The 57671-nt window shown below is 52.8% G+C and carries 59 protein-coding genes, 1 rRNA gene and 1 riboswitch (1 of these 61 running past the window's edge); of the genes, 57 read left to right on the forward strand and 3 right to left on the reverse strand.

The window, feature by feature from the left end; genetic code table 11:
* Nucleotides 1-115, forward strand: a 5S ribosomal RNA gene (rrf, locus tag HQN87_RS29965); the annotation flags it as partial.
* Between the two features lie 260 nt (nucleotides 116-375).
* Entirely contained in the window at nucleotides 376-804 is a 429-nt protein-coding gene (locus tag HQN87_RS29970; RefSeq protein WP_173140665.1) for a hypothetical protein, read from the forward strand.
* A gap of 81 nt (nucleotides 805-885) precedes the next feature.
* On the opposite strand, the gene HQN87_RS29975 is transcribed toward HQN87_RS29970, so the two are convergent.
* Entirely contained in the window at nucleotides 886-1410 is a 525-nt protein-coding gene (locus HQN87_RS29975) for a hypothetical protein (RefSeq protein WP_173140667.1), read from the reverse strand.
* Between the two features lie 210 nt (nucleotides 1411-1620).
* On the opposite strand from HQN87_RS29975, the gene HQN87_RS29980 reads away from it, so the two are divergent.
* From HQN87_RS29980 to rsmI, 10 genes are all read left to right on the forward strand, one after another.
* Nucleotides 1621-1806 (forward strand): sigma factor G inhibitor Gin, encoded by a 186-nt coding sequence (locus HQN87_RS29980; protein WP_173140669.1) that lies wholly within the window; start codon nucleotides 1621-1623, stop codon nucleotides 1804-1806.
* 220 nt (nucleotides 1807-2026) lie between these two features.
* Nucleotides 2027-3724, forward strand: a complete 1698-nt coding sequence (locus tag HQN87_RS29985; protein WP_173140671.1) for an aminotransferase class I/II-fold pyridoxal phosphate-dependent enzyme — start codon at nucleotides 2027-2029, stop codon at nucleotides 3722-3724.
* The gene (gene tmk, locus HQN87_RS29990; protein ID WP_173140673.1) at nucleotides 3725-4366 is read left to right on the forward strand and encodes a dTMP kinase; all 642 of its coding nucleotides are present in this window, start codon (nucleotides 3725-3727) and stop codon (nucleotides 4364-4366) included.
* 111 nt (nucleotides 4367-4477) lie between these two features.
* The gene (gene darA / locus HQN87_RS29995) at nucleotides 4478-4807 is read left to right on the forward strand and encodes a cyclic di-AMP receptor DarA (protein WP_036723983.1); all 330 of its coding nucleotides are present in this window, start codon (nucleotides 4478-4480) and stop codon (nucleotides 4805-4807) included.
* 38 nt (nucleotides 4808-4845) lie between these two features.
* Nucleotides 4846-5289, forward strand: coding sequence for a YaaR family protein (locus tag HQN87_RS30000; protein WP_173140675.1), 444 nt, complete (start codon nucleotides 4846-4848; stop codon nucleotides 5287-5289).
* 17 nt (nucleotides 5290-5306) lie between these two features.
* Complete coding sequence (gene holB, locus HQN87_RS30005) at nucleotides 5307-6281, forward strand: DNA polymerase III subunit delta' (protein WP_173140677.1); 975 nt, start codon at nucleotides 5307-5309, stop codon at nucleotides 6279-6281.
* A gap of 148 nt (nucleotides 6282-6429) precedes the next feature.
* Nucleotides 6430-7230: a PSP1 domain-containing protein gene (locus HQN87_RS30010; protein WP_039305726.1), complete on the forward strand. Its 801-nt coding sequence runs from the start codon at nucleotides 6430-6432 to the stop codon at nucleotides 7228-7230.
* A 31-nt stretch (nucleotides 7231-7261) separates the two neighbouring features.
* Complete coding sequence (yabA, locus tag HQN87_RS30015; protein ID WP_042209904.1) at nucleotides 7262-7624, forward strand: DNA replication initiation control protein YabA; 363 nt, start codon at nucleotides 7262-7264, stop codon at nucleotides 7622-7624.
* 133 nt (nucleotides 7625-7757) lie between these two features.
* Nucleotides 7758-8534: a tRNA1(Val) (adenine(37)-N6)-methyltransferase gene (locus HQN87_RS30020; RefSeq protein ID WP_173140679.1), complete on the forward strand. Its 777-nt coding sequence runs from the start codon at nucleotides 7758-7760 to the stop codon at nucleotides 8532-8534.
* On the forward strand, nucleotides 8531-9436 hold the full coding sequence (gene rsmI / locus HQN87_RS30025) for a 16S rRNA (cytidine(1402)-2'-O)-methyltransferase (protein ID WP_246553196.1): 906 nt from the start codon (nucleotides 8531-8533) through the stop codon (nucleotides 9434-9436). The genes HQN87_RS30020 and rsmI overlap by 4 nt, the downstream gene beginning before the upstream one ends.
* A gap of 731 nt (nucleotides 9437-10167) precedes the next feature.
* On the opposite strand, the gene HQN87_RS30030 is transcribed toward rsmI, so the two are convergent.
* Nucleotides 10168-10422 (reverse strand): AbrB/MazE/SpoVT family DNA-binding domain-containing protein, encoded by a 255-nt coding sequence (locus tag HQN87_RS30030; RefSeq protein ID WP_019914502.1) that lies wholly within the window; start codon nucleotides 10420-10422, stop codon nucleotides 10168-10170.
* A gap of 274 nt (nucleotides 10423-10696) precedes the next feature.
* On the opposite strand from HQN87_RS30030, the gene HQN87_RS30035 reads away from it, so the two are divergent.
* The 13 genes from HQN87_RS30035 (at nucleotide 10697) to HQN87_RS30095 (ending at nucleotide 23249) form a co-directional block, all read left to right on the forward strand.
* Nucleotides 10697-11980: an HD domain-containing protein gene (locus HQN87_RS30035; protein ID WP_173140681.1), complete on the forward strand. Its 1284-nt coding sequence runs from the start codon at nucleotides 10697-10699 to the stop codon at nucleotides 11978-11980.
* Nucleotides 11981-12033: 53 nt separating this feature from the next.
* Nucleotides 12034-12804 (forward strand): TatD family hydrolase, encoded by a 771-nt coding sequence (locus HQN87_RS30040; RefSeq protein ID WP_173140683.1) that lies wholly within the window; start codon nucleotides 12034-12036, stop codon nucleotides 12802-12804.
* 198 nt (nucleotides 12805-13002) lie between these two features.
* Nucleotides 13003-13230: riboswitch (cyclic di-AMP (ydaO/yuaA leader) on the forward strand.
* A gap of 286 nt (nucleotides 13231-13516) precedes the next feature.
* Nucleotides 13517-14680: a resuscitation-promoting factor gene (locus tag HQN87_RS30045; RefSeq protein WP_173140685.1), complete on the forward strand. Its 1164-nt coding sequence runs from the start codon at nucleotides 13517-13519 to the stop codon at nucleotides 14678-14680.
* Nucleotides 14681-14841: 161 nt separating this feature from the next.
* Nucleotides 14842-15393, forward strand: coding sequence for a ribonuclease M5 (rnmV, locus tag HQN87_RS30050; protein WP_173140687.1), 552 nt, complete (start codon nucleotides 14842-14844; stop codon nucleotides 15391-15393).
* Nucleotides 15390-16274, forward strand: coding sequence for a 16S rRNA (adenine(1518)-N(6)/adenine(1519)-N(6))-dimethyltransferase RsmA (gene rsmA / locus HQN87_RS30055; RefSeq protein WP_173140689.1), 885 nt, complete (start codon nucleotides 15390-15392; stop codon nucleotides 16272-16274). The genes rnmV and rsmA overlap by 4 nt, the downstream gene beginning before the upstream one ends.
* Nucleotides 16275-16348: 74 nt before the next feature.
* On the forward strand, nucleotides 16349-17257 hold the full coding sequence (gene yabG / locus HQN87_RS30060; RefSeq protein WP_173140691.1) for a sporulation peptidase YabG: 909 nt from the start codon (nucleotides 16349-16351) through the stop codon (nucleotides 17255-17257).
* 245 nt (nucleotides 17258-17502) lie between these two features.
* Nucleotides 17503-17778: a biofilm formation stimulator Veg gene (gene veg, locus HQN87_RS30065; protein ID WP_036696386.1), complete on the forward strand. Its 276-nt coding sequence runs from the start codon at nucleotides 17503-17505 to the stop codon at nucleotides 17776-17778.
* 153 nt (nucleotides 17779-17931) lie between these two features.
* On the forward strand, nucleotides 17932-18108 hold the full coding sequence (locus HQN87_RS30070) for a small, acid-soluble spore protein, alpha/beta type (protein WP_173140693.1): 177 nt from the start codon (nucleotides 17932-17934) through the stop codon (nucleotides 18106-18108).
* A gap of 189 nt (nucleotides 18109-18297) precedes the next feature.
* Nucleotides 18298-19152, forward strand: a complete 855-nt coding sequence (ispE, locus tag HQN87_RS30075) for a 4-(cytidine 5'-diphospho)-2-C-methyl-D-erythritol kinase (protein WP_173140695.1) — start codon at nucleotides 18298-18300, stop codon at nucleotides 19150-19152.
* A gap of 84 nt (nucleotides 19153-19236) precedes the next feature.
* Entirely contained in the window at nucleotides 19237-20076 is an 840-nt protein-coding gene (gene purR / locus HQN87_RS30080; protein ID WP_173140697.1) for a pur operon repressor, read from the forward strand.
* A 198-nt stretch (nucleotides 20077-20274) separates the two neighbouring features.
* The gene (gene spoVG / locus HQN87_RS30085) at nucleotides 20275-20562 is read left to right on the forward strand and encodes a septation regulator SpoVG (RefSeq protein ID WP_036696395.1); all 288 of its coding nucleotides are present in this window, start codon (nucleotides 20275-20277) and stop codon (nucleotides 20560-20562) included.
* A gap of 243 nt (nucleotides 20563-20805) precedes the next feature.
* Complete coding sequence (gene glmU / locus HQN87_RS30090) at nucleotides 20806-22206, forward strand: bifunctional UDP-N-acetylglucosamine diphosphorylase/glucosamine-1-phosphate N-acetyltransferase GlmU (RefSeq protein ID WP_281424952.1); 1401 nt, start codon at nucleotides 20806-20808, stop codon at nucleotides 22204-22206.
* A gap of 89 nt (nucleotides 22207-22295) precedes the next feature.
* On the forward strand, nucleotides 22296-23249 hold the full coding sequence (locus HQN87_RS30095; protein ID WP_019914487.1) for a ribose-phosphate diphosphokinase: 954 nt from the start codon (nucleotides 22296-22298) through the stop codon (nucleotides 23247-23249).
* A 91-nt stretch (nucleotides 23250-23340) separates the two neighbouring features.
* Here the strand turns inward: HQN87_RS30095 and HQN87_RS30100 are convergent, their stop codons facing one another.
* Entirely contained in the window at nucleotides 23341-23541 is a 201-nt protein-coding gene (locus HQN87_RS30100; protein WP_036696494.1) for a hypothetical protein, read from the reverse strand.
* Between the two features lie 92 nt (nucleotides 23542-23633).
* On the opposite strand from HQN87_RS30100, the gene pth reads away from it, so the two are divergent.
* From pth to folK, 32 genes are all read left to right on the forward strand, one after another.
* Nucleotides 23634-24194, forward strand: coding sequence for an aminoacyl-tRNA hydrolase (gene pth / locus HQN87_RS30105; RefSeq protein ID WP_173140699.1), 561 nt, complete (start codon nucleotides 23634-23636; stop codon nucleotides 24192-24194).
* Nucleotides 24195-24281: 87 nt separating this feature from the next.
* On the forward strand, nucleotides 24282-24512 hold the full coding sequence (gene fin / locus HQN87_RS30110; protein WP_173140701.1) for an anti-sigma-F factor Fin: 231 nt from the start codon (nucleotides 24282-24284) through the stop codon (nucleotides 24510-24512).
* Nucleotides 24513-24644: 132 nt separating this feature from the next.
* A complete protein-coding gene (mfd, locus tag HQN87_RS30115) occupies nucleotides 24645-28169 on the forward strand; it encodes a transcription-repair coupling factor (RefSeq protein WP_173140703.1) in 3525 nt (1174 codons plus the stop codon).
* Nucleotides 28156-29199, forward strand: a complete 1044-nt coding sequence (locus HQN87_RS30120) for a peptidylprolyl isomerase (RefSeq protein WP_173140705.1) — start codon at nucleotides 28156-28158, stop codon at nucleotides 29197-29199. Before mfd ends, HQN87_RS30120 begins: the two co-directional genes overlap by 14 nt.
* Before the next feature lie 299 nt (nucleotides 29200-29498).
* A complete protein-coding gene (gene spoVT / locus HQN87_RS30125) occupies nucleotides 29499-30041 on the forward strand; it encodes a stage V sporulation protein T (protein ID WP_173140707.1) in 543 nt (180 codons plus the stop codon).
* A 173-nt stretch (nucleotides 30042-30214) separates the two neighbouring features.
* Nucleotides 30215-31876: a putative polysaccharide biosynthesis protein gene (locus HQN87_RS30130; protein WP_173140709.1), complete on the forward strand. Its 1662-nt coding sequence runs from the start codon at nucleotides 30215-30217 to the stop codon at nucleotides 31874-31876.
* 73 nt (nucleotides 31877-31949) lie between these two features.
* A complete protein-coding gene (gene yabN / locus HQN87_RS30135; protein ID WP_173140711.1) occupies nucleotides 31950-33449 on the forward strand; it encodes a bifunctional methyltransferase/pyrophosphohydrolase YabN in 1500 nt (499 codons plus the stop codon).
* Nucleotides 33450-33736: 287 nt separating this feature from the next.
* A complete protein-coding gene (locus tag HQN87_RS30140; protein WP_173140713.1) occupies nucleotides 33737-34009 on the forward strand; it encodes an HU family DNA-binding protein in 273 nt (90 codons plus the stop codon).
* The gene (locus tag HQN87_RS30145) at nucleotides 34010-34288 is read left to right on the forward strand and encodes an RNA-binding S4 domain-containing protein (protein ID WP_036723951.1); all 279 of its coding nucleotides are present in this window, start codon (nucleotides 34010-34012) and stop codon (nucleotides 34286-34288) included.
* Nucleotides 34289-34428: 140 nt separating this feature from the next.
* Nucleotides 34429-34713 (forward strand): sporulation protein YabP, encoded by a 285-nt coding sequence (gene yabP / locus HQN87_RS30150; protein WP_173140715.1) that lies wholly within the window; start codon nucleotides 34429-34431, stop codon nucleotides 34711-34713.
* A complete protein-coding gene (gene yabQ / locus HQN87_RS30155) occupies nucleotides 34710-35279 on the forward strand; it encodes a spore cortex biosynthesis protein YabQ (protein WP_173140717.1) in 570 nt (189 codons plus the stop codon). The genes yabP and yabQ overlap by 4 nt, the downstream gene beginning before the upstream one ends.
* Nucleotides 35280-35302: 23 nt before the next feature.
* Nucleotides 35303-35638: an FtsB family cell division protein gene (locus tag HQN87_RS30160; RefSeq protein WP_173140720.1), complete on the forward strand. Its 336-nt coding sequence runs from the start codon at nucleotides 35303-35305 to the stop codon at nucleotides 35636-35638.
* A gap of 125 nt (nucleotides 35639-35763) precedes the next feature.
* On the forward strand, nucleotides 35764-36264 hold the full coding sequence (locus HQN87_RS30165; RefSeq protein ID WP_036696437.1) for a S1 domain-containing RNA-binding protein: 501 nt from the start codon (nucleotides 35764-35766) through the stop codon (nucleotides 36262-36264).
* A 418-nt stretch (nucleotides 36265-36682) separates the two neighbouring features.
* The gene (spoIIE, locus tag HQN87_RS30170) at nucleotides 36683-39190 is read left to right on the forward strand and encodes a stage II sporulation protein E (RefSeq protein WP_173140722.1); all 2508 of its coding nucleotides are present in this window, start codon (nucleotides 36683-36685) and stop codon (nucleotides 39188-39190) included.
* Nucleotides 39191-39583: 393 nt separating this feature from the next.
* Nucleotides 39584-40330 carry a vWA domain-containing protein gene (locus HQN87_RS30175; RefSeq protein ID WP_173140724.1) on the forward strand — a complete coding sequence of 249 codons (747 nt, stop codon included), beginning with the start codon at nucleotides 39584-39586 and terminating at the stop codon, nucleotides 40328-40330.
* A complete protein-coding gene (locus HQN87_RS30180) occupies nucleotides 40320-41258 on the forward strand; it encodes a serine/threonine protein kinase (RefSeq protein WP_216857508.1) in 939 nt (312 codons plus the stop codon). The genes HQN87_RS30175 and HQN87_RS30180 overlap by 11 nt, the downstream gene beginning before the upstream one ends.
* Nucleotides 41259-41332: 74 nt before the next feature.
* On the forward strand, nucleotides 41333-42775 hold the full coding sequence (tilS, locus tag HQN87_RS30185; RefSeq protein ID WP_173140728.1) for a tRNA lysidine(34) synthetase TilS: 1443 nt from the start codon (nucleotides 41333-41335) through the stop codon (nucleotides 42773-42775).
* Nucleotides 42776-42820: 45 nt separating this feature from the next.
* The gene (gene hpt / locus HQN87_RS30190) at nucleotides 42821-43360 is read left to right on the forward strand and encodes a hypoxanthine phosphoribosyltransferase (RefSeq protein WP_173140730.1); all 540 of its coding nucleotides are present in this window, start codon (nucleotides 42821-42823) and stop codon (nucleotides 43358-43360) included.
* A gap of 111 nt (nucleotides 43361-43471) precedes the next feature.
* The gene (gene ftsH / locus HQN87_RS30195) at nucleotides 43472-45517 is read left to right on the forward strand and encodes an ATP-dependent zinc metalloprotease FtsH (RefSeq protein WP_173140732.1); all 2046 of its coding nucleotides are present in this window, start codon (nucleotides 43472-43474) and stop codon (nucleotides 45515-45517) included.
* 255 nt (nucleotides 45518-45772) lie between these two features.
* The gene (nadA, locus tag HQN87_RS30200; RefSeq protein WP_173140770.1) at nucleotides 45773-46711 is read left to right on the forward strand and encodes a quinolinate synthase NadA; all 939 of its coding nucleotides are present in this window, start codon (nucleotides 45773-45775) and stop codon (nucleotides 46709-46711) included.
* Nucleotides 46712-46750: 39 nt separating this feature from the next.
* On the forward strand, nucleotides 46751-48367 hold the full coding sequence (gene nadB, locus HQN87_RS30205; protein WP_173140734.1) for an L-aspartate oxidase: 1617 nt from the start codon (nucleotides 46751-46753) through the stop codon (nucleotides 48365-48367).
* Nucleotides 48357-49229 (forward strand): carboxylating nicotinate-nucleotide diphosphorylase, encoded by an 873-nt coding sequence (gene nadC, locus HQN87_RS30210; protein ID WP_173140736.1) that lies wholly within the window; start codon nucleotides 48357-48359, stop codon nucleotides 49227-49229. The genes nadB and nadC overlap by 11 nt, the downstream gene beginning before the upstream one ends.
* A complete protein-coding gene (locus HQN87_RS30215) occupies nucleotides 49229-49996 on the forward strand; it encodes a type III pantothenate kinase (RefSeq protein WP_173140738.1) in 768 nt (255 codons plus the stop codon). Before nadC ends, HQN87_RS30215 begins: the two co-directional genes overlap by 1 nt.
* Before the next feature lie 51 nt (nucleotides 49997-50047).
* Nucleotides 50048-50932 (forward strand): Hsp33 family molecular chaperone HslO, encoded by an 885-nt coding sequence (hslO, locus tag HQN87_RS30220; RefSeq protein WP_173140740.1) that lies wholly within the window; start codon nucleotides 50048-50050, stop codon nucleotides 50930-50932.
* A gap of 9 nt (nucleotides 50933-50941) precedes the next feature.
* Nucleotides 50942-51886 carry a peptidylprolyl isomerase gene (locus HQN87_RS30225; protein WP_173140742.1) on the forward strand — a complete coding sequence of 315 codons (945 nt, stop codon included), beginning with the start codon at nucleotides 50942-50944 and terminating at the stop codon, nucleotides 51884-51886.
* 165 nt (nucleotides 51887-52051) lie between these two features.
* Nucleotides 52052-52990: a cysteine synthase A gene (cysK, locus tag HQN87_RS30230; RefSeq protein WP_173140744.1), complete on the forward strand. Its 939-nt coding sequence runs from the start codon at nucleotides 52052-52054 to the stop codon at nucleotides 52988-52990.
* A gap of 265 nt (nucleotides 52991-53255) precedes the next feature.
* Nucleotides 53256-54872, forward strand: a complete 1617-nt coding sequence (locus HQN87_RS30235; RefSeq protein ID WP_367272837.1) for an anthranilate synthase component I family protein — start codon at nucleotides 53256-53258, stop codon at nucleotides 54870-54872.
* Complete coding sequence (gene pabA, locus HQN87_RS30240) at nucleotides 54869-55450, forward strand: aminodeoxychorismate/anthranilate synthase component II (protein ID WP_173140748.1); 582 nt, start codon at nucleotides 54869-54871, stop codon at nucleotides 55448-55450. The genes HQN87_RS30235 and pabA overlap by 4 nt, the downstream gene beginning before the upstream one ends.
* Complete coding sequence (locus HQN87_RS30245; protein ID WP_173140750.1) at nucleotides 55447-56328, forward strand: aminotransferase class IV; 882 nt, start codon at nucleotides 55447-55449, stop codon at nucleotides 56326-56328. Before pabA ends, HQN87_RS30245 begins: the two co-directional genes overlap by 4 nt.
* Entirely contained in the window at nucleotides 56325-57182 is an 858-nt protein-coding gene (gene folP / locus HQN87_RS30250) for a dihydropteroate synthase (RefSeq protein ID WP_173140751.1), read from the forward strand. Before HQN87_RS30245 ends, folP begins: the two co-directional genes overlap by 4 nt.
* 33 nt (nucleotides 57183-57215) lie before the next feature.
* Nucleotides 57216-57578: a dihydroneopterin aldolase gene (folB, locus tag HQN87_RS30255; protein WP_173140753.1), complete on the forward strand. Its 363-nt coding sequence runs from the start codon at nucleotides 57216-57218 to the stop codon at nucleotides 57576-57578.
* Nucleotides 57579-57588: 10 nt separating this feature from the next.
* Nucleotides 57589-57671, forward strand: the 5' end (the start) of a protein-coding gene (gene folK / locus HQN87_RS30260; protein ID WP_173140755.1) for a 2-amino-4-hydroxy-6-hydroxymethyldihydropteridine diphosphokinase. 469 nt of this gene lie beyond the right edge of the window; 83 of the gene's 552 nt are visible here — the first part of the coding sequence; it begins with the start codon at nucleotides 57589-57591; the stop codon falls past the right edge of the window.

Below are 57671 nucleotides of genomic sequence, written 5' to 3' on the forward strand. Positions count from 1 at the left end.
TGGTGGCGATAGCGGAGGGGTTCCACGCGTACCCATCCCGAACACGACCGTTAAGCCCTCCAGCGCCGATGGTACTTGGACCGAAGGGTCCTGGGAGAGTAGGACGTTGCCAAGCACATGAGCTATTGTCGAATTTTCGACAGTAGCTTTTTTGTATGCTTTTTTATATAAAAGCGGGAAGAAATGCAGTGAATTTAGATAAAAACGCTTACAAACGAGTGACATTTTTGTTACCGACGAGTCGGTGGTTCCAAGTATAATAGAAAAGTGCAATTAATAAGCAAAAGCCTTAATACGAATGAACTACGTATAAATTCTAATTTAGGATTTTCTTGCGTCTTTAGATGCATGGTAGAGGTAAGGAGGATTTAAGGTATGAAGCGAACTCAACCTTTGTGGATATTAGTTATTCTTTGTATAGTCGGAGTAATGCTGGCGGGTTGCGGGGCGAAAGAGCCGGCTTGGGATACTTTTAACGGTGCGCTCAATGAGAAGGACTTTCCTGTCCCCAAAGAAGCAAGCTCTCCCGACAGGACAACGACAAACGTAGCGATGGACTATGTACGGTACTCACTGCCCGGGTTGAAAGAAAAGAAAGGCGTGCCGGACCCTTATCTGGAGGCCATCAAGGCGTGGGGATGGGAGGAGCAGGAGCAGAATGCTAATGATTCTGACGATAGTGGCAGCTCCCGTGTTTTTCAGAAGGAAGGGCTTATTGTACATCTAACTGTGCATGACGACTATTTCATCGTGATGATCCCGAAGGAAAAGAAGGTCACAACCAAAAGCCTGAAGAACAGATAAAAAATCGCCGTCCGGTTATGGATGGCGATTTTTTGGTGTGGAAATCACTGCATTCATAGCACTATGTATAGCTTGCCCGGATTACTGGGCGTAATAGGAAGCATCTGCCGCATTGAATCTCAGCATCCCGTCTTTGGCGGCTCTGTTCAAGCGCAGAAGGGTATAAAGGCGGGGCAGCAGCAGCCACAGGTGACAGATCGCTAAGGATACAGTGAACGCAGGCGGAGCCCAGACGATGAAGAGTGCGGCAATACAAAGGCCGATCCAGAGATTATGCAGCTGTACTGAGCGGAAGATGCCATAGTTGATGTATTGGTCAGGCATGTAACCGGGCCAGGGCAGGCGCAGGGACATTCGCCAGCGTTTGGCGATGGGATGTCCGGAAATCAGCAGCACAGAGCGTGAGATAACATATTGAATCCACAGCATGACAGGACCGGCTATGATCATGAACAGGATACTTAGCCAGGACAAGAATATACTTTCGAGCACAAGGCATACAAAGGGAAGGGCAATATAGACCCGCAGCAGGAATGCTGTAATAGTAATTTTTTTGATAAGCTTGTATTGATAGAATGTTGCGGCACCTTTTGTGTTTGGTTCCATAAAGGAATTTCAGACCTCCTCCCAAGTTCTCTTGTTATTAATATCGGCGTATTCCTGTGTTTTGTTAAACAACGGGATCAGATTCACCGAATCGGCATTCGTCGAATATATATATTTCAGGCTATGAAGGATTAGGAAAAAACTATGAAAAGGTTTAAAATGATAGAAGGTGTACCATACTGATCTTAAAAGAGTCAAGGTGGGATGATTATGGAACAGCAAACGGGTCAGGCCTGCATTATCTGCGGGCAAGAAAAGGAAGAAGGCATTGTGATTGTCTCGCATTTCATCTGTGAGGATTGTGAGAGTGAGATGGTGCGTACTGAAGCGGAAGATGCCAAGTACCGCTTTTTCATTGGCCGCATGAAGAAGATCAATCTGCAGAAGAATGCTTGATGCAGGAAGTGCAGGAAATGTTACCAGAAAGCATATAAAGAGCGGGCGGTGGATCTGTGTCGCGTTGGCTGCAAATTAAAGGTTCCTTTTAACGGCTTCTCCGCCCTGACCGGGTGAGGGGAGCCGTTTTATTGTTTCGGTAATACTTTGCGCGGAAGTAATAGGCGTTTGGGTGTATTTGCGTTAAAATAGAAGGTAACCCCCAGGGAAGGAAGAACAAATGGACAAGCTACAGCCTGGCAGGGCACCTGTATACGAAATGCTGGAACAATATAGACATAAGGGTAATATATCTTATCATGTGCCGGGTCACAAGAACGGTGAGGCTTACCGGAGGACAACGGGTGCAGACAGTGCCGGTTATCTCACGGAAGTGATGCGTTATGATGTGACGGAAATTACCGGGACGGATGATCTTCATCATCCTGAAGGGGTGATACGGGAAGCGCAGGAGCTGGCAGCGGATTGTTACGGCGCGGAGGAGAGTTATATGCTGGTGGGCGGCAGTACAGCCGGCAATCTGGCTCTGATCCTGACAGTCTGTCCTGAACCCGGGAGGCTGCTCATTCTGCAGCGCAATGTCCACAAGTCTGTCATTCACGGACTAATGCTGGCAGGAGCACGTGCGGTGTTCCTGGAGCCCCAGATTGATCTGGGCAGCGGTCTTGCGGTTGCACCGTCTCCTGAGACGGTGCAGGCTGCCCTGGCAGCTTACCCTGAGGCTGCCGGAGTCCTGGTTACTATGCCGAATTACTACGGCATGGGCAGTGACCTTGCGCCCCTGGCACGGGCCTGTCACAGCAGCGGCGTACCGCTGCTGGTGGATGAGGCGCACGGGGCGCATTACGGGCAGCACCCGGCGCTTCCGGCCGGGGCGCTTGCCGGGGGCGCGGACGGCGTGGTGCAGTCCACGCATAAGATGCTGACGGCGCTGACGATGGGCGCCATGCTGCATGTGCAAGGGCCATGGCTGGACCGCGCGCTGCTGCGGCAGCGCCTGGCCATGGTGCAGAGCTCCAGCCCATCCTACCCCGTGATGGCTTCGCTCGATCTGGCCCGGCGCCTGCTGCACAGCCAGGGCGCCGGTGCCTTCACGGCGGGGCTCGCCGCCGTGGATGTCCTGCGGCGCGGCCTGGCTTCGCTGCCGCGCTTCGGGCTGCTGCAGCCGGCGGGGCCGCTGCAGCCTCTCTGCGGCGATGCTGGCGCCGCAGGGGAAGTTACGCCGCCGCTGTGCGGGGCGGCGTACGAGACCCAGGACCCCTTCAAGGCGGTCATTTATGACGCCGCCGGGGTCCTGGGGGGCTTCGAGCTGCAGCGCAGGCTCGAAGAGAGGGGGATCGTGCCGGAGATGAGCGACGACCGGCACGTGGTCCTGGCCTTCAGCCTCGGCTCGAAGGCAGAGGATGCAGCCCTGCTGCTGGAGGCGCTGCGGGACATTGCAGCGCAGACCTCCAGCGGGTTGCCGCAGATAAGCGGCACCGAAGCCGTCTCAGATGCTGCAACAAGCGCTGCCCCCTATGCCGGAGATTCATCATTCTCCGGCATAGGGACCGCATTACTGGGCGCATCATATAATAACAGCAGTAAGGGGATTCTATCCTCTTCCGGCAATAATTCCACGTGGAACATTCCTGAACTCCCGCTGATATCGGCTCCGGTTGCGTTCTCTACGAAGCCGGTTGCAGCTAGTGAGACAGAGAGTATAGCACTTGAGGCAAGTACAGGCAGGATGGCGGCAGAGATGGTCATTCCGTATCCGCCGGGCATCCCGCTGCTGTACCCTGGTGAGTTAATTACAGAGTCCGTATGCGGCAGGCTGGTCCGTCTCCGCGAAGGCGGGGCTAAATTCCAGGCCTGTGCCGATCCCGCCTTACAGCAGATTAAGGTATACAACATTCAGAAGGGCGGAGAAGTATAAGTGAAGCGAGAAGGTTTCTTCATTACTCTGGAAGGAGGCGACGGCTCCGGTAAAACAACTGTACTCGGCAGAGTTGCAGCCTATCTGCAGAATCATTCCATGCCTTATCTGATCACCCGCGAACCAGGCGGGGTTGATATCGCCGAGAAGATCCGCTCTATTATTCTGGACCCGGCGCATACGGCTATGGATGCGCGGACAGAAGCACTGTTATACGCGGCAGCAAGAAGCCAGCATCTGGCCGAGGTGGTCGAGCCTGCATTGCAGGAGGGGATTACCGTACTCTGCGACCGTTTTGTAGATAGCAGTCTGGTCTACCAGGGGTATGCAAGAGGGCTGGGTATTGAAGAGGTGTGGGGAATTAACCGGTTTGCGACTGGCGGAAGAATGCCGGATCTTACCTTCTATCTGGATGTAGATCCCGAGGTGGGCCTGTCCCGGATCGCTGCCAATCAGGGCAGGGAAGTGAACCGGCTGGATCTGGAGAACCTTGAATTTCATCAGAAGGTACAGGCGGGCTATAAGCTAGTGGTGGACTCTGATCCGCAGCGGATTGTAGTCCTTGATGCGGGCCGTCCCATCCATATGGTAGAGCAGGACATTGTATCTGTACTGAAGGACAGGATATTAAAGGATTTCTAAGATGTTTTGTCTAATAAACAATAGAGGTATAATGATTAAACACAGATCTTCAGCGGGTTAGCTGCTGACAGATGCTCTGTGATCACAAACCATGCAGGAGGGGATACGAAGATGAATTTGATCATTGCAATTATCCAGGATAAAGACAGCAACCGGCTATCCAGTGAACTGGTGAAAGCTAATTTCCGCGCAACCAAGCTGGCAAGTACAGGCGGGTTTCTCCGTGCAGGCAACACTACCTTTCTGATCGGGGTAGATGATATTCAGGTGGATGCGGTACTTAGTGTAATCCGCAACAGCTGCAAAGTGCGCGAGCAACTGGTCACTCCTGTAACGCCTATGAGCGGTACGACTGATTCCTATTTGCCGCTTCCTGTAGAAGTGCAGGTTGGCGGAGCTACTGTATTCGTACTTCCCGTCGATCGTTTCGAGCATTATTGAGCATAATGAGCAATACACTATTGAGGCGGTAGATATCCTTGAAGATCAATCCGGGCTACAGGCCCTTAAAAAGTGAATTATTGCCCACGGATGCTGAGAGACGGCCCGTTGAGCAAAAAAACTTCACCGATGTATTTCAACAGCAAAGCCAGCAGAAAACCATAGATGAGCTGAACCGCCAGATCAAAGATATCCAGCAGCAGGGCGACCGGCTCTCCAAATCCATGACTGTACGCGAACTGTCAATCTACCGCAACATGATCAAGCGGTTCCTGGAGGAGACAGCACGCCGTGGAGTGATCCTGAAGGATACCAAAGGCTGGGACCGGCGGGGCCGCGGCAAACGCTACAAGCTGCTGGATGAGATTGATGCCGCGCTGCTGAACATGGCCGATGATTTGCTGGACAGTGAGCAGGGACGGATTGATCTCCTGGGACGGGTTGGAGAGATCCGCGGGCTGCTGATTAATCTTTCTTTCTGACAAACTTGGAGGAACATATGTCTTTTCATGAACTATTAGGCCAGGAGGATGCCAAGCGGCTGCTTCAGAATGCCCTGCGTAAGGATGCTGTAAGCCATGCCTATCTATTCACCGGGCCGGCAGGCAGCGGGCAGGTGAAGATGGCGTTGACGTTCGCTCAAGCGATATTCTGCACGACGAGCCAGGATGATGCCTGCGGGGAGTGCCTGGAATGCCGCAAGGTGCAGCATGGCAATCATCCTGATTTGACATTACTGCGTCCCGATGGGGCGAGTATCAAGATCGACCAGATTCGTGAACTTCAGCGTGTTTTTTCCTACCGCTCGGAAGGGATTAACCCGAAGGTTTATATTATAGAAGGAGCGGACAAAATGACGGTGCAAGCCGCCAATAGTCTGCTGAAATTCCTGGAGGAGCCGCCAGCCCCGGCGGTAGGTATTCTCATTTCGGATAACAGCAGCTCCCTGCTTCCGACGATTCAGTCCAGAACCCAGCGCATTCCGTTCAGCCCGCTGCATCCGGATATTATGCTTCAGGCGTTGTCCGGAGAAGGAGTTCCGGTGCCGCTGGCGCGGTGTGCAGTATCACTGACTGCCGGTCTTGACGGCTGCAGGGAACTTTTGGCACAGAATTGGTTTGCAGAAATGAGAAATCTAGTGTTACAATTAGCGAAGGAGTCTCTGGGCAAGGGCAGCTCCGCGGTGGCAACCGCAGGACCCAAGCTGTTCAAGACAGGACTTGGTGAACATTTGGATATTCTCTTCAGCATGTTCCACTTATGGTTCAAAGATATGCTGTACTTCCTGTACCGAAAGCACGAAAGTATCGTTTTCATAGATCAGTTAGACTTTATTTCCAAGGCTGCCCGTCAGCGGAGTACGGAACAATGGGTGGCTTACATGGAATTCGCGGCGGAGAGCAAGCGGAAGCTTCGTTCCAATGCCAATGCCCAGCTTTGTCTGGAGCAGTTCTTAATCCGACTGGAAAGCTAAAGGTTCGGGTTATTTATGATACATCCTCCGGATACATCCTTAGCGCCTGGAAGTACGGGTTTAGCGGACGAGGAAGGACAAGCATGAATCATTAGGGAAGCAGTCTTGCTTAAGGGTTCCTTTTACCGTCAAACAAGGGGGTTAATTTTTGTACAGCGTAGTAGGTGTCCGCTTCAAAAAAGCGGGTAAAATATATTATTTTGATCCACTTGATTTCCCGATTGAACGCGATCAATGCGTTATTGTCGAGACAGCAAGAGGGGTCGAATACGGTAAGGTTGTCGTAGGCAAAAAAGAGGTGCAGGAAGCAGATGTTGTACTGCCGCTCAAGAAAGTCATGCGTATTGCCGGTGAAACCGACGCGCGTGTGGTGGAAGAGAACAAAGGTGCAGCTAAGGATGCTTTTACCACCTGTTTAAATAAAATCCGCGATCATGGCCTCAAAATGAAGCTGGTCGATGTGGAGTTTACGTTTGACCGCAACAAGATCATTTTTTATTTCACGGCTGAGGGCCGCGTGGATTTCCGCGAGCTGGTTAAGGATCTGGCGAGTATCTTCCGTACACGTATTGAGCTGCGGCAGATTGGGGTTCGTGATGAGGCCAAGATGCTGGGAGGGCTTGGACCTTGCGGGCGTGTACTCTGCTGCTCCTCCTGGCTGGGCGATTTCGAGCCGGTGTCGATCAAGATGGCCAAGGACCAGAACCTCTCGCTGAATCCGACCAAGATCTCGGGATTGTGCGGAAGACTCATGTGTTGTCTGAAATTTGAGCATGATAATTATGAGAGCACGAAGGAAGAAATGCCGGCAGTAGGCAAAATCGTCGTAACCTCACTGGGTGACGGCAAAGTAGTGGGTATCAATGCCGGAAGCCGCACGGTCCATGTGCAGCTGTTTGAAGTGGGCAAAGTTAAAGAACTTCCAATGGATGATGTTGTCGTCAAGTAAACCATTATAAGGTTACTTTCGGGGTGGAAACTTGGAGAAGAAAAATATATTTGCACACATGCAGGAGATGGAAGCGCAGATGGATGAGATGCGCACCACACTGGGAGATTGGAAACAGACGGTCAAAGAGCTGATGGAAGCCAATCAGAAGCTTAGTTTGGAGAACGAGCAGCTGCGAATAATATTGAAAAGGGAAGCACCTTTGGATAAGGCCGCGCTTTCTGCGGAGGCGGAGGCAATACTTGCTGCCGAAGGGAAGGAAGAGGTCGTCGGGGAAGGCTATGATAATCTGGCCCGGCTGTATCACGAAGGCTTTCACATCTGTAATGTCTACTTTGGGCATTTACGGACGGAAGGCGATTGTCTGTTCTGCCTTTCTTTTCTTAATAAATGAGGATATCCAGCCGTAGGAGATTGTCGCCTACGGTTTTTTTGAATGTAGAGAAGGCTATGCTTCCGGAGCAAGTTTTGTTTCGAAGGACGTTCAGATTGAAGCATAGGCTCAACAAAACTTTTAGGAGAATACAATGACCCATTCATATAATGATACACCGGTGCCCTTACATGGAGCGGAACGGATTGATGATCTGTTGACCCATGATCTGAGAATTATTCAAAGTGATGAAGTATTCAGCTTCTCGATGGATGCCGTGCTGCTGGCACGGTTCGCCAGTGTACCGCCGCGCGGCAGAGTGCTTGATCTGTGTACGGGCAACGGGGTCATCCCCATGCTGCTGACTACACGGACGAAGGCTTCTATTGAAGGCATCGAGATTCAGCCCCGTCTGGCTGACATGGCCCGGCGCAGTGTGTCGCTTAACGGGCTGGAGGAGCGGGTACAGATTCATGAGGGCGATCTGCGGGAGCTGCATCACACTGCAGGCTATGGCGTATACGATGCTATAACCGTTAATCCCCCTTATATGCCGCTTAACGGGAGCGATCTGAAGCTGAACTCCCATCAGGCTATGGCCCGTCATGAAATCGGCTGCACGCTGGAGGAGGTCATCCAGGCCTGTGTCCGGCTTGTCCGTACCGGAGGCAAGGTTAGTATGGTACATAAGCCGCAGCGTCTGGTGGATATCATCAGTCTGATGCGTAAGCACCGGCTGGAGCCGAAGCTGATCCGCTTTGTCCATCCCCGTGCCCATCTGGAGGCCAACATGGTGTTGATTGAGGCAGCGCGGGACGGGAAGGCGGAGGTGCGTTTACAACCCCCTTTAATCGTATATAATGAGGACAATCAATACTGCCCTGAGATTATGGATATCTATTACGGAAATAAAGAGGATACCAGCCAATGACAATACAATGCCAAAGCAGCTTTCAAAATAACAATGACGGAGCGAAGCCGGAAGGATGCGGAAGTCTGTACCTGGTGGCTACCCCCATCGGCAACCTGGAGGATATGACGTACCGTGCGGTACGTACGCTTAAGGAATGCGATATTATTGCCGCAGAGGATACGAGACAGACGCGTAAATTACTGAGCCATTTTGAAATTACACCCTCGATGCTGTTCAGTTACCATGAGCATAATAAGGCGGCGAGCGGGCCTGAACTGATACGCTATATAATAGAAGGTAAAAATCTGGCGCTGGTCAGCGATGCCGGTCTGCCGGCCATTTCCGACCCTGGTGCTGATCTGGTAGCGCTGGCTGTAAGCCATCAAATTCCGGTCATTCCGATTCCTGGGGCGAATGCGGCGCTGTCCGCTTTGATTGCCTCCGGCTTGCCTACTGGGAGCTTTACGTTTATGGGATTCCTGCCCAGAGAACGTAAGGATATACGAGCGGTCTTAGCGCCACTCCGCTTCGCGCAGGGCACGCTGCTCTTCTATGAGTCACCGCACCGTGTTGCCAAGACGCTGGTTCATCTGCAGGAGGCCTTCGGCAACCGCCGGGTCACGCTGGCCCGTGAGCTGACGAAACGGTATGAAGAGTTTCTGCGCGGAACGATTGAAGAATGCTGTGCCTGGCTGGAGGAGCATCCCCCGCTTGGTGAATATGTGATCGTGCTTGAGGGAGAAAGTAAAGAGGAGGCTGAACTGGCGGAATCGTCCTGGTGGCGTGAGCTGAGTGTTGAAGACCATGTGACCCACTATGAAAATTCAGGCCTGACGCGTAAAGATGCGATGAAAAAAGCAGCATCTGACCGCGGATTAGCCAAACGTGATATTTATAACGCTTTGCTGGAGCGGGAGTAAGCGGCTAGCCAAAAAATAAATGTATTCAGTACACTTATATGGATTGAATTATTCCTTATATTAGGTTTAAATGTAGTTTATACATTTATTTATATGGAAAATGGCTGTTTTATAGGATTTATATGTATATAAGTGTATGTAATACAATTAGAATGATCAGGCGGATGTTTTAGCATTAAATAACTGCACAGAATACAATTATCCAAATTTTCCAACAACAATTACCCAGTTTATGCACCTTTCTGAGCGCCCGAGTCACGAACCCGCTCTAACGTAAAGCGATTCCCGCAGGGAGAGCGTGTCTCAGCACAAAAGAAACACAACAGCCAGTAACCAGCACGCTCAAAAGTCACTAACCCGCTCTAACGTAAAGCGATTCCCGCAGGGAGAGCGCTCTACGCTCCGGCGTTACCCGGGAGGGCAGCCGCGCAGCCGCCATTGGCAACCTGCCAATGGCGGAGTCCCTCGCATGACAAGGCCCTGAGGACGCTCCTTCAGGGAGTCCGAGAAGGGCCGGTCCGCCGCCGAACCCTGCTTCCTTCCGCCCCAGCTGCAGAGATTCACCAAGCTTCCGGGTGTCCAGAGGGCCGGGGCCCTTGGGGCCCTCCCTGTAGGGAGGGTTTGGGAGGGTAAATCGCACAAAAAAATACCTCCCGCGCGAACGGGAGGCCAAGGAGATATAAAAAGGTTAGAATTAACAAATTGATGATTCCTATTATACCCTATTTATTTTAGTTTGTCACAGGGGTAGGGATGGCAGAAATACATTCATGACAAACAATTTTACCTTTGAAGTAAGTTACATTCTCGGCATTGCCGCAGAAAATGCAGGCAGGCTCGTATTTTTTCAACATGATCCGCTCACCGTCCACGTAAATTTCGAGCGCATCTTTTTCTCCAATGCCAAGTGTGCGACGCAATTCAATTGGAATAACGACCCGTCCAAGCTCATCTACCTTACGTACAATTCCTGTTGATTTCATCATTACAATCGTTGCTCCTCTCAATGTTCAAAAGCGTCATTATTCGACATTCTTCACTGTTTTATGATATTTATAATACCAACCATTCCCAAAACAGTCAACCTTTTTTGTGGCTAATTTTAAGAAATCTTTTCAGACAACATTTATTCCGCTATCAATCAGGGAAATCGCTTCAAAAATCTTATTAAGTTATTTGTCGATTTGTCAGTACTTTAATCGCTAATATTCGACAAAGAGTGACAAAATGCATTATAAAACAAGAAAAGGAGATGAGCTCATGAAGCAACCTCTGTCAGAAGAGAAGGTATTTAAGGACCCGGTTCACAATTACATTCACGTGCAGGACACAATTATCTGGAGGCTGATTAATACCAGGGAATTCCAGCGCCTGCGACGCATCCGGCAGCTTGGCACCTCTTATTTAACCTTTCATGGAGCAGAGCATAGCCGATTCTCCCATTCTTTGGGCGTATATGAAATTACCAGGAGGATTATTTCCCAGTTTGAACGGAGCGGCTACAAAGACTGGATGCCTGAGGAACGGCTGCTTACCCTTTGCGCGGCGCTGCTGCATGATCTGGGGCATGGCCCGTTCTCCCATTCTATAGAAGAAGCTTTTGAAATGGATCATGAAGACTGGACCTGCCGCATCATTCTGGAGGATACAGAGATTACGGCTATTCTGCGTGATGTAGCTGAAGACTTCCCTGACAAAGTAGCTTCGGTCATCTCCAAAACCTATGAGCATGAGATCGTTGTCAATTTGGTGTCAGGGCCGCTGGATGCGGACCGGATGGATTACCTGCTGCGGGATGCGTATTATACAGGGGTTAACTACGGAACTATCGACATTGACCGGATTCTGCGGATGCTGCGCCCTTATGACGGCCGGGTTGTGGTGAAAGAATCCGGGATGCATGCCATTGAGGATTACCTGATGTCACGGTACCAGATGTATTGGCAGGTGTATTTCCACCCGGTAACCCGCAGCTCCGAGATTATTCTGCGTCAGATTCTCCGCAGGGCCAAGGAGCTGGTGCAGCAGGAGTATACTTTCCGGTTCATGATCGAACCCTTAAGTGATTTGTTCCGCGGAGACGTAACGGTTGAGCAGTATCTGCTGCTGGATGAGGCATTAATGCAAACGGCGTTTATGCAATGGACACTTGAGGAGGATGAACTCCTGAGCGACTTGTGCAGCCGTTTTATTCATCGTAAACTGTATAAATATGTGGAAATGGAGCATCTGGATACTGAGACGATTGACGAAATCCGCCGCGGTTTTGCCGGTGCCGGACTGCGTCCCGATTATGACCTGGAAATTGATTTTCCAACGGATCTTCCTTATGATGTATTCCGTCCGGGAGACGGCTTCGACAGCAAACAGATTCTGCTTCTGGACCGGCATGACAAGCTGCGGGAAATCTCCGAGGTCTCGGATATCGTACGCTCGATCAGCGGGATTCACCGCGGCAGATACCATCTGTATTTTCCGCAGGACAGGCTGCAGAAAGCCCTTCCACAGCTGCCGCGCTCCATCGCCGATATTTTTGCCAAATAAACAGATAAAGCTTGGAATTCCTATAGAACCTGAGGCAGAAAGGATGTAATGTCATGCAGCTATTCGACACACATACCCATTTGGATGCTCCACAATTCGACGAAGACCGCGAAGAGGTTATTGCCAGGGCGCTTGCGTCCGGAGTCAGCAAAATGATCAACATTGGCTTTAACCGGGAAACGATACCGACTACGATGCAGCTTGCTGAGAAATATGATTATATCTATGCCGCAGTCGGCTGGCATCCCCAGGATGCGATCACTATGAAGGACGGAGATCTGGAGTGGATCGCCTCACTGTGCAGTCACCCCAAGGTGGTTGCCATCGGTGAGATCGGACTGGATTATTATTGGGACACCTCCCCCAAGGATGTGCAGCATGAAGTATTCCGCAAGCAAATCGGGCTGGCGCGGGAGCTGAAGATGCCGATCTGTATCCATAACCGGGATGCCCACGAGGATGTTATCCGTATACTCCGGGAGGAAAAGGCAGGCGAGGTGGGGGGCGTAATGCACTCCTTCTCCGGCAGCTGGGAGAGTGCCAAAATGTGTCTCGATCTCGGGTTCCACCTTTCTTTTGGAGGACCGATTACGTTCAAGAATGCCAGGGTGCCCAAAGAGGTGCTTGCCCAGACTCCGCTGGACCGGCTATTGATCGAAACAGACTCCCCATATTTGACTCCGCACCCGTTCCGGGGCAAGCGAAATGAGACCGCTCATGTGAGACTGGTAGCAGAGGCTGCTGCGGAAATAAAAGGGATTGATTTACAGGAATTAGCGGAAATAACGTACGCGAACGCACTGGAACGATTTGGAATAGTCTGAGAATGCGAGTAAAAGCGGTGAAAAATGAAGTATAGCGGATATATTAAACTTTTTTGATCGAAAAACGGCTGAATATTACAATATTTTAATCATTTTTTTACGTAAACGTGGTTGAATCGTCCTTTACAACATGTATCAAAACAGGATATCATCTTTTCAGTGCAGTGAGCTGTTGTAACTGTGACAGTCACTTTTTCATGGATCGTCTCGCTGAGTCTCCGGACGGAGAACGGGGGAACCAATAATGCTCTGCCGCATGAACGTATGAGAGTACAACACAGAATTGCCGCAGACTTTATTTGATTTCTTTACGTGGTCTTTGGGGTGAATTTGAGGGCAACCGCCGTGAGCGGGTGACCTGAGATAGGGCGTCTCTCTTATGCCCGAACCCGACAGCTAACCCCGTAAGCGCAAGTAAGAGAGGAAACCTCGTGCATAAACATTCCCGCGTTTTCGACACCGGAGAAGCCACGAAAGAGTCCTCTGTGAACTCTTTTTTGGGCTTTTTTTGTTGCGAATAATGCGGATGTTCCCGGCATACTGTTATATAACAGTTGTCCGGAGTAACTATGCCGAGCAGGCGATCCATGAGCAGGAGACGCTGAAGCAATGCGGGCGTATCCTGTTGCAATCTCAAACCTAGTTTCGTCAGAAGTGATACAGTCACCTTGAACTACTTGGACGACGGGGCTATGTAAGGAGGATGGAGAGAGTGGGCGTATTCCAACCAGAAGTATCCCATGATTCGCAATCATCCAGCAGGTCTTTCGCATTACGGTGGAAGCAGGTAAATCCCCGGATAGTTGTGCTTGCAGGTGTGGTATCTATTGTTATCGCACTGTTAATTCTGCTGTACGTACACGGTCAGAGCAAAAAGGAAATTATTCTAGTAATAGACGGACAGGTACAGACACTGGAAACGCGGGAAACGCTGCTCGGTGATGTGCTGGCTAAGAAACAGATATCGCTGCAGGCGCATGATGAATTATCTATTGGCCTTGGGGATGAAATAAAAGACGGCGACCGTGTTGTGATCAACACTGCGCAGAAGTTCGCTCTTACCGTAGATGGAAAGACACAGACATTATTTACGACCGAGGATACTATTGGTCAGGCCATTGGCAAACTGGGCATCAGCCTGGAAGGTTTAGACAAGATATACCCTTCGTTAGACACCGCAGTATCTGCCGACATGGAAATCAAAATTGTCCGGATTAACAAGCAAGTGGTTCAGCGGGCAACAAATTTACCATTCCGGGTAATCAAGACAGCAGACCCCTCTTTAACCAAAGGAACCGTAAGAGTGGCACAGGCAGGTAAGCCGGGCGTAATGATTCAGCACATCGAGAAGACCTATCAAGATGGTGAGCTGGCATCCATGCGCATGATCGGTAAGAAAGTGCAGACGATCACCAAGGATAAAGTAATTGCCGTGGGGACCAAACCGCTTCCTAAGCCTGTTGTAGTCGCTGCTATACAAACCTCCAAACCTAAAGCAACCTCCAAATCAACCAAAGTCAGCGCAAAGACCAGCAATGTAACCAGCAAGGCTGGCGTGGATTTCCAGTATAAAAGAATGATTAAGAACGTATCCATGACAGCATATTCTTCACAAGAACCGGGTATCGGAACACGTACGGCCTCGGGCACACGTGTAACGGAAGGCCGCACCATAGCAGTTGATCCGAACGTTATACCGATTGGCTGGTGGGTGTACATTGAGGGATTAGGGTTTCGCCGAGCAGAGGATACCGGCGGTGCCATCAAAGGCAACAAGGTGGATGTCTATTACGATTCACTGAACCATGCCCGTAATTTCGGCCGTAAGTCGCGGACACTCTACGTGATCGGACCTGTGAAGCCGGAGCTGAACTAAACGCAAAGTCTTTTGCAAATTAGCGGTCAATAAGATATAGTGGGGGAAGCACTTACGAAACTTAGGAGAGCTTCCGCTCATCACTTATACATTCTTTAGCCAAAAAGAAGGGGAGCGAATCCCCTTTTTTTTACGTTCTGAAGTAAGGAGTAAAATTATTTATGATCAAAGAATTGATTGTGGTTGAAGGAAAAAGCGATACCGTAGCGGTGAAGCGGGCCGTGGAGGCAGATACGATCGAAACCGGGGGCTCGGCCGTGGACCGCAAGGTCATTGCCAAGATTGCACTAGCCATGGAGCGCAGGGGAGTAATCATACTTACAGACCCCGATCATGCCGGAGAGCGAATCCGCAAAATTGTCGCTGCCAAGGTACCTGGATGCAAACATGCGTTCATCCCGGAGAAGGATGCTACCCGTAAGGGTGACATTGGCGTAGAGAATGCCTCGCCTGAGGCTATACGCCATGCGCTGGAGCATGTGCATACTTCCTTTGAGGGGGCCCCGGCCATCATCGGGCTGGACGAGCTTATAGCTGCCGGACTGATGGTGCATCCCCGGGCCGCTGAGCGCAGAATGCTTCTTGGCAACCTGCTCGGTATCGGTTATTGCAATGGCAAGCAGCTGTACAAACGTCTGGCGATGTTCGGCATTACACACGAAGAGTTCACGCGGGCTCTCGCCCAAATTGATCAGGGAGGCATCACTTCATGAGCGGCAATGAGAATATCTCATCCCCAACAAGAACCAAAGCGATAATTCAGCGTTACAAATTTTCCTTCAAAAAAAGCCTGGGCCAGAACTTTCTGATTGATCAGAATATTCTGGACAAAATAGTGGATGCAGCCGGTCTCGACAGTACGGCTGGTGCCCTTGAGATTGGCCCGGGTATCGGTGCATTGACGGAACGGCTGGCAATGACGGCCGGAGCAGTCACTGCGGTGGAGATTGACCGCAGACTGATCCCTATCCTCAGGGATGTGCTATCGCCCTATTCCCATGTGAAGATCCGCAATGACGATGTGCTGAAGGTGAATCTGCAGGAGCTGTTCGCTGAGGATTTCGCGGGTATGGACCGGGTCAGCGTAGTAGCTAACCTGCCGTATTATGTGACAACACCTATTCTCATGAAGCTGCTGGAAGAGAAGCTGCCGCTTGATAACATCGTGGTCATGATCCAGAAGGAGGTTGCCGAACGTATGGCAGCGTCTCCGGGCGGCAAGGAATACGGGAGTCTGAGTATTGCCGTCCAGTATTACAGCGAGCCTGAGCTGGTCTGTATGGTGCCGCGCACGGTGTTCATCCCGCAGCCGAATGTGGAGTCTGCCGTTATCCGCCTGAAGGTCAGAGAACGTCCTCCGGTGGAGGTCGCCGACGAGAAGCATTTCTTCGGTGTCGTTCAGGCCTCCTTCACCCAGCGGCGCAAGACGATTGCCAATAATCTCAAAGCCCGCTTCTTCCCGGAGGAAGGGCGTGAGCGTCTGGAGGCGCTGCTCGCTGAAGCGGGTATCGAACCCTCCCGCCGCGGGGAGACGCTTAGCATTGAGGAATATGCGCGGCTCAGTGCGGTTCTTCTGGCGGCCGGGATCGAATAGAATACAATAATCCCTCCGGCTGGATGAACCAACCGGGGCCTTTGCCCATAACATGGGGTAGAGGTGGTGTTGTAATGAATCTAGGAGACTTGGTCATTCGTAAATCCTATGGCGGCGATGTGACCTTCCGGGTAGACAATATATTGCAGAATAGAGCTGTTATCAAAGGGACGGAGTTCCGTCTGCTGGCGGATTCTCCGCTGGATGATCTGGTGCAGGTACCGCCTACACAGGTTACCGAGCGGGGTCAGCGCGCGCAGATCAAAGCAACAGAGTCATTAACCTGGCTGCGCAGAGACCGGCAGGAGCAGAGCCAGCGCAGTGGAGAGAGTGTATCCGGGTCCACCGGGACCTGGGGCCAATCTCCCAAGGAAGCGGCTTATTTTGAAGTGCCGGGTAAAGTGCTGCATCTGGATGGAGATGCGCTCTATCTGAAGAAGAGCCTGAGTCTCTACGAGCAGCTGCGCATACCGGCGGAGGGGCATCATGTCCATGAATCCAAAATGGCGGAGACGCTGTACCGTCTGCTGCCCAGTGTACGTCCCGATATCGTAGTGATTACCGGCCATGATGGAGTACTTAAGCAACAGCAGAACTATGATCTGTATAGTCTGAGCAGCTATAAAAACTCACAGAATTTCGTTGCAGCCATCCGGGTAGCCCGTGAATATGAGCGGAATTTCGATGCCCTGACGATTGTAGCCGGAGCCTGCCAGTCGCACTTCGAGGCACTCCTCGGGACAGGGGCCAACTTCGCCAGCTCGCCGGGCCGCATCCTCATTCATGCTCTGGACCCGGTGTATGTGGCTGCCAAGGCCTCATTCACCTCCATCCGGGATACGGTGAACTTAAGCGATACCCTTAGCCATACGATCAGCGGTAATCAGGGGATGGGCGGAATTGAGACACGCGGCAGCTTCCGCATCGGAATGCCTCAGCTGCAGAATCTTGCTACACTGAAGGTAGCACCCTCGGTGCTGTAAACTGAAGCAGGGAGCAAACAGGCGGGCGAACAGGGTAAGCACTCGTGCTTACCCTGTTTTTGCTTGAAGCTAAGAATGTATAGGTGTCACATGATTACCGCTAACAAGGTGCTTAAGCCGGGACTTCCAGCCTCTAAAAAAATTCCGTTGACAACTTTTTTGTCATCATCTATAATTATTTATTTAATTTGACAATGGTTCAATAAGGTTGTATAATGGACAAGGAAAGAGGTGGTCCGTCAGGAATGGCTAATAATGCGCTGTTGGAAATTAAACGCAGTCTCGAAGCTCACGTCGGTCATAAGATCACGTTGCGGGCTAACGGTGGCCGTCGCAAGACTGTTGAACGCACCGGTGTCCTGGAAGAAACGTACCCTTCTGTATTTATTGTCAAACTTGATCAGGAGCAGCAGACCTTCAAGCGAGTCTCCTATAGCTATGCCGATATACTTACTGAATCTGTGGAAATCACAGTTACCGAAGACGATGGGCAGATGCGGATTATGTATATCAAAGCTTAGCGTCACGGACAGTCTCCCTGCTGGGGGGCTGTTTTTTGCATTCCAGTAATATTTGCTGCGCTTCTGAAATCCTCTGCATGACACCTGCCCCTTGGCCGCATACTACATAGGCAGTACGTTTATCATCCAATAGCATAAAGGGAGGAATCCGTAATGAGCCGCAGAAGACGTAGCATGATGTCTGAGGAATTGAAGACGGAGCTGGCTAAGGAGCTTGGGTTCTACGAAACAGTAGAGCAGGAGGGCTGGGGCGGAATCCGGGCGGTCGATGCCGGAAATATGGTCAAGCGGGCCATTCAGTTGGCGGAACAGGCTGCGCGCAAATCGTAATAGCTTAAGGCGCCCATGTCGGCGCCGTACCGGGTATCGCCTGCTGGCGGTACCTTTTTCTGAATAACGGAATGGAGCCGAAAAACGGCATAAGGGCGGTTCTGCTTTTGATAATGGACTTCACTGCCAGTTTCTCATATAATATGTTAAGTTGTTTTTTACGGGAAAAGGTGAGGGTGGGTGAACGCCTTGAAGATGTATGAGAAAGCGCCAGCCAAAATAAATTTGATGCTGGATGTGCTGCATAAGCGTGCTGACGGATTTCATGAAGTGGAAATGATAATGACGATGGTCGATCTGGCTGATCGTCTGGAGCTGTCGGAGATGAAGCGGGATTCCATTATTATCTCAAGCCAGGCCGGTTATATTCCGCTGGACGAGAAGAATCTGGCCTTCCAGGCTGCAAGACTGATCAAGGACCGGTATAACGTAAGAAGCGGTGTACATATCCATCTGGACAAAAGAATTCCGGTCGCTGCCGGCCTTGCCGGCGGCAGCAGTGACGCCGCGGCTACGCTGCGCGGCCTGAACCGGCTCTGGCGCCTCGGGATCCCGGTGCAGGAGCTTCAGGAACTGGGCGCCGAGCTGGGCTCGGATGTCCCGTTCTGCGTCACTGGAGGCACTGCCCTGGCTACGGGCAGGGGAGAACGGCTGACTAGTATCGCAAGTCCGCCGCAATGCTGGGTCATCCTGGCCAAGCCGCCGATCAATGTATCGACGGCTGAGGTGTACGGACGCGTACGCGCGAATAACATTGCGGTCCATCCGTCCGCGCTCCGGATGCAGCAGGCTATCGAGGCCGGCGACTTCGCGGCCGTCTGTGCGGGCCTGGGCAACGTGCTGGAGGATGTGACGCTTAAGCTGCATCCTGAAGTGCAGCAGCTTAAAGAAGCGATGCTGAAGCTGGGTGCGGACGGCGTGCTCATGTCCGGCAGCGGACCGACGGTATTCGGCCTTGTCTCCAAGCAGTCCAAGGTGGCGAGAATCTATAACGGGCTGCGAGGATTCTGCAAGGAAGTCTATGCCGTTCGTTCGCTAAGCTAAGCGATTCCTCGGTTTACGCTTGTATAAATCCGTACAATAATGATATTATTCATAATAATATTCGGTTTTGGCGAGGAGTAATCAGTGAAGAAACTTAAACGAAGCCAACGATTAGTTGACATGACCCAATTTTTACTGGAGAAGCCGCATGATCTGCTGCCGCTGTCCACCTTTGCGGAGCGGTACGGTGCGGCGAAGTCATCCGTCAGCGAGGATCTGGCTATTATAAAAGAGGTATTTGAAGGCGAAGGGATGGGCGAGCTGCAGACGCTGGCCGGAGCGGCAGGCGGAGTCCGGTATATTCCGCGGATGCCGATGGACATGGCTCTTGCCTTCGTGAACCGGCTGTGCGGGCAGCTTGAACAGAGCGACCGGATTCTGCCGGGCGGTTATCTGTATATGTCCGATCTGCTGGGTCTGCCGTCCCTGATGGAGCAGGCCGGCAAAATCATTGCCACCGCCTTCCACGGGGTGGAGATCGACGTTGTGATGACGGTGGAGACCAAGGGTATTCCGCTTGCTTATGCAACGGCTGCACAGCTGGGTCTGCCGGTTGTACTGGTACGCCGCGACCATCAGGTAACGGAGGGTTCAGCCGTAAGCATCAACTATGTATCGGGATCGCATAAGAGTATCCATACGATGTCGCTGTCCAGACGGGCACTGCGTGAGAAATCCCGGGTGCTGATTGTGGATGACTTCATGAAGGCGGGCGGTACGGTACGGGGGATGGTCGATCTGCTCGGTGAATTCAATGCTGAGGTTGCCGGTGTTGGTGTGCTCGTAGAGTCCGGTGCCGTGGAGAATGAAGAGCGGCTGCTGCACGATTATGTATCTCTTGTGAAGCTGACTGAAGTTGACTCCAAGGTGCGGCGGATTTCGGCGTTTCCGGGCAACTATTTTTCCTCCCCAAAGGGCGATTAGACCGGGGTATAAAAAGCGGCGTATAATGTCGAAACCGTGAGGATTCTTAAGATAACTCCACGAAATCTGTCGAAAATAGAGATTATGCAAAAATAATCTTCTTAATCAGGCATTATTTGGAATGAAAAAGAAGGAATTCGCTTTGCTGTGTGGAATTATACACCAAGTCTCTGATGGAAAAAGGTGGTGAACACACACATGCAAATTACGGATGTCAGACTCCGCCGCGTCAACTCTGAGGGGAGAATGAAAGCAATCGCATCCATTACAATCGATAACGAGTTTGTTGTTCATGACATTCGCGTCATCGACGGGAATAACGGGATGTTTGTTGCAATGCCCAGCAAGCGTACACCTGACGGAGAATTCCGCGATATCGCACACCCGATTTCTTCGGGAACGCGCGAGAAGATTCAATCTGCGGTTCTGGCCGAGTACGAACGTGCCGCTACGGAAGAAGAAGAAGTCATTGAAGAGGGAGCTTAAGCTGTGAAGCGCTGACTCTCTGGGACTTGCTGCCTCCCCAGGGCAGTAATCGACCATACCGTTTTATATGTTTCGGGGTGCCCGCAAAGTACCTGGGTCAGCCTTGGAGCCAAAGCCCCACTTTGTGGGGGGATTTTATTGGGGTTCGAAGAAAAGGGAACCATGCCTTCATGGTTCTCTTTTCTTTTTGCCCGGAATGAGATATATTCAGTAGTGAGTTCAAGAAGTGGGAGGTTGGCATTCTTGAAAAGAATGGCTGTTGTACTTGCTGCAGGTCAAGGCAAGCGCATGAAATCTAAATTATACAAAGTACTGCACCCTGTCTGCGGTAAACCGATGGTAGGGCACGTGCTTGATACAGTGAAAGCGACCGGATGCCAGCGTACAGTAGTTGTCGTAGGACACGGCGCAGAGAAGGTTAAGTCCTATGTAGGCCAGGAGGCCGAATATGTGCTGCAGGATGTCCAGCTTGGAACCGGGCATGCTGTTAAACAGGCCAAAGATCTGCTTGGCGGGGAAGAAGGAACCACGATTGTAATCTGCGGAGATACGCCGCTGGTGATGCCGGAGACGCTGGAAGGGCTGATGGCGCTGCATGAAACGCAGAACGCTGCTGCAACCGTCCTTACTGCTGTTATGGAGCAGCCTGCCGGATACGGCCGGATTATCCGTGGTGAAGATGGCGGAGTGCTGAAGATTGTGGAACAGAAGGACTGCACGGAGAGTGAAGCTGCGGTTCATGAGATCAATACAGGTACGTATTGCTTCGATAACGCGAAGCTCTTTGCTGCTCTGGAGAAGGTAACGAATACCAATAATCAGCAGGAATATTACTTAACGGATGTTATCGGCATCCTCCGGGCACAGGGCGATATCGTTCTGGGTTATCAGGCCCATGATGCTGCAGAGTCTATTGGAGTGAATGACCGCCTGGCGTTGTCTGAAGCCGAAGGCTACATGCGTCAGCGGATCAACCGCAGACATATGCTCAGCGGAGTAACTATAATTGACCCGGCCTCCACTTATATCGGAGCAGATGTTGTCATTGGAGCAGATACGGTCTTATATCCGGGAACGGTGCTCAAAGGCAAGACAGTGATCGGCGAGGATTGTGTGATCGGACCTGCAAGTGAAATTGAAGACTGCATGATTATGGACGGTGCTGCCGTTAAGCAGTCGGTTCTGAATCAGGCTAAGGTCGGCGCACGGGCTTCCGTTGGGCCTTTTGCATATTTGCGTCCGGGTGCCGTGCTTGGCCAGGAGGTCAAGATCGGCGACTTCGTAGAGATCAAGAATGCTACGATCGGCGACGGCTCCAAAGTATCTCATTTAAGTTATGTCGGTGATGCTGAGATCGGCAAGAATGTTAATATCGGCTGCGGCGCCATCACTGTTAATTATGACGGCTACAATAAGTCCAAGACGGAGATCGGTGACGATGCCTTCATCGGCAGCAACGTGAACCTCGTGGCTCCGGTCACTGTAGGCAAAGGCGCATTTGTTGTCGCCGGCTCCACCATCACGCGTTCAGTTTCAGAGAACGATCTGGCGATTGCCAGAGCAAGACAGGAGAACAAGCCGGGTTATGCGGAGAAGATCCGCTCCCGTGCCAAGGCGAAGAAAGACCAGCACAGTCCATCGTAAAAGCTTGCAAGCCAAAGCTCCGGACGGACTTTGCACATCCGCGCCGGTGCTTTGGCAAGTTAAATTCCGTCACGGAGGGTTTATATTTTATGACTTATTGCGATTCCAAACTAAAGATTTTCACCTGCAACTCCAATCCCAAGCTTGCCAGTCAAATTGCCGATTATATCGGCATTCCGATGGGTGAGTCCCATACGACCAGCTTCAGTGACGGAGAGATTCAGGTTAAGCTGTCGGAAAGCGTTCGGGGCTGTCATGTATACATTGTACAGTCTACCTGCGGACCGGTTAACGACAATCTGATGGAGCTTCTGGTTATGGTAGATGCGCTTAAGCGTGCGTCTGCGAAGAGCATCAATGTCGTGATTCCCTACTACGGTTATGCCCGCCAAGACCGTAAGGCCCGTTCCCGTGATCCGATTACGGCCAAGCTGGTAGCGAACCTGATTGAAAAAGCAGGTGCACACCGCGTCATTACCATGGACCTTCATGCGATGCAGATTCAAGGCTTCTTCGATATTCCTGTCGATCATCTGCTGGGTGTGCCGATTCTGGCCCAATACTTCCGTTCCAAGCAAATTCAGAATCCGGTTGTCGTGTCTCCGGATCATGGCGGTGTTGTGCGGGCAAGAAAGCTTGCCGACTTCCTTAACGCCCCGCTGGCGATTATCGACAAGCGCCGTCCTGAACCGAACGTTAGTGAGGTCATGAATATCATCGGTAACATTGAAGGCAAGACAGCGATTCTGATTGATGATATTATCGACACCGCAGGAACGATCGTCCTTGGGGCCAATGCTCTAATGGAAGGCGGCGTGAAGGAAGTCTACGCCTGCTGTACACATCCTGTATTGTCCGGTCCTGCACATGAACGTCTGGAGAACTCTCCAATCAAAGAAATTATCGTGACGGATACCATTCCAATCCGCAGCAGCAATCCGACATCCAAGCTCAAAGTGCTGTCCGTAGCTCCGCTTATGGGCGAAGCTATTATTCGTGTGCATGAGGAGCTGTCGATCAGCAAGCTGTTCGAAATCGAATAAGCTGCCGGTTATAGCACAAAAAGGGTTACACCTCCGTGAAGCGGAAGATGTAACCCTTATCGGCGTGATGCAGGAACCAAGGTCAAGGACTTCAGTATCCCGGGCGGGAGATGAAGGTGAAGAGGCTGCGGTTGTACAGCGTCCCCTGCAGCTCTACGAAGCCTTCGTCAACCGCTGTAATCACACCGATGTCTACGTGCGCGTTCCCCCTATAGACTTCAACAGGTACAGCATATTGAATATGGTACTGGAAGTGGCGCTGCAGTGTTAAAATATCGCCCTGATGTGGCATGATTCATCACCTGTCTGTGGAGTATAAACTTATTGTACCAAAAACGGAACCCCTCTGCTGGGCGTACCGGGTGGAAAGGATAAACCCTACTTATGAAATGGATTGTTGGACTCGGGAATCCCGGACCGCAATACGCGAAGACCAAACATAATGTCGGCTTCATGGCACTGGATGAGCTTGCATCCAGAAACGGAATCGCCTTCAATCAGAATAAATGCAAATCGGTGATCGGTGAAGGGATGATCGGCGGTGTCAAGACCGTACTGATCAAACCCATGACCTTCATGAACCTGTCCGGGGAAGCGGTACGCGCCTATATGGATTATTATAAGGTGAAGCTGGAAGATATGATTGTTGTCTATGATGATCTGGATACGGAGCTGGGCAAGATCAGGCTGCGTTATCAGGGAAGCGCCGGCGGGCACAACGGCATTAAGTCAATCATTCAGCACACGGGCACCCAGAGCTTCAACCGGGTGCGGATGGGTATATCCCGTCCGGAGCCGGGCTTCGCCATCGTGGATTATGTGCTGTCCACCTTCGCCAAGAAGGATGGGGACAAGCTGCACAGCATGATAATGGATACTTGTGATGCTGTGGAATTCAGCCTGCAGCATACCTTCGAACAGACCATGGCCAAATTCAACGGCTAATGGCAAGGGAAGAATTCAGGACTTTAGGCTAAAGCCATTCTGGACCGGGCATACTGGAGGTATATACTACCTTCAGGAGGCATATAGATGGCAATACACTATGTTTGCAGGCACTGCCGGACATTCTTAGGAAGCATTGGCAGAAGTGATATCACAGAGATGCAGCTGGGGCTGCATTCCTTGACCCCTGCGGAGCGCAGAGATATAATAGCGTATGATTCAGAAGGCGAGATTACGGTGAAGGTGACCTGCGATTACTGCAAGCAGGCGCTGGAGAACAATCCCGAACTCAGCCTGCTGGCCAGTCCGCTTCAGTAAGGTGGAAGCGCCTGTCTCTATCGTCATCCGCAAGCCTTAGCCTTATCCGCTGAGGCTTGTTTTCGATTCCAATTATAATAGGTGAGGGCGGCATGGCCGCGCTCAGCCTGTTTAGTAAGAGAGGTGCACCTGTTGTTACAAGGTCTTATAGAAGCTTTTTCCAAGGAACCCGATTTTCAGTCTGTCACCCGTGGTATCGCTGCAGGGATGAAGGAACAGCTCATCTCCGGCTTATCCGGATCGGCCAGACAAATGATGCTGGCTGCCCTGCATGAAGAGACGCAGCGTCCGCTGCTGGTAGTAACCCATAATATGTTCTCGGCCCAGAAGATGGCCGAGGATTTGCAGGAAGCGCTTTCTCCGGAACAGGTGCTGCTCTATCCGGCCAATGAGCTGGTGGCTGCTGAAGCCGCCGTCTCCAGTCCCGAGACTCTCGCCCAGCGGATTGATGTATTGACACGCTGTGCCAAGGGCTTCCGGGGAATTGTGGTTGTTCCATACTCCGGCGTCCGCAGGCTGCTCCCTGCCCCCCATGTCATGGCCGAAGCCCAGCTCACGGTATCGCAGGACGGTACGCTTGCCCTGGATGACTTCCTCATGTCCATGATTGAGATGGGCTATGAGCGGGTGGAGCGTGTAGAGAACAGCGGCGAGCTCAGTGTGCGCGGCGGTATTATTGATTTCTATCCTATGACCTCTCCACTGGCTTACCGGGTGGAGCTGTTTGATGATGAGGTAGACTCCATCCGTACCTTCGATCCTATGGATCAGCGCTCTATTGATAAGGTCCGCAGTGTGAAGATTACACCGGCTAAGGAGATTATCGCCGATCAGCTCCGTCAGGATGCGGCTTCTACCGCTGCGTCAGCGATGCTGGAGCGGCAATTAGAGAAAATGAGCGATCGCCAGGCCAAGCTTCGCCTGCGGGAGGAAATGGGCCGGGAGCTGGAAATGCTCCGTCAGGGCACGTATTTCCCGGAAATCTATAAATATATCAGTCTGCTCTACCCTGAGCGGTCTTATCTGTATGATTATATGGCAGAGGATACTTTGCTGGTTCTAGATGAGCCGGCAAGACTTCTGGAAACCGCCAAGCAATTGGAGCGGGATGAGTCAGAATGGAATCTGCATTTGCTGCAGAATGGCAAAACACTGCCCGAACTCCACCTCTCTGTCGAGAGCGATGTCATTATGTACCAGCGTCCGTTCCAGACCTTGTTTATGTCGATTTTTCTGCGCCAGGTTCCGCATATTCAGCCGCAGAATATTCTGGGCTTCATCAGCCGGGGCATGCAGGATTTCCACGGCCAGATGAATGTGCTGAAATCCGAAATGGAGCGCTGGCACAAGTCCGGCGTGAAGGTGATTATGCTCGCGAACGGCGAGGAACGGATGGAACGTATCCGCCGGGTGCTGGATGACTACGGTATTGAAGAGCCGACGATCCTTCAGGGCAACTTGGGCTCCGGCTTCGAGCTTCCTTCGATTCATCTGGCGGTCATCACTGAAGGTGAGATGTTCTCGCAGAAGCAGCGCAAGGCGCGGAAGGTCTCCAAGGGCATTGATAATGCCGAACGGATTAAGAGCTATACAGAGCTGAAGATTGGCGATTATGTGGTTCACCAGAATCACGGGATCGGCAAGTACATGGGCATCGGAACGCTTGAGGTCAGCGGCATTCACCGCGACTACATGCATATCCTCTATGCGGGTGGCGACAAGCTCTCCGTTCCGATTGAACAGATTGACCTGATCCAGAAGTATGTCGGCTCGGAAGATAAGGAGCCGAAGGTATACAAGCTGGGCGGCAATGAATGGACACGGGTGACCAGCAAGGTACGAAGCTCTGTGCAGGATATCGCCGATGACCTGATCAAGCTGTATGCTGAACGCCAGAGCGCACTTGGCTATGGCTTCGAAAAGGATACGCAGGAGCAGCGTGAATTCGAAGAGATGTTCCCGTATGAGGAGACCCGCGACCAGCTGCGGGCGATTGAAGAGATTAAGAAGGACATGGAGCAGAACCGTCCGATGGACCGGCTGCTCTGCGGGGATGTCGGATATGGCAAGACGGAGGTGGCCATCCGGGCCGCTTTCAAATCAGCGATTGAGGGCAAGCAGGTGGCGGTACTCGTGCCGACGACCATTCTGGCGCAGCAGCACTACGAGACCTTCCGCGAGCGCTTCGCCAATTATCCGCTGAATATCCAGGTTCTGAGCCGTTTCCGCAGCCGCAAGGAGCAGAATGAGACGATTAAGGGAGTACGGCAGGGTACGGTGGATGTGGTCATCGGTACACACCGGCTGCTGTCGCAGGACCTGGTGTTCAAGGACCTCGGCCTCCTGATTGTTGATGAAGAGCAGCGGTTCGGCGTGACCCATAAGGAGAAGCTGAAGAAGCTGAAGACCAATGTCGATGTATTGACTCTGACGGCAACACCGATTCCCCGCACCTTGCATATGTCGATGCTCGGAGTGCGTGACTTGTCGGTTATTGAGACTCCACCGGAGAACCGCTTTCCCGTACAGACGTATGTCGTTGAGCACAGCCAGACGCTTACCCGGGAAGCGGTCGAGCGCGAGCTTGCCAGGGGCGGGCAGGTCTACTATCTATACAACCGCGTGCAGGGCATTCAGGAAATGGCTGCGCAGATCTCCATGCTGGTGCCGGAGGCAAGAGTGGGGATCGGCCATGGACAGATGTCGGAGTCAGAGCTTGAGAAGACAATTCTCGACTTCCTGGACGGAGAATATGATGTGCTGGTCAGCACGAGTATTATAGAGACTGGTGTCGATATTCCTAACGTTAACACGCTTATTGTGCATGATGCCGACAAAATGGGGCTGTCCCAGCTGTATCAGCTGCGCGGACGCGTAGGCCGTTCTAACCGGATTGCCTATGCCTACTTCACCTACCAGCGGGATAAAGTACTGACCGAGGTAGCAGAGAAGCGTCTGCAATCCATTAAGGAATTCACAGAGCTCGGGTCGGGCTTCAAAATTGCCATGCGCGATCTCTCCATCCGCGGAGCAGGCAATCTGCTCGGGGCAGAGCAGCACGGCTTCATTGCTTCTGTCGGCTTCGATCTGTATTCGCAGATGCTGGCGGAAGAAATCCGCAAACGCAAGGTAAGTGTGCTTGGCGAGGAGGATACTTCGCTGAAGCAGGGGAATACGGTCATTGATTTGTCGATTGACGCGTATCTCCCGTCCGAGTATATTTACGACAGTATCCAGAAAATTGAAATTTACAAAAAAGTCGCTGCTGTGGCTTCCTTCGAGGATGCGTCAGAGCTTGAGGATGAGCTGCTGGACCGGTTCGGCGAATTGCCGGAGTCGGTTATCAATCTGCTCTCTGTGGCCCGGCTGAAGGTATACGGCAAGCTGTACGGTATGGAGTCGATGGTCCGGCGCGGGGATGAAGCTCTGCTTAATTTCCATGAGGGCAGTATCGGGGCCCTGGATACGGCCAAGCTCGCCAAAGTTGGAAATGGCTTTGAAAGGCGTGTACAATTTGATAAGGATGCTAAAGCAACGATCCGTATCAAAGTGAAGGATTTAGGTGACAAGGAGCTGCTGGATGTGCTGGAACAATTCCTGTCGGCAGCCAAACAGTCTTTAAAATCGAAGGGAGAATTACACAATGTCGTTAAATAAAAAAACCTGGAAGGTGCTGCTGGTCTCGCTGGCTGCGGCTGTATCCTTCTCCATGCTTGCCGGCTGCGGCAATAAAGATAGCGAAAAGGCAGTGGCAACTTATAAGGGCGGTACGATTACCGAGAAGGAATTCAATCTGGACACGCGCGTGATGAAGTTCCTGTCTCCCGAGCAGGCGCAGTATCTGGAGATCGATATGTTCAAGGAGTCGATCCTGAAGCAGGAGGTTGCCTTTGAACACCTGGCCGGACAAGCCTCGGAAGAAGCAAAGAAAGCAGCCGAGAAAGAAGTCGATACTCAGATTGATACGATCAAGGGCCAACTGGGCGACAAGTACAAAAGCACGCTGAAGGATCAGGATCTAAGCGAGTCTGACCTGCGGACGTATATGCAGCGCGTACTCACCGTTTATCAGGACATGCTGCTGAAGGTAACGGACGAGCAGGTGAAATCGCAGTATGAAGCCACCAAGGCTGACTATACAGTAGCTACACTGCGTCATGTGCTGGTTGGCCTGACTGATAGTGCCGGTAAGGAGCGTACCGATGCCGATGCGCTGAAGCGCGCCCAGGAAGCGAAAGCGAAGCTGGAAGGCGGAGCGGATTTTGCTGCGGTGGCGAAGGAATATTCGGATGATCCCGGCTCCAAGGATACCGGCGGGGAATATAAGGACAAGCCTCTGGCGAATTATGTTGCAGAGTTCAAGGCTGCCGCCCAGACCCTGCCGCTGAATAAGATCAGTGATCCGATCAAGACCAGCTTCGGGTATCATGTAATGAAGGTTGAAGCCCGTAAGGATACAACGTTCGACACGCTGACTGCCGAGCAGCTTAAGGCTGTTAAGAACTCTGCGGCTTCTGCAAGCCTGGAGACCTTCCTCGAGAAGAATCTGGACAGCCTGGAGATTAAGATTAATCTGCCGAAAAGCTCAGCCGCACCTGCTGAATCAGGAGCAACAGCTACACCGGCTCCGGGCGCTGACACCCCAGCCGCCACAGAAGTGCCAGCTGCTACCGAAGCAGCCAAATAGGTCAAATTGGACAAGCCGCCTGATGCGCCAAGCATCAAGGCGGCTTGTTTGTCGTAGTGGGGCAATCCAGCCCCTGCCCTGCCGGGTATAGAAATCAGAATTTGTGTTTATAACTGGAAGGAAACCGGTCAGGTGTTCTTATTTTTGCATGAACTATTTTATGCGGCCCGGGGATGTATAAGGAACTGGGAAGAGATGAATACTATGGTCAGATATTACGATAAATCACTGGGATTAACCATTCCCATATTGGACAGTAGTTGGACCATACTTCTTAAGAAAGCGGGGCAACATGTGAAATGAAAGCTACTGGTATTGTAAGACGTATTGATGACCTCGGACGAGTGGTTATCCCCAAAGAGATTAGACGTACCTTGCGGATTCGCGAGGGGGACCCCCTGGAAATTTTTGTTGACCGTGACGGCGAGGTTATATTGAAGAAATATTCACCGATCGGTGAATTGGGCGATTTCGCCAAGGAATACGCAGAATCGCTGTATGAAGGAACAGGGCATATTACCATGATTACGGACCGGGACAGCTTCATCGCGCTCGCCGGCGGCTCCAAGAAGGATTATCTGGAGAAACAGGTGGGTGTGCTGCTGGAGAAGGTAATGGAGAGCCGTAAGACGGTGCTTGAGACTAACGGAGGCAGCTATGACATCAGCAAGGACCACACGGAACTGTTATCCAGCTATGTGGCAGCACCTATTATCTCAGGCGGAGACCCTATCGGCTGCGTAGTGCTGCTGAATAAGGATGATTCGGTAAAAATGGCCCAGATGGAAGTAAAAATGGCGGAGACAGCCGCAGCTTTCCTGGGTAAACAAATGGAGCAGTAGCATACATGCGTAAGAGAGCCCCGCTTTTCCTTTGGTTACGATAACCATGGGGAATGGCGGGTTTTTGCCGTCATTTACACTTCCATGCCCGGATAAGTTATAATATAGAAATTCGTTCTATGAAGATTCACATTCTATATTATGGCAGTTATAGCTGTAGAAGCAGGTAGATCATGACATCAAACAAGCAAGGCTCGAAGCTGCTGCAAGGCGCCTTCATTCTTAGCGCAGCGGCTATATTCTCCAAACTGATCGGTACGCTGCAAAAGATACCGCTGCAGAATCTCGGCGGCGACGCCGCGTTTGGCATCTACAATACGGTCTATCCGCTGTATACCATCCTGGTCACTGTAGCAATGCTGGGACTGCCTGCGGCCATCTCCCGGTTCGTGGCCGAGGCTTCGGCGGCGCAGGATGAGCAGAAGGGGCGGCGCGTGCTGCTGCTGTCCGCTTGTATTACGGCTGTCAGCGGCCTGGTGCTCGGGGTCCTGGTCTACACCGGAGCGCCGCTCATTGCGGTATGGGTGGGCAGCTCCCACATTATCCCGGCTCTGCGAAGCAGCGCTTGGGGACTGGCGGTAGTGCCGCTGATGGCGGCTCTGCGCGGATATTTCCAGGGCCTGCACAATATGATGCCGACAGCAGTGTCGCAGGTGGTGGAGCAGTCGGTACGCGTGGCAGTTATGATCTCGCTCCTGTTATATCTTAGTGCTGCCGGTGCGGACGCGGCAGGCATTGCCGCCGGTGCGCTGCTTGGCCCTGCCGGAGGCGGGCTGGCAGGCCTTGCAGTGATGCTGCTGTATTGGCGCAGTCACCGCCATCGCAGCGGGCAGCGGGACCTGTTACTCCAGGCCCCGCTGCTTAAGAGCAGAGAAGGCTTGGCTGCAGCCCGCCCTGAACAGGGTGTACCCGCCCGTCAGCTGCTGGCCTACGGACTGCCGGTGATGCTGGGTGCGCTGGCCGTTCCGTTAATCGGGCTGGTCGATGTCTTCACGGTTCCCCGCCTGCTGGCAGGAAGCGGGAGCAGCGGGACAGCGGCGATGGCCCAGTTCGGCATCTATAACCGCGGGCTGCCGCTCGTGCAGATCGTAACGATGCTGGCGACCTCGCTCTCGGTCGTATTCATTCCGGCGCTGGCCGAAGCGAAATACCAGCGGGATGAGGCCCTCATCCGCTCGCGCATCACGCTGTCGCTGCGCTGGTTCTGGCTCCTGGGGCTGGCCGCGTCCGTAGGCCTGGCCGTTCTGGCAGAGCCGGTGAACACGGCTCTGTACGGTGACGCTGCCGGCAGCAGCACGATGACCTGGCTGGCCTTCACCGCCGCCGGCGGCACGGTCAGCATCATCTCCGCTGCGCTGCTGCAGGGCCTTGGCGCCGTGCGTGCGCCGGCGCTGACCCTCCTGGCCGCCGCTGCGCTGAAGGCGGCCCTTAACCTGCTGCTGGTGCCGCAGCAGGGCATTACCGGTGCGGCCATCGCCGGCGTGGCCGCACATCTCTTCGCAGCAGCGCTGAACGTGCTGCTGCTCTACCGGCAGGGCTATCTGCGGCTTCGCTTCGCAGATGCCCTGCTGAAGCCCGCGGCGCTGCTCGCGGGCCTCGGGCTGGCCGCCGCAGCCGTGAGCCTCGGCGCAGGCAGGGCGGCAGACGCCGCCGGCTTCGGCGGCGGGCGGACCGCGGCCCTGGCGCAGAGCCTGCTCGGCGTGCTTGCAGGCTGCGCCGTCTTCGCCATCGGCGCAGTAGCGCTGCGGCTGCTCAGTGAGAGCGAGCTGCGCCAGCTTCCGGGCTTCGGCCCCCGGCTGGCGGACAAGCTGAAGAAGCTGCGCCTGTTCCCTTAAGGCGCTTATTCATAGTACATAGCGCAGCCGCCTGTTACAGCAGGAAGCGGCTGCCTGGAAGGAGTTGACCAGAATGGCTGCAACACTAACTGTCGTCGGCCTGGGCTCCGGTAATCCGGACCGGCTGACCCTGGGCATCATCAAAAAGCTGCAAGCGGCCTCCGCCGTATACGTGCGGACCGCCGAGCATCCTGTCATGGCTGCTCTGGCTGAGCTTGAGATTTCCTCGGAGTCCTTCGACGGACTGTATGAATCGTTATCTTCCTTCCCTGAGGTCTACGAAGCCATTACGGCAACGCTCATTGAGAAGGCAGCGGCAGCTCCGCAAGGCACGGAGATCGTCTACGCCGTACCCGGGCATCCGATGGTTGCCGAATCCGCCGTTTCTCTGCTGCGCCAGCGCTGCCCGGAGGCAGGCATCGAGCTGAATATTCTCGGCGGCGAGAGCTTCCTCGACGAAGCGTTCGTCCGTCTGGGCTTTGATCCGATCGAAGGCTTTCAGCTCCTGGATGCTTCCGGCATCCGCAGCTCCCAGCTCCACCCTGAGCTGCATACCCTGATCGGACAGGTCTATGACAGCTTCACCGCTTCTGAAACCAAGCTCTGCCTGATGGAGCTGTATCCGCCGGAATATGAGGTGGTTGTTGGACATGCGCTTGGTGTAGAGGGGGAAGAGCAGATTCTCCGTGTACCTCTGTACGAGCTGGACCGGCTGGAGGGCTACGGCAATCTTTCGCTGGTGTATGTTCCGATCAACCATGCCGAGGATGCACGGGTACGCACGTTTGCCCGTCTGCATGAGATTGTCGATATTTTGCGGAGCCCGGAGGGCTGTCCCTGGGACCGGGAGCAGACGCATGAGTCTCTGCGTAAGAACCTGATCGAAGAGACCTATGAGGTGCTCGAAACGATTGACGAGGATGATCCGGACCATATGAAGGAAGAACTGGGCGACCTGCTGCTTCAGATTATGCTTCATTCCCAGATGGAAGAAGAGCTGGGTACATTCAGTGTCTACGATGTTATTGAGGGACTCAATGAGAAGCTGCTGTTCCGCCATCCGCATGTATTCGGTGATCATGTTGCCGGCAATGCCGAGGAGGCGCTGCAGAACTGGGAAGGGATGAAGGCCGAGGAGAAGCGGCGCAAAGGCGTGAAGCCTGAAGCCCTGTCCGCACTCAGCGGGGTTCCGAAGGATCTGCCGGCCCTGATGAAGGCTTACAAGCTGCAGAAAAAAGCATCCAAGGTGGGATTCGACTGGGATAACACCGGCGATGTCCTGGCGAAGATCCGCGAGGAGGTCGATGAGCTTCAGGAAGCGATTGAGACGGGACAGTCTGCCGAGGAGCAGATGCTGGAGCTGGGTGATCTGCTGTTCGCGGCCACGAATATCGCCCGTTTCATCGGAGCGGACCCTGAAGAAGCACTGACCCGTACCAACCGCAAGTTTGTCGCCCGGTTCCAGTATATTGAGCAGCGTCTGCGGGATAAGGGCATCCGGGTGGAGGACAGCCATCTGGAAGAGATGGAGACTCTATGGCAGGAAGCCAAGGCGGAAGAGCGGAAGCAGTAGATTCTATAATTATAGCTTTTGCGGTATATACCAACGGTTTCGCGGCAATGCTGTGATTACGGCGCGAATCTCTGATTTGAAATGCAAAGAGAGGTTTATAATGTTATAGTGCTATAAGCCCCCATAACCTACGCAAGATGTTACTTTTTCAAAAAAAACGGCGGATCGTGGCAGGAATTGAGGGCGGAATCAAGAATATCATAAAGACGAAATGACGATTTGCGGTTATTTTTCCGGCAAACCTGATTTTCATTTATTTTTTTGTATCCTAGGAGGAACTTCAAATTATGAACAAGACAGATCTGGTAAACAACATTTCCGAGAAAAGCGGATTGGCCAAAAAAGACGTAGAAGCCGTACTCAACGGAGTTCTGAGCGAAATTACAGAAGCTCTCGCAGGCGGAGACAAAGTCCAACTGATTGGCTTCGGTACCTTTGAAACACGCAAACGTTCCGGCCGCACCGGCCGTAACCCGCAATCGGGCACACCTATTGAAATCCCTGAATCCACTGTACCGGCCTTCAAGGCGGGCAACAAGCTCAAAGAAGCCGTTAACTAAATGCGTCTGGACAAGTTCCTGAAGGTTTCCCGACTGATCAAGCGCCGTACCGTGGCCAAGGATGTGTCCGAACAGGGCCGGGTATTGATCAATGGCCGGGAATCCAAACCAAGCAGCACCGTGAAGATCGGTGACGAGATTACAGTGCAGTTCGGTCAAAAGCTTGTAACGGTCAAAGTCGAAAAGCTGGTGGAAACCACCCGCAAGGACGAGGCCGCCGGGATGTACACACTGCTCCGCGAGGAACCGGTTGCCAAAAGCACGGGACTCGACTGGTAAGCAGATCATTGAACCGCAGGATAGAAGAGGTATTCCATTAAGCCGTGATCCGGCTGACTGGGATACCTCTTCTTGCATATTCCTGTTCTATACCCTGTCCCTCCTTCATAGATTAGAACCAAGAAGGAGGGGTACATGCTATGATCGAGCCAGCCAAAGTCAACAAACAGCATGATCTGCACATGCGCAGCCGCAAGCAGATTGAGCTTACCGGTGTGCAGAATGTGGAGAGCTTTGACAGTGAGGAGTTTCTGCTGCGTACAGAACTCGGCCATCTTACCATTCGGGGAACTCATTTACATATCAAGAATTTAAGTCTGGAGAATGGAATTCTGTCGCTTGAAGGCAATGTTCATTCCCTGATTTATCTGGACCCCGGTACGCAAGGCAAAAATAAAGGGATTCTCCGCAAGCTGTTTAAATGAATCCTTCCGTACAATGGATCACCCTATTCTATATGATACTGGCTGGCACAGCCATGGGACTGGCCTATGACAGCTACCGGGTGCTGTCGCTGAAGCTGAGATTCCCCCGTTGGCTGAATGCGCTGCTCGATCTGCTGTATTGGATAGGGTCGGCCCTGCTCGTCTTCCGCATGCTTTATGCCGGAAATCAGGGGCAATTGAGGTTTTATGTCATTCTCGGACTTTTTCTAGGTGTATGGATCTATTTTTTGATCTTCAGTATTACGGTGCAGCGATTTGTGGTAATGTTAATTCAGTCAGTTCAGTATATGTGCAGGCTGCTAGGGCGGTTTATTATAATAGTCATTGGAGGTCCGATTCTCTGGCTGTGGCGCCTTATCAAGGGAACGCTGCTGCTGCTTGGCCGGATTCTTCTGTATATTTTTAAGCTGCTGCTGCGTCTAACCAAGCCAATCTGGGTACTTCCTGTAAGGTGGGTCTCTCCGCATCTGTCCAGGTTCTATCATAGCGCCCGGATCGCGAGGATCACCGAATGGATATCAGGGTGGCGGAAACGCGAACCTTGAACTGGGAACTGGGGGTAAGCTGAATGAACAGATTCTCTGCGGAAGAGAAGAATAGTAACCACAATGCTTCGGCCGCAGGCGCGAAGAGAAGAAAGTTTATCTGGATACTTGTTATGGCCGTATTCTTCGGCTGGGCGGGGTTCACTTTCTTTGCCCAGAGCGCAGCTATTGCCGACAAGAGCGAACAGCTCGCCCGCAAGACTGAGAGCAACGAGAGTGTAACGGCTTCACTCAACCAACTGAGATATGAAGTCTCGCGTTTGAATGATGATGAGTATATCGGACAATTAGCGCGTAAATGGTACAATATGTATCCAGCAGGCGAATTACCTATCCGTACAGAGCAATCCGGGCAATAAAAGCAAGCGAAAAGAGGCTTACGCTCTGTTGCCTTGGTAAGTTCTTTACTGTATAATCAAATCACCGCAGACAGGATGGACATCATATTCGTCTGTATATTTTTAAGGGAGGATCATTTTATTCTATGGCAATTGAAGTGGGCACCAAGTTAGAGGGCAAGGTGACAGGCATCACGCATTTCGGAGCATTTGTGGATCTGTCAGGAGGTGTCACAGGTCTCGTTCACATCTCGGAGATCGCCGATAACTACGTCAAGGATGTCAACGATCATTTGAAGATTGCGGATGTAGTAACCGTTAAGGTGATCAATGTTGACAAGGACGGCAAGATCGGACTTTCCATTAAGCAAGCCGTTGATAAGCCGGCATCGGAAGTACGTCCCCCCAGAGCTCCAAGACCTGAACGTCCAAGCGGTGGAGACCGTTTCGGCGGTGGTGGCGGCAGTGGCGGAGGCGGCGGTGGATTCAATCGTGAACGGGGTGGGCGTCCATTCAAGCCTGCAGCCGGTAAACCTTCATTCGAGGATAAAATGTCACGCTTCCTGAAAGACAGCGAAGAACGGATATCTTCGATCAAGAAGAACACAGAAGGAAAGCGCGGCGGCCGTGGAGCCAAGCGCGTATAATCTGAGTTTTGCACATCATAAATAACCGCTGGGGCTAAATGCCCTTGCGGTTTTTTTGTACAAATATAAGAACTTATATGTTTGTTTTTGAAGTCTATCCGCTTGCGCCGTCTACGGTGGCAGGCTGTTTTTGTCGGCTGCTAACAAATTGCCGACAGCATCCAAGCCATTCTCACATAACTCTAGGGCAATCGCTGACGAATGTCCGCAGGGGCAGTGCCGGCAACCGGCAGCGTCACCGCTCCCGTCCCCGGCTGATCTTGTACCCCGCAAGGGATAAGAAGACTTTTCCACAGAATGTCGGGACAGGCTTTTTTGTCGGAATATTTTTACAGTTTGCTCTCCGTTTCTGACAAACTTTCTTAGAACCCCCGCTATATAATGAGAACCATAAATTCTAAACGGGTGGTGCAGGGGAATGAGTAAAAGCAATGTGGTGAATTTGCCGGAGTGGACAAGAGCTGGAAGCAAAGACAAGATTCAGAAAGAAGCTTGGGGCACGCGTCTGAAGGCGTGGGGGTCGAAGCAGCCGGCTGTCCAGTTGCTTGTGGTCAAGAAGTGGGCGCTGCTCCTGAGTATAATGGGCTTTTTGCTGGGACGGGCCATGATATTGGACGAGCTTACACCATTTGCTGCTGCTTATTTCGCCGTCATTGTATTTATGCGCCGGGACACCATGCTGCCTGTGGCTGCGGCCATTCTGCTCGGAAGTCTCTTCACACCGTTTCCGGGTGCCATCGTGGTTGCTGCGGAGCTGATCATTTTTTATCTGATCTATAAAGGGCTGGAGAGCTTCCAGCGGGTGGATCTATCCTATGCCCCGCTTATGGTGTTCGTAGCTTCTTTTATGGTGGGACTGTTCCAGGTCGTAATCGGACCTTCAATCACCTGGTATCCATTGATGATGGCATTGATTGATGCCTTACTCGGGTTTGTACTGACGCTTGTATTCCTGCAGGCGATTCCGTTATTCACTTATAAGCAAAAGAGCAGGGTGCTCCGCAATGAGGAGGTACTCTGTCTGATCATCCTGCTGGCATCTGTAATGACCGGGCTCGTAGGCTGGACCATCAACGGATTCTCCCTGGAGCATATCTTATCGCGGTTCCTGATTCTGCTCTTCGCCCTGGCCGGGGGAGCGCCGCTTGGGGCAGCGGTTGGTGTAGTGACGGGCCTGATTCTCAGTCTGGCCGATATAGGAGCCATTTATCAAATGAGCCTCCTGGCCTTCTCCGGGATGCTGGCAGGCATGATGCAGTCCGGACGCAAAGGGGCGGTCTCCATCGGAATGCTGCTGGGTTCAACGATACTGTCTGTCTATTTCATGGGACCGGGCGATGTCATGAACTCCACCTGGGAGACCTGCGCAGCCGTGATGTTGTTTCTTCTAACACCTAAGGGTATTATTACTGCCATTGCCAAATATGTACCGGGGACAGCAGATCACAGCCGTTCCCAACATGAATATGCCCGAAGGGTGCGGGATATTACAGCAGACCGGGTGACCCAGTTCTCGCAGGTATTCCAGCAGCTCTCCAGCAGCTTCGGACAGATTCCCCGTGCCGGGGAGGCGGGGAAAAGTGACCGCGAGATGGAGGATTTCATGAATACGGTAACAGAAGGAGCCTGCTCCGGCTGCATCCGGCGTACCCATTGCTGGGATGCCAAGTTCTATCAGACCTACAGGTATATGACCGACATGATGACTACGGTGGAGGAGTGCCCGGACATTACCGCTGCCCAGCTCCCGCCGGAATGGAGCAGGATCTGCGGCAGAACGGGGGAGGTTCTTGATGTAATGAAGGGCCAATATGAGCTCTACCAGCATGATATGCGCTGGAAGCGGCAAATATACGACAGCCGCCAATTTGTCGCTGAGCAGCTCTCCGGTGTCTCGCAGGTCATGGAGGATCTGGCGAAGGAGATCAAGCGGGAAGGGCAGGCGATGTACCGCCAGGAGAGCCAGATCCGGGAAGCACTGGAGAAGCTGGGCTTATCCATTCACACCATTGAGATTCTGAGCCTTGATCCCGGCCGGGTAGAGATTGAAGTGGTACATGCCTATACCCGGGGCTTCGACGAGTGCCGCAAAATGATCGCTCCGCTGCTCTCCGATATTCTGGAAGAGAACATCGCGGTTGTGAGTGAGACGGCCGTCCATCCCCGCGAGGGCTTGTCGATGGTGACGTTTGGTTCGGCCAAGGCCTATGAGATTAATACCGGCGTAGCCGCGGCGGGGATGGGAGGCGACATGCTGTCAGGGGACAGCTTCAGCACGATGGAGCTGGGCAATGGTACCTTTGCCGTATCCATCAGTGATGGAATGGGCAATGGGGAGCGGGCCCGGATGGAGAGCAGCGCTGCATTATCCATGCTGGAGAAGCTGCTGCAATCGGGCATGGATGAGAAGCTGGCGGTGAAATCCGTGAATTCGATTCTGCTGCTGCGCTCCCCGGATGAATTCTACGCTACAGTGGACATGGCGCTGATCGACCAGTATTCGGCGCAGACGATCTTCATGAAGATTGCCTCTGCACCGAGCTTCATCCGGCGGGGCAGCGAAGTGATTCCCGTGACGGCCAGCAATCTGCCGATTGGAATCATCAAAGATATCGAGGTAGATCTGGTCACCATACAGCTGCGCCCCGGCGATATTCTCATTATGATGACCGATGGTATTTATGATGCGCCGGGATATGCCGTTAATAAGGAGATATGGATGAAACGCCTGATCCAGGAGCTGGAGGGTGATGATCCGCAGGATATGGCGGACAGCCTGCTTGAGAAGGTGATCAGCTACCAGGGGAATGAGATCCATGATGATATGACCATCGTCGTCAGCCGCGTGGATCATTATCACCCGGAATGGTCCAGCCTGCATATCTCCGGCGTGGGCCGGATGGAACGCCCGCGTACGGTTAGCTAACGTAGCTGGGATATGCTTACCGGGCAGCACTTGAGTCTAATTCTGATTAAGCTGGAAATGTTGTACGAAATGCAGCCTGCCCGCCTCCGTTTCAACCGGCGCAGGCTCAGCGGTAAGAGGTTAGATTTGAATTTCATAGTAAAAGAAACGGAACGGAGAGAGATTTTGGAGCCGTAGAAGTGTTAGCGTTCGCCTTTGTCTTCCGATTTCAACCGCAACTGCGGTCTCAAATCAGGAAATTGGAAGACAACAGCGATCGGAAGTCCACAATTCTTGCAGAGACTCATTTTTACGATATCTTTCAGATCTATTTTTAAAGCGTTAGGCGGCGTTTGAAATCTCTCAACCTTGGATATGCTAGTAACTAGATACAAGGCAAAGGGAGGAACGGTCATGAAGCAAATTCTGCTCATAACGGACGGTTGTTCAAATGTGGGGGAAAGTCCGGTGCTGGCGGCAGCGCATGCCCGCCAGGAGGGCATCACTGTTAATGTCGTTGGGGTTGTGGATTACGGGACCATCGGTGAGCTGGGAAGCCGGGAGATTGCCGACATTGCAAGGTCGGGGGGCGGGATCAGCCGGATCGTGGGAACACCGCAGCTGGCACAGACTATTCAGATGATGACACGCAAGACTGTCGTTCAGACCATTCAGCAGGCGGTTAATAAAGAGGTACAGAAAATTCTCGGCGAGAGCTCGCTGGCAGAGCTGCCGCCGCAGCAGCGTTCACAGGTGGTAACGGTCGTGGATGAGCTGACCGAGACCTCGCCGCTGCGCATAGCGTTATTAATTGACGCAAGCGCCAGCATGAAGCCGAAGCTGGGCGCGGTGGAGGGTGCCATCCGTGATCTGGCGCTCAGCCTGGAGGCAAGGGAAGGGCGCAGCGAGATCGCCGTATTCCATTTTCCCGGACGCTCCAGCAGTGAGGATGCCATGCTGGATATGGACTGGACACGGAATGTATCCGAGGTCCGCTCCCTCTTCTCCAGACTGAAGATGCGGGGGGCTACTCCGACCGGACCGGCTATTTTCAAGGTGCTGGAACATTATCGTTGTGATAGACTGGAGGAATATCGCGGGGATCTTCCAGGCGAAGAGGACAAGGCACAAGAAGGGATGATTGGTGGGTATGTCGTCTAATCCACCCTATCCGGCAGGCACTGTGATCACCGGCAAATGGCGGGGGAACCGTTATGTCGTGGAACGGGTGCTGGGGAAAGGGGCAAACGGAACCGTATATCTGGTACAGCGGGAAGGCCGGCGGGAGCGGTATGCCCTCAAGATCGGATACGATACGCTTGAGCTGCAATCAGAGATTAACGTGCTGACCTCCCTGCAGTCCAGCCGTAAGCGCAATGAGCACCGCGCCCGCAAAGAATCGCCGTTGTCTTCTTACCTGCTGGAATCGGACGACTTCAAGGATCGGGAGCATACTCCTTTTTATGTGATGCGTTATGTAGAAGGAAGACCGCTGCACCATTTCCTGTCCAGGAACGGTCCGTCCTGGCTGGGGCTGGTCGGGATGAAGCTTCTGGAGAAGCTGCAGATCCTGCATGAGTGCGGCTTCGTATTCGGCGATCTGAAGCCGGAGAATGTAATGGTATCCAGCTACGGGGAAGCGGAGCTGATTGATTACGGCGGGGCAAGCCCCATCGGGCGCAGTGTGAAGCAGTTCACCGAATGGCATGACCGCGGGTTCTGGAATGCCGGCAGCCGGACAGGCGATCAGAACTATGATCTGTTTGCTTTTGCCGTCCTGTGCCTGCGGCTGCTTAATGAAGAAGGGTTGAAGGCCGCCGCCCAGCAGCTGCCGCAGACCAGAAGCATAGAGGAGCTGCTGAAGCTGGCCAGAGAGCTGCCGGACAAGAAGCTGTCTTCTTGGCTGTGCCTAGCGCTCAAAGGCGGGTTCCCCGGTACTGCGCAGGCTGCGGAGATTTGGAGAAGCCATATCTACAGGGGGCGGAAGTCGGTAAAAGAGACCATGGCAACCCCGCGCTGGCTCAAAAATGCCTTTGCGCTGTCTTTATTTCTGCTGGCCTTTACATTATACTGGGTATTCCGTTTCTGATATTGTACATAATCACCAAGATGCTGATATTCACAAGCAGGCCGTGCTAGGGATGGCAGGAAAGGAAGCCGCATATGGAGCACATGAAAGAACTGGTGGAATCCGTACTGGAGGCTGCGGCCGAATATGAGCTGTGGCAGCCCCATGACACCATTGTAGTCGCAGTTTCCGGAGGGCCGGACTCTGTGGCTCTTTTGCGTATTCTGCATGAGATATCCCTGACCCGGATGCCGCTGTCGCTGATCTGCGCCCATGTCAATCATGGCTTCAGAGCAGAATCGGCAGAAGAAGCGGAGCTGGTCAGGGGCCTGGCGGCAAGCTTGGGAATCCCCTTCGAGCTGGCCGAATTCGATATTCCGTCCATCCTCAAGGAGAGCGGGCTTGGCCCGGAAGGGACAGCACGGGAGAAGCGCTACGGGTTCCTGATCGAAACCGCACATCGTTACAAGGCACGTTCTGTGGCGCTGGCCCATCATGCAGACGATCAGGCCGAGACGGTGCTTATGCGGCTGCTGCGGGGGAGCGGACCATCGGGCCTTGCGGGAATGCGCTGGAAACGGACTGAAAAAAAGGTGGAACTCATCCGCCCCTTCCTGCGTATTAACAAAACAGCTCTTGTCGGCCTATGCCAGAATGAAGGATTTGCTTATGCGGAGGACGCGACCAACCTTCTGACGAAATATAAGCGGAATGCCATCAGGCTGGAAGTGCTGCCTATGCTGGAACAGCATAATCCGAGAGTGAAGCAATCGCTTCTGCAGCTGGCTGAAATTGCTTCGGCGGAAGATGAATATATGGAGGCGAATGCGGCAAAATGCTTTGATGAGCTGGTTTTCACCGAGCATGGAAAATACACCTTGAAGAGAGCTGCCTTTGCGGCCATACCCTCCGCTTTACAACGGCGTTTGATTAAACTAATATTAAATTATCTGTCGGCGGATTCATCATCCATGGATTTTCCCAAGATTGAAGCGGTGCGCCGGGGAACGCTGCAGGAATACCCTACCGTATGGACTTTGGACCTGGGTAGCGGTTACGTCTGCGTGCGGCAATACGATACTATTTTGTTCTCGTCCAAGCCCTTGATTCGGCAGGTGAGTTATACATACCGGCTGTCTTTGACTGAGCCCCGTATTAAGCTTGGGGAGATAGGAAAAGTTATGACGATGAGGATGCTTGCGAGAGAAGTCTTTTCTGCACAGGAGGAGGATTCCGGGAAAAGCTCTGCCTGGTTTGACGGCGACGCTCTTGTTCTGCCGCTGACCATTCGTTCCCGATTGCCTGGAGATACCATAAGGGTTATGGGATTAAACGGAAGCAAAAAGGTAAAAGATATTTACATTGATGATAAAATACCTTCTTCCGAACGCTCTGCAATTCCCCTCGTTTGTGATGGTTCGGGCAATATCATCTGGATTCCGGGCGTAAGACGCTCGATGCATGCCGCAGTTGGGCGGCACACGGCCACTGTTCTGCTCCTGACCCTGGAGGATTTGAAGCAGGGTGAAGAATCGTAATGGCCGAAGTAAGTCTTTCATAGTATATCTTAGGAGGTTCGCAAGTTGCAGAATGATATTCAGGAAATCTTGATCAGCGAAGAAGAGATTCAACAAAGAATCAGGGAGCTTGGCGCCCAGCTGAGCAAGGAATATGCAGGCCGCACACCTTTAGTGATCTGTGTACTCAAAGGTGCGTTTATCTTTATGGCGGATCTGGTTAAAGTGATTACAGTACCCGTTGAAATGGATTTCATGGCGGTATCCAGCTACGGCGGTACAACCAAATCATCCGGCGTAGTCAAAATCATCAAGGACCTGGACACATCGGTTGAAGGCCGTGATGTTCTGATTGTCGAGGATATTATCGACAGTGGCCTTACACTCAGCTATCTGATTGAGATGCTGCAGGGGCGGAATGCCGCTTCTGTCAACGTAGTCACTCTGTTCGACAAGCCTTCAGGCCGCGCAGTCAATCTTGAAGCCGAATACACCGGCTTTGTGATTCCTGATGCATTCCTCGTAGGCTATGGACTGGACTATGCCGAGCTGTACCGGAACCTACCTTATGTCGGTGTACTGAAGCCTGAGATTTATACCAAATGAATGAATCGACAGCCTTAGATCCACGGATCACTTTTCTGGATTTCCTGACAATTTGAGGAGTCCGGTCAGGCTATGGTACAATAACTTGAGCGTTGCGAGAGGAGGTAGGGGATGAATCGGTTCATCCGTAATTCTGGTTTTTATTTGATTTTATTTTTAGTCGTGGTGGGTATAGTCCAATTTGTAAGCAATGGCAATGAATCCGCCGATTTCCCTAGATATGACGAGTTACGGCAGGAGATCAAGGACAACAATGTGAAGAGCATGACGGTTCAGTTTGAGGGGAATGCATTTCTGGTTACAGGCGAATATAGAGAGCTGCCACCCGAGACTAAATCGAAGAATTTCTCCACTTATGTTCCTCCTACAGACGCGGCCCTCGATGAACTTATAAAAGCCAGCGAGGACAACGGCGTCGAACTATCGCAGAAGAAGATGGAAGGCGACAGCATCTGGCTGACATTCCTGTCTTCCATGATTCCACTGGTTATTATGTTCATCCTGTTCTTCTTCCTGTTCAATAATGCCCAGGGCGGCGGCGGCAAGGTTATGAACTTCGGCAAGAGCAAGGCCCGGCTATATAATGAAGAGAAGAAGAAGATCAGCTTCGAGGATGTTGCAGGAGCTGACGAAGAGAAGCAAGAGCTGGTGGAGGTCGTTGAATTCCTCAAGGACCCGCGTAAATTCGCAGCTGTTGGTGCACGTATTCCTAAAGGGGTACTCCTTGTGGGCCCTCCGGGAACAGGTAAAACCTTGCTCGCCCGTGCAGTTGCAGGTGAGGCAGGTGTTCCATTCTTCAGCATCTCCGGTTCTGACTTCGTGGAAATGTTCGTCGGTGTCGGCGCATCCCGCGTACGTGACCTGTTTGAGAATGCGAAGAAGAATGCACCTTGTATCATCTTTATCGACGAAATCGATGCTGTCGGACGTCAGCGCGGCGCAGGACTTGGCGGCGGACATGACGAACGTGAACAGACGCTTAACCAATTGCTCGTTGAAATGGACGGCTTTGGCGGCAACGAAGGTATTATCATTGTCGCGGCTACCAACCGCGCAGACATATTAGACCCGGCGTTACTCCGTCCAGGCCGTTTCGACCGTCAGATTACGGTTGACCGTCCGGATGTGAAGGGCCGTGAAGCTGTACTGAAGGTTCACTCCCGCAACAAACCGCTGACCAAGGATGTTAGGCTTGACGTTATCGCCAAGCGTACCACCGGCTTCACCGGTGCGGATCTGGAGAACCTGCTGAACGAAGCAGCGCTGCTTGCTGCACGCCGTAACCGCAAGGACATTACGATGCGTGAAGTCGATGAAGCGATTGACCGTGTCATCGTCGGTACAGAGAAGCGCAGCCGCGTAATCAGCGACCGCGAGAAGCGTATTGTCGCTTACCACGAAGCAGGTCATACCATTGCCGGCTACTTCCTGGAACATGCCGATATGGTGCATAAGGTTACTATTATCCCGCGCGGCCGCGCCGGCGGATATGTCATTATGCTTCCTAAGGAAGACCGTATGATCGTTACCAAGCAGGAACTTCTGGATAAGGTTACCGGATTGCTTGGCGGACGTGTTGCTGAAGAACTGTTCATTGGCGAAATCGGCACGGGTGCATATAGTGACTTCCAGCAGGCTACGCGTATTGTACGTGCGATGATTATGGAATATGGAATGAGCGATAAGCTTGGACCCTTGCAGTTCGGTGCAACCCAAGGACAGGTCTTCCTGGGCCGTGATATCGGACATGAACAGAACTACAGTGATTCCATCGCTTACGAGATTGACCAGGAAATGCAGAACCTTATCCGCAGCAGCTATGAACGCTGCAGAGAGCTGCTGACCAAATATTCCAAAGAAATGCACTTAATCGCGAACACCCTGCTTGAGAAGGAGACGCTGGAGCTTGATCAGATCAGAGAATTGATTGAGCAGGGCTACCTGAGCGAGGATGGCAAGACGGAGGATGGCGAAGCTGTAGCGCATGAAGCAGGCGAGCCTGTAATCGACTCCATCGGTGATGTGCGTGTGCGGATTCAAGGCAAGACAGATGAGGAATCCCCATTAGATCTGTCGAAGGATATTCCGAATAAGCCGGAGCCTGAAGAAGGTAACGGACCGGATGACGGGAATAAGGGCGGCGGAAGCCTGACTTAGGCCTTGTAACAGGATACGTTGTAATGTAGTCCGGAGAACCATTGGTTCTCCGGACTTTTCTTTTCTGCTATGCGGGGTGCAGGGGGCATGGCATGAGAATTTCACCCGTCCGGTTACATTGACAGGGGGTGGAACGTTGTGTACATTAGTGAATAAATATTAAATAATATCATTTAATAGGATGCTGAATATAAGGATGATTCATAAAGTGCAACATATAGATCCTTATATTTGAACATAAGGGGGAGAATGACCGTGGAAGCTCTGGCGCTTGAGCGCAAACAGGAACAGAATCGTGAACTTCGTGTGCGCCTTGAACAGCTCAAAAAAGAACGGAATGCAATTATTCTGGCTCATTATTATCAGCGTGATGAAATTCAGGAAGTGGCGGATTTCCGGGGGGACTCTTTTTTGCTGGCCCAAAAGGCTGCGGAGACAGAGGCCGATGTGATCGTATTCTGTGGCGTTCATTTCATGGGGGAAAGTGCCAAGATTCTTGCGCCGAACAAGACGGTTCTTATTCCCGATGAACGCGCCGGTTGTCCGATGGCGGACATGGTTAATGTGGATGGCCTGCGCAAGCTAAAGGCTCAGCATCCGAATGCCAAAGTAGTTACTTATATCAATTCTTCGGCAGAGATCAAGGCGGAGACTGATATTTGCTGCACCTCGGCCAATGCGGTTAAAGTGATCGAATCCCTCGATGCAGAAGAAATCATCTGGGTACCCGATAAGAATCTGGGCCAATATGTTCAGGACCAGACCGGCAAGAAGATGATTATCTGGGAAGGGTATTGTAATACTCATGACATGCTCACCGTCAAGGATGTTATGGAGATGAAGGCCAAGTATCCGGAAGCGGAATTTGTAGTTCATCCGGAGTGCCGCCCGGAAGTGGTGGCCATGGGTGATTATGTAGGCAGCACAACCTCGATTCTAGAATATTGCCGGAAATCGGACCGCCGGCAGTTTATTGTGGGCACAGAGGATGGAACCGGGTACCAGCTCCGTTTGGACAGTCCGGATAAAGAATTTCATTTTGCCACCAAGTTCCTGGTTTGCCCTAATATGAAAGTGAATAATCTGAAGAAGCTGGTAAAATGCCTGGAGACGATGAAGCCGCAGATCTATGTACCGCCTGCAGTCGCCGACAAAGCCAGAACATCCCTAGAGCGCATGCTACAAGTCCGGTAGCATGCGCTACTCTTTCGTTGAAACAGGTGAAAAGCGGTCATGATTCCACAGTATTTGGTTGATTTCGATCTTCAGGATCTCCCTGTAGTTAAGACAGACTGCCTCGTAATTGGTTCAGGCATTGCCGGATTGTTCACAGCGATCAAGGCCAGCGAGGACCGGAAGGTTATTATGATTACGAAGAAGACCGTAATGGAGAGTAACACGCGGTATGCCCAGGGCGGGATTGCTGCGGTCTTCTCAGAGGAGGATTCTCCGGTGTATCACCGCCAGGATACCCTGATGGCCGGAGCAGGGCTGAATTCCTCTGCGGCGGTTGATGTCCTGGTCAATGAAGGACCCGAGGGTGTCCGCGAACTGATCCGGCTCGGCACTATATTCGATAAAGAGAATGGCGAGCTGGCTTTAACCCAAGAGGGTGCGCATAGCCACCGCCGTATTTTACATGCAAACGGGGATGCTACAGGATATGAGATTGTCCGTGCCTTGGCCGAGCAGGCTGCTCAGCATGAGAATATTGAGACCTGGGATGACCATTATGTGATTGACCTGATCACTGAAGGCGGAGTCTGTGTAGGAGCGCTGGTACAGCGGCCTGGCGGCGGGCGCTTGTTCCTGCAGGCGGGTGCAACCGTTCTGTGCTCCGGCGGAGCAGGACAGCTGTATCGTTACACCACCAACCCTGAAGTGGCTACCGGAGATGGCGTAGCCATTGCCTACCGTGCCGGTGCCGATATCCGGGATATGGAATTCATTCAGTTTCATCCGACAGCTCTAAGCTATCCTGGCGCTCCGCGCTTTCTGATCTCGGAGGCTGTGCGGGGAGAAGGGGCCGTGCTGCGCAATATTAATGGTGAGCGCTTCATGGAGCGTTACCACGAGCTGCTGGAGCTGGCGCCGCGGGATATTGTTGCCCGTGCCATCGTCAGCGAGATGGAATTGACGAAGTCCACCTTTGTCTATCTTGATATTACGCATGAATCAGCGGATATGGTGAAACACCGCTTCCCGACCATTTATGAGACCTGTATGAGTTATGGACTGGATATTACAAGTGACTGGATTCCGGTGGCTCCTGCTGCGCATTATATGATGGGGGGCGTGAAGACGGATCTGAACGGGGAAAGTACCGTGTCCCGCCTGTTCGCCTGCGGTGAGGTATCGTCTACTGGAGTGCAGGGGGCCAACCGGCTGGCCAGTAATTCACTGTCGGAAGCGATTGTGTTCGGCCGCCGGATTATTGAACGGATCCGCCAGCTTCCGCCTCTGGAACAGGGTACAGTATCCGTAGCCTATAATCAGGGAAGGCTGGAATCGCCGACACAGGCTATTGTAGAGCGGCGGCTGAAGCTCCAGAAGGTTATGGTGCGTTACGCCGGATTGCGGCGGAATCGGGACATGCTGACCAAAGGCCTCGATGAGTTGAAACGCCAGCTGCCGATTTTTAATGCGGTGCTGACAAGACGGGAAGAATACGAGTTCGCCAATATGCTGACATGTTGTCTGCTGATCACTGAATCGGCCCTGGCACGGGAGGAGAGCCGTGGTGCGCATTACCGTGAGGATTATCCGCTGCGTAGTGACTCACAGTGGCAGAAGCATCTGCTCCAGATTCGCGAACTTGGAATAGTGGAGGAATTAAGTGATGATGTTTAACGGGTATAATGAAGAGCTGCTTCAGGCTATTAAGGGCTGGCTGCAGGAGGATGTCGGGTCGGGAGATATTACTACCCGCACAACCATACCGGCAGGACATGAGTCGAAGGGAATTATCCATGCCAAAGAGGATGGGATTATTTGTGGAATTCCCGTGGCTGAGCTGGTGTTCGAAGTAGTTGATCCTACGCTTGAATTCACGGCTCTGGTGCAGGAAGGACAACATGTGTCCAGGGGAACAGTGATTGCTGAGGTAGAGGGAAGCACCCATGCCATTCTTACCGGCGAACGGCTTGCACTGAATTTGATGCAGCGGTTATCCGGTGTGGCGTCACGCACGGCTTCTTTTGTAGAACAGCTTCAGGGACTGAGCGCACGCCTGGTGGATACCCGCAAGACCACGCCGGGCCACCGCATGCTGGAGAAATATGCTGTCCGCATAGGCGGCGGAGCCAACCACCGTTACGGCCTGTATGATGCGGTAATGATTAAGGATAATCATATCAAGGGGGCTGGAGGCATCCGTCAGGCGGTAGGGCGTGCCCGTGCCAACATTCCTCACACTATGACGATTGAAGTGGAGACGGAGAGTCTGGAGCAGGTAGAGGAAGCGCTTGCTGCCGGAGCGGACATCATTATGCTGGACAACATGTCCCCCGAGCTGATGAAGGAAGCCGTGAGAAGAATCAGAACCAAAGCGAAGCATGTCAAAATCGAGGCCTCCGGCAATGTATCGCTGGAAACGGTCCGGGGCATTGCAGAATCAGGCGTAGATGTCATTTCCGTAGGACGGCTTACCTATTCCTTCGCGAGTCTCGATATTAGTCTCGATCTGAACGGCAAGAAGGAGGAAACCCTCTGATGATACTTGTCGTCGATATCGGCAATACGAACATCGTGCTGGGAGTGTACCGGGGACGGGAGCTGCTGCATCATTTCCGGCTGAGTACTGCGCGCCAATCCACCGTGGATGAGTATGGGGTGATGATTCATAACCTGTTCAATATGTCGAACCTGTCGTTCAAAGAGGTGGAGGGGGTCATTATCTCCTCGGTTGTTCCACCGCTGGTTCAGGTCATTGTGGAGATGTGTGTCAAATTTATCGGCAAAGAGCCGCTCCTTGTAGGACCCGGCATCAAAACCGGGCTTAACCTGCGTTATGAGAATCCGCGCGAAGTCGGGGCGGACCGGATTGTGAATGCCGTTGCGGCTATTGAGCAGTATAAATGCCCGCTTGTAGTTGTTGATTTCGGTACGGCAACCACCTTCGACTGCATTGATGCCGGGGCCAATTATCTGGGCGGTGCGATCGTGCCCGGCCTGGGGATTTCCACGGAGGCCTTATACCAACGGGCATCCAAGCTGCCCCGGATCGAGCTGGAGAAGCCCAAAAAGGTCATCGGGCGCAATACCGTCCATGCGATGCAGGCAGGTATTATTTTTGGCTATGCCGGCCAGGTCGAGGGAATTGTAAGACGCATCAAGCTGGAGATGAACGCTCCTGTGCTCAAGGTCATTGCTACCGGAGGTCTTGCCTCGCTGATTGCCAGTGAGACCGAGTGTATTGATGAAGTGAATCCGATGCTGACGCTTGAAGGTTTACGCATTATTTACAACCGCAATAAATAATCATAAGGATGACCATATACAGAACAGAGAGATAGGAGGAGTATGCACCCAATGGAAAAAAAGAAGGACCGGCTGATCCGGGGAACAGCCATGAACGGAAGAGTAAGAGCGTTCGCTGTCCGCACCACAGAACTCGTCGACGAATTGCGGCGCAGACATGATACGTATCCGACCGCTACAGCAGCGCTCGGCCGTACCGTAACTGCCGCAGCCATCATGGGGGCCATGCTCAAGGGCAAAGAGAAGCTGGCGATTATGGTCAAAGGGAACGGCCCGATCGGGCAGATTACGGCTGAATCCAACGCCCTGGGGGAAGTGCGCGGTTATGTGCATAATCCGCATGTTCATCTGCCCAGCAACAGTATGGGTAAGCTGGATGTTGCAGGGGCAGTAGGGACGGAAGGCTTCATTGATGTCAGCAAGGATCTGGGAATGAAGGAACCCTACCGTGGCAGTGTGCCTATCGTATCGGGAGAGCTGGGTGAGGACTTCACCTACTATTTTGCCCTCTCGGAACAGACTCCTGCCGCCGTGGGACTGGGTGTCTTGGTGGAGACAGATAATTCGGTAAGAGTGGCCGGGGGATTTATTATCCAGCTGCTGCCCGGCCTGACCGATGAGCAGATTACTGAGGTGGAGCAGGCGGTTGGAGCCATGCCTTCTGTAACTTCCGTGCTGGACCAGGGGCTTGAGCCTGAAGAGATGCTGCGGCTGCTGCTGCCGGATGCGGTGATTCTGGATGAACTTGAGATCCGTTTCGTATGCCAATGCTCACGGGAGCGGATCGAACAGACCCTGGTGAGTCTGGGGGAGCATGAACTGGAACGGCTGATTGAAGAAGATGATACGGCCGAAGTTGTCTGCCATTACTGTAATGAGAGATATGTATTCAACAAGGATGAACTGCAGGTAATCCTGGATCAAGCGAAATCGTAGGGCTATGAGATGGTGACAAGACAGGAGCGCGCGCTGCGCAATGCCGTTATAGTACTGGCCGTTGCAACCTTGATGCTGGGGGGCCTTTTATTCTGGAGTCTGCGTGCTATGGCGATCCTCAAAGGAGAGGCAGCCGAAGGGGAAGCTTCGGATGTCGCTGCTGCCGGAGGACAGCCGGTCACGGATCAGGAATGGATGGAGGAACTCCAGAAAAAGCATGGGGATGAGGTGCTGCTGAGCATGCTTAACCATATCGTGGTGGGCAAGGAGGCCGCAGCTCTGGGAATTACGGTGACGGAGGAAGAGATTGAGCGGGAACTGAAGCGTGGAATGTCCGGTTACAGCTCAGAAGAGCAGTATTATAATCAGATGCAGTCTGAGCTGGGAATGTCCCGTCAGGAGCTGCGTGAGGAGACGGCATACCGGCTGACGCTCCAGGCCATAGCTACTGCCGGGATTACAGTCAGTGAATCTGAAATTGATGATTATCTGGAGCAGAATGCCGAGAGATTCACCCCCAGGAAGCAGATGCAGCTCTCTTTAATCCAAACAGCCACCTATGACGAGGCCGGTACAGTTATGGACCGTCTGGAGAAGGGCGAGGAATTCGCAGAGCTGGCCAGGGAAGTCTCCATCGACGAGGAGAGCCGCCAGCACGGCGGCAAAATCGGAACGGTGGAGGAGAAGGACCCCTTCTGGCCGGAGGAGCTGCTGAAGACAGCGGCGGGGCTTGAAGCCGGCGATATAGCAGGACCGCTGCAGATGGACGGCGGATATGCGGTGATCCGTCTGGAGAAGCTGATTGATCCTGGCAAGGTGGATCAGGAGGAGCTGCGCGGGATGATCCGCCAGCAGCTCAGGCTTGAGCAGGCAGCGCCTCTGCAGCAGGTGGAGCGTGATTTGCGGGCCAAATATGATACAGCAATATATATTGACAACAGCCTGCAAGATTGATAATATGAAATTAAATACAAAACCTACTGATTTAGTCGGGAATATTACGCGGTACAATTACAACTGTTAGTTACCCTGGCTGGGGGCTACGGTATTATATGCTGATAGCATCTGTCATAAGTTCCGCACCCTAATTCATATATCATCTCAAGGAGGTTTTTACTCATGGCTAAAGTCGTCAATAGCGTTACAGATTTGATCGGTGGCACACCGCTCGTCCGTCTGAACCGGATCGTTCCGGAAGGCTCTGCAGAGATCTTTCTGAAGCTGGAATACCAAAATCCGGGTTCGAGTGTTAAGGACCGCATCGCAATCAGCATTGTAGAAGAGGCAGAGAAAGAAGGCCTGCTGAAGCCCGGTGGCACCATTGTAGAAGCGACCAGCGGCAATACAGGGATTGGCCTGGCGCTTGTTGCTGCTGCCAAAGGCTACAAGGCCCTTATTGTTATGCCGGAGACCATGAGCCTTGAACGCCGCAATCTGCTGCGCGCTTATGGCGCTGAGCTGGTATTGACTCCGGGGTCGGAAGGAATGAACGGTGCGGTCAAGAAGGCTGAGCAGATTCTGAGCGAGAATCCGGACTATTTCCTTGCGGACCAGTTCAAGAACAAAGCTAACGTGAAGATCCATCGTGAGACTACAGGACCGGAGATTGTTGAGGCGATTGAATCTGTCGGCGGCCCGCTGGATGCATTCATTGCTGGCGTAGGTACAGGCGGAACGATCAGCGGCGCAGGAGAAGTGCTGAAGAATCAATATCCGGGTGTGAAGATCTATGCCGTAGAACCGGCCGCTTCACCGATTCTGGCCGGAGGCAAACCGGGTCCGCACAAGATTCAGGGGATCGGCGCTAACTTTGTCCCTGAAATTCTTGATCAGAATATCTATGATGAGATCATCCATGTTGAGAATGATGAAGCTTTTGAAACGGCCCGCCGTGTAGCCAAAGAAGAAGGCGTGCTGTCCGGTATTTCCTCCGGTGCGGCTGTATTCGCTGCACTCAAAGTAGCGAAGGAACTGGGCGCAGGCAAAAAAATCGTGGTCATCATTCCAAGTAACGGCGAACGTTACCTGAGTACTCCGCTCTATAATTTTGAAGTCTAATTGCTGGGAATCAGCTGTTCAGAAGAGTCTGCCCTATCCGCTTCTACAGGGATACGGCAGGCTCTTTTTTCGAAATATAAGATGTTATAGGTTGCACACGATAACTTATCCTTCTATTTCCCGCTGAAACGGTGCCGTCCTATACAGGACGGCAAAGCCGTTTCCACTTGGATAATACACATTTATACGGTTCACGGGCTTTTCAAAGTAACCTATGTACAGTATACTGACAGGCAATATACTATCGCGATGGGCGGGCGAATACGTGGAGATCTTAACGGCTTGGCAGGAGTGGGAGCAGTGGGGAGAGGCAGGCGGGGCCTGGAGTGTCCTTCCCCTGATCCTGAAGAAACGGCAGGACAGCAAGGGATTACCCCGCAGCTGGAAGAAGGCCTGGGAGCAGGCCTCCCCTTATTCGGTTGTACTTGAGAGTGGTAAGGGCGGGCGCTACACCTATTTGGGCCTGCACCCTGTCTCCATCCTTGAAGGCAGAGGCGACAGCGCGGAGGGCTATACTCCCTCAGGCAGATCAAAGGGAGAGACACAAGCTGCCGTATTGGACGGACCGCCGCTGGAAGTACTGCAGGAATGGATGAGCGAGTATGTATCCCCCCGCCTGCACCTTCCCGGCCTGCCGCCGTTCACCGGCGGCTGCATTGGATTCCTTGGTTATGATGTAGCCCGATCCCTGGAGAAGCTGCCGTCGCTCGCCAGGAATCATCCGGAATTCCCGGATTATCTGTTCATGAGGCTGGAGGAAGTGTGGATCTACGATCATCACGAGGAGATGCTCTATTGTGCCGTTCATGTTCCTGTCCCGGATACAGCAATCGGTAACCCGGAAGCGCTTAGGACCTTATACAAGGCTGCTGTGAACCGTGCAGAGCGTATGCTGGAGCAATGGAGTCACATCCATGCTTCTGCGGAGCCGGAAGAAGCCGTCACCGCAAGGTATGCTGAACTTACCCGCAGGGTGGAGGCTGAGACGGATATCACCGGTGAGTGGTCTGGCATGAGCTCAGACTTCTCTGCACAGCAGTTCCAGCAGGCTGTGGCGAAGGTCCAGGAATACATCCGTGCCGGAGATGTCTTCCAGGTGAACCTCTCGCTGCGCCAGGAGGCGCAGCTGAATTCCCCGCCGGAGGATGTTTACGAATGGCTGCGCAGACTCAACCCGTCCCCGTACATGGGGCTGCTGCGCACGCCCGGCTTCGCCCTCTCCAGCGCTTCGCCGGAGCTGCTGGTGAAGCTGCACGGGGACAAGGTCAGTGCCCGCCCCATTGCCGGTACCCGGCGCCGGGGCCATACTCCCGCGGAGGACGCCGCCATGGAGGCGGAGCTGCGCGGGAGCGAGAAGGAGATCGCCGAGCATATCATGCTTGTCGATCTGGAGCGCAGCGACATCGGCCGTGTCGCTGCCTACGGAACGGTCAGCGTGCCGGAGCTGCTGACCGTGGAGCGATACTCGCATGTGATGCATCTCGTCTCGCAGGTCGAGGGCATCGTGGCACCTGATAAGGATGCCTACGACGTTATTGCCGCCTTATTCCCCGGCGGCACCATCACGGGCGCGCCTAAGGTGCGCACGATGGAGATCATTGAAGAGCTGGAGCCGGTCCGCCGGGGTCCATACACGGGATCCATGGGCTGGATTGACTATAACGGCAATATGGAATTAAATATAATCATACGTACGCTTGCAGTGAAGGACGGAATGGGCTATATCCAGACGGGTGCGGGGATCGTGATTGATTCGGACCCGTATCGGGAGTACCGGGAATGCCACAACAAAGCCAAAGCGGTAGTGAAGGCAATTCTCTGCAGTGAACGTGAGCAGGAATTACGGGCTACCCTCGGCAACGAAGGAGGAAGCGGTTTATGATCTTGGTCATTGATAATTATGATTCCTTTACGTATAACCTGGTGCAATATCTGGGGGAGCTGGGGGAAGAGGTTAAGGTAGCGCGCAACGATGAGATCACTATTCAGGAGATTGAGCAGCTGGCTCCGGATCATATCCTGATCTCCCCGGGACCCTGCACACCGAATGAGGCAGGCATCAGCCTTGCGCTGCTGCAGCATTTCAAAGGTATCATTCCGATCTTTGGCGTGTGCCTCGGGCACCAGGCTATCGGACAAGCGTTCGGCGGCAATGTAATCCGTGCAGAACGCCTGATGCATGGCAAAACCTCGCCGATCCACCATAACGGCACCTCCGTATTTGAAGGACTGGAGTCTCCATTTACGGCAACACGTTATCATTCTCTGATCGTTGAACGGGAGAGTCTGCCGGATTGCCTGGAGATTACCGCTGAGACGGCCGAAGGCGAGATCATGGCCCTGCGGCATAAGGAATACCCGATCGAAGGGGTCCAGTTCCACCCTGAGTCGATTATTACAGATCACGGGCACACCATGCTGCGCAATTTCCTGAAACGGAGAGCCGGAGAGCCCGCATGAAATATATAGGACTTAACAACAAAGCAGTTGACGCCAAAGACGCCGTGGTCTCCGCTCTGGATCACGGCTTTTTGTACGGGATGGGCCTGTTCGAGACCTTCCGCACCTATGGAGGAGAGCCCTTCCTGCTGCAGCGCCATCTGAGCAGAATGGCCGAAGGCTGCGGGCAACTGGGCATTCCTTTTGAACAGGAGGTACAGGGGCTGCGGGAATGGATTCAACTTGTCATGGACAGGAATGAGCTTAGTGATGCCTATATCCGTTACACCGTTACGGCCGGTGAGGATATTCTGGGACTGCCTTCGGGAAGCTATAAGCAGCCTAATCATCTGCTGTACATCAAAGCCCTGCCGGTTATACCTCCCTCTCTATACAGCGAAGGCAAAGAGCTGCAGCTGCTGAATCACCGGCGCAATACTCCGGAAGGACCCGTACGGCTCAAATCGCTGCACTATATGAATAACATTTTGGCGAAGCGCGAATTGTCGGGATACCCGTCTGCGGCCAGAGGGGCTGAGGGGCTGATGCTGACGGCACAAGGCGACATCGCCGAAGGTATTGTGAGCAATATTTTTTTCATAAAAGAGAACAGGCTCTATACTCCGGACATTGCTACCGGGATTCTACCGGGGATTACCCGGGAAATGGTGCTGGAGCTGGCTGCGTCAGCAGGCCTTCATTCCGAGCAGGGCTTCTACCGTATGGAGCAGCTGGAGGCTGCTGACGAAATCTTCCTCACCAATTCGGTCCAGGAGATCGTACCGGTAACGGCGCTCTGGAACGGGGACCGGCGGATAACGATCAGCAGCGGACGCTGCGGGGAACGGACAGAGGCAATGATCAGGCTGTACAGAGAAAGGACGGGGATGCTGAAATGAAGCCGGTAATCTATCAACGGAGCTACCGCTGCGGAAGCAGTGAACTGGTGTTGGGCAGGAGAACCCTGATTATGGGTATTCTCAATGTGACGCCGGACTCCTTCTCTGACGGGGGGCTGTGGACAGATCCGGGTAGAGCGGTAGAGCACGCACTGCAAATGGCGGCCGAGGGTGCAGACATCATTGATATAGGCGGGGAATCCACGCGTCCGGGTCATCAGCCGGTAGGTGCGGAGGAGGAATTAGCCCGTGTATTGCCTGTGATCGAGAGCATCCACCGGGCCGCCCCGCATCTTCCGTTATCTATAGATACCTACAAGGCGGAAGTCGCCCGCCAGGCGGTTAAGGCCGGTGCGCATATCATCAATGATGTCTGGGGAGCCAAAGCAGATCCGCAGATGGCAGCCGTGGCCGCGCAGGCAGACTGTCCCATAATTCTGATGCATAACCGTCATAACCGCGATTATAAGGATTTGATCGGCGATATAACGGAGGATCTGACCGGGAGCATTAACCTGGCGCTGGCGGCTGGAGTGTCACCGGGCAATATTATTTTGGACCCGGGAATCGGGTTTGCCAAGGACCATACAGAGAATCTCCAGGTAATGACGGGCCTAACGGCACTGACGGAGCTGGGGTACCCGCTGCTGCTGGCCACTTCGCGCAAAAAGTTCATCCGTACCACACTCGGCCTGCCGGCAGAGGATGTCATTGAAGGCACGGCAGCAACCGTCGCTTTCGGGATTGCCCAGGGCTGCCAGATGGTACGGGTCCATGACATTTCTTCGATTAAACGTACGGTAGAGATGTGTGACGCTATGCTCTATGCCGGATCACCTGTGGTGCGCGAATAGACTATATTTTTCAAGAGAAGGCAGGGACCCTTAATGGATAAAATGAAGCTGCACCGCATGGAATATTACGGTTATCACGGAGTCTTCGAAGAGGAACGCAGGCTGGGCCAGCGGTATTATATCGACTTGGAGCTGGAGCTTGATCTGCAGGGAGCTGGACTCAGCGATGATCTGGAACAAACCGTGAATTATGCCGAAGTTCATGTCCTGGTCAAAACAATTGTCGAAACAAAGTCCTTCAAGCTGATTGAAGCTTTGGCGGAACATATTGCATCCGCGTTACTGGACACTTATACTGTTATCAATGCAGTAACGGTCCAAGTGACCAAGCCGCATCCTCCGTTTGATATTCATTTCCAGGGAGTCACTGTAGAACTGCGCCGGACGAGAAAGTGAGACAGACTTTATGAGCAGACCTTCCACCTCTGAGGCATCAGAGGCTTATATTGCTTTAGGGGCCAACCTGGGTGACCGTCAAGGCACCTTGAG

It is taken from the genome of Paenibacillus tritici (genome assembly GCF_013204885.1).
GTDB lineage: Bacteria > Bacillota > Bacilli > Paenibacillales > Paenibacillaceae > Paenibacillus_AQ > Paenibacillus_AQ tritici.

Coding starts and splice junctions, on each gene's coding strand:
- HQN87_RS29970 (WP_173140665.1), top strand. CDS start 376: ATGAAGCGAACTCAACCTTTGTGGATATTAGTTATTCTTTGTATAGTC.
- HQN87_RS29975 (WP_173140667.1), bottom strand. CDS start 1,410: ATGGAACCAAACACAAAAGGTGCCGCAACATTCTATCAATACAAGCTT.
- HQN87_RS29980 (WP_173140669.1), top strand. CDS start 1,621: ATGGAACAGCAAACGGGTCAGGCCTGCATTATCTGCGGGCAAGAAAAG.
- HQN87_RS29985 (WP_173140671.1), top strand. CDS start 2,027: ATGGACAAGCTACAGCCTGGCAGGGCACCTGTATACGAAATGCTGGAA.
- darA (WP_036723983.1), top strand. CDS start 4,478: ATGAATTTGATCATTGCAATTATCCAGGATAAAGACAGCAACCGGCTA.
- holB (WP_173140677.1), top strand. CDS start 5,307: ATGTCTTTTCATGAACTATTAGGCCAGGAGGATGCCAAGCGGCTGCTT.
- HQN87_RS30020 (WP_173140679.1), top strand. CDS start 7,758: ATGACCCATTCATATAATGATACACCGGTGCCCTTACATGGAGCGGAA.
- rsmI (WP_246553196.1), top strand. CDS start 8,531: ATGACAATACAATGCCAAAGCAGCTTTCAAAATAACAATGACGGAGCG.
- HQN87_RS30030 (WP_019914502.1), bottom strand. CDS start 10,422: ATGATGAAATCAACAGGAATTGTACGTAAGGTAGATGAGCTTGGACGG.
- HQN87_RS30035 (WP_173140681.1), top strand. CDS start 10,697: ATGAAGCAACCTCTGTCAGAAGAGAAGGTATTTAAGGACCCGGTTCAC.
- HQN87_RS30040 (WP_173140683.1), top strand. CDS start 12,034: ATGCAGCTATTCGACACACATACCCATTTGGATGCTCCACAATTCGAC.
- rnmV (WP_173140687.1), top strand. CDS start 14,842: ATGATCAAAGAATTGATTGTGGTTGAAGGAAAAAGCGATACCGTAGCG.
- rsmA (WP_173140689.1), top strand. CDS start 15,390: ATGAGCGGCAATGAGAATATCTCATCCCCAACAAGAACCAAAGCGATA.
- yabG (WP_173140691.1), top strand. CDS start 16,349: ATGAATCTAGGAGACTTGGTCATTCGTAAATCCTATGGCGGCGATGTG.
- veg (WP_036696386.1), top strand. CDS start 17,503: ATGGCTAATAATGCGCTGTTGGAAATTAAACGCAGTCTCGAAGCTCAC.
- HQN87_RS30070 (WP_173140693.1), top strand. CDS start 17,932: ATGAGCCGCAGAAGACGTAGCATGATGTCTGAGGAATTGAAGACGGAG.
- spoVG (WP_036696395.1), top strand. CDS start 20,275: ATGCAAATTACGGATGTCAGACTCCGCCGCGTCAACTCTGAGGGGAGA.
- HQN87_RS30095 (WP_019914487.1), top strand. CDS start 22,296: ATGACTTATTGCGATTCCAAACTAAAGATTTTCACCTGCAACTCCAAT.
- HQN87_RS30100 (WP_036696494.1), bottom strand. CDS start 23,541: ATGCCACATCAGGGCGATATTTTAACACTGCAGCGCCACTTCCAGTAC.
- pth (WP_173140699.1), top strand. CDS start 23,634: ATGAAATGGATTGTTGGACTCGGGAATCCCGGACCGCAATACGCGAAG.
- fin (WP_173140701.1), top strand. CDS start 24,282: ATGGCAATACACTATGTTTGCAGGCACTGCCGGACATTCTTAGGAAGC.
- HQN87_RS30120 (WP_173140705.1), top strand. CDS start 28,156: ATGTCGTTAAATAAAAAAACCTGGAAGGTGCTGCTGGTCTCGCTGGCT.
- spoVT (WP_173140707.1), top strand. CDS start 29,499: ATGAAAGCTACTGGTATTGTAAGACGTATTGATGACCTCGGACGAGTG.
- HQN87_RS30130 (WP_173140709.1), top strand. CDS start 30,215: ATGACATCAAACAAGCAAGGCTCGAAGCTGCTGCAAGGCGCCTTCATT.
- yabN (WP_173140711.1), top strand. CDS start 31,950: ATGGCTGCAACACTAACTGTCGTCGGCCTGGGCTCCGGTAATCCGGAC.
- HQN87_RS30140 (WP_173140713.1), top strand. CDS start 33,737: ATGAACAAGACAGATCTGGTAAACAACATTTCCGAGAAAAGCGGATTG.
- HQN87_RS30145 (WP_036723951.1), top strand. CDS start 34,010: ATGCGTCTGGACAAGTTCCTGAAGGTTTCCCGACTGATCAAGCGCCGT.
- yabP (WP_173140715.1), top strand. CDS start 34,429: ATGATCGAGCCAGCCAAAGTCAACAAACAGCATGATCTGCACATGCGC.
- yabQ (WP_173140717.1), top strand. CDS start 34,710: ATGAATCCTTCCGTACAATGGATCACCCTATTCTATATGATACTGGCT.
- HQN87_RS30160 (WP_173140720.1), top strand. CDS start 35,303: ATGAACAGATTCTCTGCGGAAGAGAAGAATAGTAACCACAATGCTTCG.
- HQN87_RS30165 (WP_036696437.1), top strand. CDS start 35,764: ATGGCAATTGAAGTGGGCACCAAGTTAGAGGGCAAGGTGACAGGCATC.
- spoIIE (WP_173140722.1), top strand. CDS start 36,683: ATGAGTAAAAGCAATGTGGTGAATTTGCCGGAGTGGACAAGAGCTGGA.
- HQN87_RS30175 (WP_173140724.1), top strand. CDS start 39,584: ATGAAGCAAATTCTGCTCATAACGGACGGTTGTTCAAATGTGGGGGAA.
- HQN87_RS30180 (WP_216857508.1), top strand. CDS start 40,320: ATGTCGTCTAATCCACCCTATCCGGCAGGCACTGTGATCACCGGCAAA.
- tilS (WP_173140728.1), top strand. CDS start 41,333: ATGGAGCACATGAAAGAACTGGTGGAATCCGTACTGGAGGCTGCGGCC.
- ftsH (WP_173140732.1), top strand. CDS start 43,472: ATGAATCGGTTCATCCGTAATTCTGGTTTTTATTTGATTTTATTTTTA.
- nadB (WP_173140734.1), top strand. CDS start 46,751: ATGATTCCACAGTATTTGGTTGATTTCGATCTTCAGGATCTCCCTGTA.
- nadC (WP_173140736.1), top strand. CDS start 48,357: ATGATGTTTAACGGGTATAATGAAGAGCTGCTTCAGGCTATTAAGGGC.
- HQN87_RS30215 (WP_173140738.1), top strand. CDS start 49,229: ATGATACTTGTCGTCGATATCGGCAATACGAACATCGTGCTGGGAGTG.
- hslO (WP_173140740.1), top strand. CDS start 50,048: ATGGAAAAAAAGAAGGACCGGCTGATCCGGGGAACAGCCATGAACGGA.
- HQN87_RS30225 (WP_173140742.1), top strand. CDS start 50,942: ATGGTGACAAGACAGGAGCGCGCGCTGCGCAATGCCGTTATAGTACTG.
- cysK (WP_173140744.1), top strand. CDS start 52,052: ATGGCTAAAGTCGTCAATAGCGTTACAGATTTGATCGGTGGCACACCG.
- pabA (WP_173140748.1), top strand. CDS start 54,869: ATGATCTTGGTCATTGATAATTATGATTCCTTTACGTATAACCTGGTG.
- HQN87_RS30245 (WP_173140750.1), top strand. CDS start 55,447: ATGAAATATATAGGACTTAACAACAAAGCAGTTGACGCCAAAGACGCC.
- folP (WP_173140751.1), top strand. CDS start 56,325: ATGAAGCCGGTAATCTATCAACGGAGCTACCGCTGCGGAAGCAGTGAA.
- folB (WP_173140753.1), top strand. CDS start 57,216: ATGGATAAAATGAAGCTGCACCGCATGGAATATTACGGTTATCACGGA.